Origin of the sequence: Chimaeribacter coloradensis, assembly GCF_002858715.1 — a bacterium.
In the GTDB taxonomy this organism is placed as follows: Bacteria; Pseudomonadota; Gammaproteobacteria; order Enterobacterales; family Enterobacteriaceae; genus Chimaeribacter; species Chimaeribacter coloradensis.
The window spans coordinates 56,993-114,061 of record NZ_PJZH01000012.1 but is presented as its reverse complement, the minus strand read 5'-3'; the positions used below and the strand labels follow the sequence as shown (position 1 = coordinate 114,061).

General features: G+C 62.0%; 46 protein-coding genes and 1 pseudogene (2 of these 47 only partly in view). 15 read left to right on the top strand and 32 right to left on the bottom strand.

All coding sequences use genetic code 11. The features are described from left to right. The 3 genes from mrdA to CYR32_RS12990 form a co-directional block, all read left to right on the top strand. Positions 1–161: the 3' end of a penicillin-binding protein 2 gene (gene mrdA / locus CYR32_RS13000; RefSeq protein ID WP_101824996.1), read on the top strand. 1,753 nt of this gene lie to the left of the window's left edge; only the last 161 of its 1,914 coding nucleotides appear in the window; the start codon falls outside the window, past its left edge; it ends in the stop codon at positions 159–161. Positions 162–350: 189 nt separating this feature from the next. Next, positions 351–2,090 carry a penicillin-binding transpeptidase domain-containing protein gene (locus tag CYR32_RS12995; protein ID WP_101824994.1) on the top strand — a complete coding sequence of 580 codons (1,740 nt, stop codon included), beginning with the start codon at positions 351–353 and terminating at the stop codon, positions 2,088–2,090. A 179-nt stretch (positions 2,091–2,269) separates the two neighbouring features. Next, on the top strand, positions 2,270–2,809 hold the full coding sequence (locus tag CYR32_RS12990; protein WP_206602459.1) for an O-acetyl-ADP-ribose deacetylase: 540 nt from the start codon (positions 2,270–2,272) through the stop codon (positions 2,807–2,809). On the opposite strand, the gene CYR32_RS12985 is transcribed toward CYR32_RS12990, so the two are convergent. Beyond that, entirely contained in the window at positions 2,755–3,585 is an 831-nt protein-coding gene (locus tag CYR32_RS12985) for a UTRA domain-containing protein (protein ID WP_101824990.1), read from the bottom strand. The genes CYR32_RS12990 and CYR32_RS12985 overlap by 55 nt on opposite strands. Before the next feature lie 511 nt (positions 3,586–4,096). Here CYR32_RS12985 and idi point away from each other — a divergent pair. Beyond that, positions 4,097–4,663 carry an isopentenyl-diphosphate Delta-isomerase gene (gene idi, locus CYR32_RS12980; protein WP_101824988.1) on the top strand — a complete coding sequence of 189 codons (567 nt, stop codon included), beginning with the start codon at positions 4,097–4,099 and terminating at the stop codon, positions 4,661–4,663. A gap of 219 nt (positions 4,664–4,882) precedes the next feature. Here idi and CYR32_RS12975 read toward each other — a convergent pair whose 3' ends face one another. Then, positions 4,883–5,413 carry a hypothetical protein gene (locus CYR32_RS12975; RefSeq protein WP_146000698.1) on the bottom strand — a complete coding sequence of 177 codons (531 nt, stop codon included), beginning with the start codon at positions 5,411–5,413 and terminating at the stop codon, positions 4,883–4,885. A gap of 290 nt (positions 5,414–5,703) precedes the next feature. Here CYR32_RS12975 and CYR32_RS12970 point away from each other — a divergent pair, with 290 nt between their 5' ends. Then, positions 5,704–6,165, top strand: a complete 462-nt coding sequence (locus CYR32_RS12970; RefSeq protein WP_101824985.1) for a DUF2231 domain-containing protein — start codon at positions 5,704–5,706, stop codon at positions 6,163–6,165. After that, positions 6,162–7,466 carry a PQQ-dependent sugar dehydrogenase gene (locus CYR32_RS12965; RefSeq protein WP_101824983.1) on the top strand — a complete coding sequence of 435 codons (1,305 nt, stop codon included), beginning with the start codon at positions 6,162–6,164 and terminating at the stop codon, positions 7,464–7,466. Before CYR32_RS12970 ends, CYR32_RS12965 begins: the two co-directional genes overlap by 4 nt. Before the next feature lie 125 nt (positions 7,467–7,591). Here the strand turns inward: CYR32_RS12965 and CYR32_RS12960 are convergent, their stop codons facing one another. The 12 genes from CYR32_RS12960 to bcsR all read right to left on the bottom strand — a co-directional run bounded on the left by CYR32_RS12960 (position 7,592) and on the right by bcsR (position 26,350). Further along, the gene (locus CYR32_RS12960; RefSeq protein WP_101824981.1) at positions 7,592–8,602 is read right to left on the bottom strand and encodes an SIS domain-containing protein; all 1,011 of its coding nucleotides are present in this window, start codon (positions 8,600–8,602) and stop codon (positions 7,592–7,594) included. 23 nt (positions 8,603–8,625) lie between these two features. Continuing rightward, positions 8,626–9,690, bottom strand: a complete 1,065-nt coding sequence (locus CYR32_RS12955) for an SIS domain-containing protein (RefSeq protein WP_101824979.1) — start codon at positions 9,688–9,690, stop codon at positions 8,626–8,628. A 9-nt stretch (positions 9,691–9,699) separates the two neighbouring features. After that, positions 9,700–10,548, bottom strand: a complete 849-nt coding sequence (locus CYR32_RS12950) for a PTS system mannose/fructose/sorbose family transporter subunit IID (RefSeq protein ID WP_101824977.1) — start codon at positions 10,546–10,548, stop codon at positions 9,700–9,702. After that, on the bottom strand, positions 10,526–11,302 hold the full coding sequence (locus CYR32_RS12945; RefSeq protein WP_101824975.1) for a PTS mannose/fructose/sorbose/N-acetylgalactosamine transporter subunit IIC: 777 nt from the start codon (positions 11,300–11,302) through the stop codon (positions 10,526–10,528). Before CYR32_RS12945 ends, CYR32_RS12950 begins: the two co-directional genes overlap by 23 nt. A 14-nt stretch (positions 11,303–11,316) precedes the next feature. Further along, on the bottom strand, positions 11,317–11,787 hold the full coding sequence (locus CYR32_RS12940) for a PTS sugar transporter subunit IIB (RefSeq protein WP_101824973.1): 471 nt from the start codon (positions 11,785–11,787) through the stop codon (positions 11,317–11,319). Positions 11,788–11,800: 13 nt separating this feature from the next. After that, positions 11,801–12,223 (bottom strand): PTS sugar transporter subunit IIA, encoded by a 423-nt coding sequence (locus CYR32_RS12935; protein ID WP_101824971.1) that lies wholly within the window; start codon positions 12,221–12,223, stop codon positions 11,801–11,803. A gap of 91 nt (positions 12,224–12,314) precedes the next feature. Next, on the bottom strand, positions 12,315–15,089 hold the full coding sequence (locus CYR32_RS12930) for a sigma-54-dependent transcriptional regulator (RefSeq protein WP_101824969.1): 2,775 nt from the start codon (positions 15,087–15,089) through the stop codon (positions 12,315–12,317). Between the two features lie 1,936 nt (positions 15,090–17,025). Further along, positions 17,026–20,529, bottom strand: coding sequence for a cellulose synthase complex outer membrane protein BcsC (gene bcsC, locus CYR32_RS12925; protein ID WP_420912835.1), 3,504 nt, complete (start codon positions 20,527–20,529; stop codon positions 17,026–17,028). A gap of 2 nt (positions 20,530–20,531) precedes the next feature. Then, positions 20,532–22,793: a cellulose biosynthesis cyclic di-GMP-binding regulatory protein BcsB gene (gene bcsB, locus CYR32_RS12920; RefSeq protein WP_101824967.1), complete on the bottom strand. Its 2,262-nt coding sequence runs from the start codon at positions 22,791–22,793 to the stop codon at positions 20,532–20,534. Positions 22,794–22,801: 8 nt separating this feature from the next. Then, the gene (gene bcsA / locus CYR32_RS12915; RefSeq protein ID WP_101824965.1) at positions 22,802–25,426 is read right to left on the bottom strand and encodes a UDP-forming cellulose synthase catalytic subunit; all 2,625 of its coding nucleotides are present in this window, start codon (positions 25,424–25,426) and stop codon (positions 22,802–22,804) included. Further along, the gene (bcsQ, locus tag CYR32_RS12910) at positions 25,423–26,148 is read right to left on the bottom strand and encodes a cellulose biosynthesis protein BcsQ (protein WP_101824963.1); all 726 of its coding nucleotides are present in this window, start codon (positions 26,146–26,148) and stop codon (positions 25,423–25,425) included. Before bcsQ ends, bcsA begins: the two co-directional genes overlap by 4 nt. A gap of 1 nt (position 26,149) precedes the next feature. Then, a complete protein-coding gene (bcsR, locus tag CYR32_RS12905; protein ID WP_101824961.1) occupies positions 26,150–26,350 on the bottom strand; it encodes a cellulose biosynthesis protein BcsR in 201 nt (66 codons plus the stop codon). Between the two features lie 185 nt (positions 26,351–26,535). Here bcsR and bcsE point away from each other — a divergent pair, with 185 nt between their 5' ends. From bcsE to bcsG, 3 genes are read left to right on the top strand one after another with little or no spacing between them, the layout of a single operon-like run. Further along, a complete protein-coding gene (gene bcsE, locus CYR32_RS12900) occupies positions 26,536–28,098 on the top strand; it encodes a cellulose biosynthesis protein BcsE (RefSeq protein ID WP_101824960.1) in 1,563 nt (520 codons plus the stop codon). Next, a complete protein-coding gene (bcsF, locus tag CYR32_RS12895) occupies positions 28,095–28,292 on the top strand; it encodes a cellulose biosynthesis protein BcsF (RefSeq protein ID WP_101824958.1) in 198 nt (65 codons plus the stop codon). The genes bcsE and bcsF overlap by 4 nt, the downstream gene beginning before the upstream one ends. Next, the gene (gene bcsG, locus CYR32_RS12890) at positions 28,285–29,964 is read left to right on the top strand and encodes a cellulose biosynthesis protein BcsG (protein WP_101824957.1); all 1,680 of its coding nucleotides are present in this window, start codon (positions 28,285–28,287) and stop codon (positions 29,962–29,964) included. Before bcsF ends, bcsG begins: the two co-directional genes overlap by 8 nt. Before the next feature lie 63 nt (positions 29,965–30,027). On the opposite strand, the gene CYR32_RS12885 is transcribed toward bcsG, so the two are convergent. Next, complete coding sequence (locus CYR32_RS12885; RefSeq protein WP_101824956.1) at positions 30,028–31,116, bottom strand: iron-containing alcohol dehydrogenase family protein; 1,089 nt, start codon at positions 31,114–31,116, stop codon at positions 30,028–30,030. A 171-nt stretch (positions 31,117–31,287) separates the two neighbouring features. Next, on the bottom strand, positions 31,288–31,887 hold the full coding sequence (locus tag CYR32_RS12880; RefSeq protein WP_101824955.1) for a nitroreductase family protein: 600 nt from the start codon (positions 31,885–31,887) through the stop codon (positions 31,288–31,290). 353 nt (positions 31,888–32,240) lie between these two features. Between CYR32_RS12880 and CYR32_RS12875 the strand changes: the two genes are divergently transcribed. Continuing rightward, positions 32,241–33,020, top strand: a complete 780-nt coding sequence (locus CYR32_RS12875; protein ID WP_101824954.1) for a peptidoglycan-binding domain-containing protein — start codon at positions 32,241–32,243, stop codon at positions 33,018–33,020. Between the two features lie 62 nt (positions 33,021–33,082). Here CYR32_RS12875 and CYR32_RS12870 read toward each other — a convergent pair whose 3' ends face one another. Then, positions 33,083–34,510, bottom strand: coding sequence for an MFS transporter (locus CYR32_RS12870; RefSeq protein ID WP_101824952.1), 1,428 nt, complete (start codon positions 34,508–34,510; stop codon positions 33,083–33,085). A gap of 284 nt (positions 34,511–34,794) precedes the next feature. Between CYR32_RS12870 and CYR32_RS12865 the strand changes: the two genes are divergently transcribed. Then, positions 34,795–35,688 (top strand): LysR family transcriptional regulator, encoded by an 894-nt coding sequence (locus CYR32_RS12865; RefSeq protein WP_206602458.1) that lies wholly within the window; start codon positions 34,795–34,797, stop codon positions 35,686–35,688. Between the two features lie 56 nt (positions 35,689–35,744). Here CYR32_RS12865 and CYR32_RS12860 read toward each other — a convergent pair whose 3' ends face one another. Genes CYR32_RS12860 through CYR32_RS12850 form a run of 3 tightly spaced genes read right to left on the bottom strand, consistent with a single transcriptional unit; the run spans position 35,745 to position 41,463 of the window. Then, positions 35,745–37,154, bottom strand: a complete 1,410-nt coding sequence (locus CYR32_RS12860) for an efflux transporter outer membrane subunit (protein WP_101824948.1) — start codon at positions 37,152–37,154, stop codon at positions 35,745–35,747. Continuing rightward, positions 37,147–40,305, bottom strand: a complete 3,159-nt coding sequence (locus CYR32_RS12855; RefSeq protein ID WP_101824946.1) for an efflux RND transporter permease subunit — start codon at positions 40,303–40,305, stop codon at positions 37,147–37,149. Before CYR32_RS12855 ends, CYR32_RS12860 begins: the two co-directional genes overlap by 8 nt. A 12-nt stretch (positions 40,306–40,317) precedes the next feature. Next, positions 40,318–41,463 (bottom strand): efflux RND transporter periplasmic adaptor subunit, encoded by a 1,146-nt coding sequence (locus CYR32_RS12850; RefSeq protein ID WP_101824944.1) that lies wholly within the window; start codon positions 41,461–41,463, stop codon positions 40,318–40,320. A gap of 474 nt (positions 41,464–41,937) precedes the next feature. On the opposite strand from CYR32_RS12850, the gene CYR32_RS12845 reads away from it, so the two are divergent. Beyond that, on the top strand, positions 41,938–42,138 hold the full coding sequence (locus CYR32_RS12845) for a hypothetical protein (RefSeq protein ID WP_241523819.1): 201 nt from the start codon (positions 41,938–41,940) through the stop codon (positions 42,136–42,138). A 57-nt stretch (positions 42,139–42,195) separates the two neighbouring features. On the opposite strand, the gene CYR32_RS12840 is transcribed toward CYR32_RS12845, so the two are convergent. From CYR32_RS12840 to CYR32_RS12815, 6 genes and pseudogenes are all read right to left on the bottom strand, one after another. Further along, positions 42,196–42,651 carry a hypothetical protein gene (locus CYR32_RS12840; protein ID WP_101824942.1) on the bottom strand — a complete coding sequence of 152 codons (456 nt, stop codon included), beginning with the start codon at positions 42,649–42,651 and terminating at the stop codon, positions 42,196–42,198. 834 nt (positions 42,652–43,485) lie between these two features. Then, positions 43,486–44,879, bottom strand: a pseudogene (locus CYR32_RS12835) (efflux transporter outer membrane subunit). Next, complete coding sequence (locus CYR32_RS12830) at positions 44,876–45,979, bottom strand: HlyD family secretion protein (RefSeq protein ID WP_101824940.1); 1,104 nt, start codon at positions 45,977–45,979, stop codon at positions 44,876–44,878. Before CYR32_RS12830 ends, CYR32_RS12835 begins: the two are co-directional and overlap by 4 nt. Then, a complete protein-coding gene (locus tag CYR32_RS12825; RefSeq protein WP_101824938.1) occupies positions 45,976–47,685 on the bottom strand; it encodes an MFS transporter in 1,710 nt (569 codons plus the stop codon). The genes CYR32_RS12830 and CYR32_RS12825 overlap by 4 nt, the downstream gene beginning before the upstream one ends. Continuing rightward, positions 47,682–48,146 carry a MarR family winged helix-turn-helix transcriptional regulator gene (locus CYR32_RS12820; RefSeq protein ID WP_241523818.1) on the bottom strand — a complete coding sequence of 155 codons (465 nt, stop codon included), beginning with the start codon at positions 48,144–48,146 and terminating at the stop codon, positions 47,682–47,684. The genes CYR32_RS12825 and CYR32_RS12820 overlap by 4 nt, the downstream gene beginning before the upstream one ends. 141 nt (positions 48,147–48,287) lie before the next feature. Continuing rightward, positions 48,288–48,761, bottom strand: coding sequence for a nuclear transport factor 2 family protein (locus CYR32_RS12815; RefSeq protein ID WP_101824936.1), 474 nt, complete (start codon positions 48,759–48,761; stop codon positions 48,288–48,290). A gap of 373 nt (positions 48,762–49,134) precedes the next feature. Here CYR32_RS12815 and CYR32_RS12810 point away from each other — a divergent pair, with 373 nt between their 5' ends. Next, positions 49,135–49,362 (top strand): hypothetical protein, encoded by a 228-nt coding sequence (locus CYR32_RS12810; protein WP_101824934.1) that lies wholly within the window; start codon positions 49,135–49,137, stop codon positions 49,360–49,362. A gap of 48 nt (positions 49,363–49,410) precedes the next feature. Here CYR32_RS12810 and CYR32_RS12805 read toward each other — a convergent pair whose 3' ends face one another. Together CYR32_RS12805 and CYR32_RS12800 are read right to left on the bottom strand one after the other, a co-directional pair. Beyond that, the gene (locus CYR32_RS12805) at positions 49,411–50,061 is read right to left on the bottom strand and encodes an SDR family oxidoreductase (protein ID WP_101824933.1); all 651 of its coding nucleotides are present in this window, start codon (positions 50,059–50,061) and stop codon (positions 49,411–49,413) included. 130 nt (positions 50,062–50,191) lie between these two features. Further along, complete coding sequence (locus CYR32_RS12800) at positions 50,192–50,722, bottom strand: FCD domain-containing protein (RefSeq protein ID WP_101825033.1); 531 nt, start codon at positions 50,720–50,722, stop codon at positions 50,192–50,194. Between the two features lie 271 nt (positions 50,723–50,993). On the opposite strand from CYR32_RS12800, the gene CYR32_RS12795 reads away from it, so the two are divergent. Beyond that, positions 50,994–51,872 (top strand): helix-turn-helix domain-containing protein, encoded by an 879-nt coding sequence (locus CYR32_RS12795; RefSeq protein WP_165698239.1) that lies wholly within the window; start codon positions 50,994–50,996, stop codon positions 51,870–51,872. A gap of 79 nt (positions 51,873–51,951) precedes the next feature. Here the strand turns inward: CYR32_RS12795 and CYR32_RS12790 are convergent, their stop codons facing one another. Continuing rightward, positions 51,952–52,599 (bottom strand): phosphohydrolase, encoded by a 648-nt coding sequence (locus CYR32_RS12790; protein WP_101824929.1) that lies wholly within the window; start codon positions 52,597–52,599, stop codon positions 51,952–51,954. Positions 52,600–52,855: 256 nt separating this feature from the next. Between CYR32_RS12790 and CYR32_RS12785 the strand changes: the two genes are divergently transcribed. After that, positions 52,856–53,671, top strand: a complete 816-nt coding sequence (locus CYR32_RS12785) for a sugar phosphate isomerase/epimerase family protein (protein WP_165698238.1) — start codon at positions 52,856–52,858, stop codon at positions 53,669–53,671. On the opposite strand, the gene CYR32_RS12780 is transcribed toward CYR32_RS12785, so the two are convergent. From CYR32_RS12780 to dcp, 3 genes are all read right to left on the bottom strand, one after another. Beyond that, positions 53,668–53,850, bottom strand: a complete 183-nt coding sequence (locus tag CYR32_RS12780) for a YodC family protein (protein ID WP_101824926.1) — start codon at positions 53,848–53,850, stop codon at positions 53,668–53,670. The two genes, CYR32_RS12785 and CYR32_RS12780, sit on opposite strands and share 4 nt — an antisense overlap. A gap of 74 nt (positions 53,851–53,924) precedes the next feature. Further along, complete coding sequence (gene ypfH, locus CYR32_RS12775) at positions 53,925–54,608, bottom strand: esterase (protein WP_101824924.1); 684 nt, start codon at positions 54,606–54,608, stop codon at positions 53,925–53,927. A 244-nt stretch (positions 54,609–54,852) separates the two neighbouring features. Next, a protein-coding gene (gene dcp / locus CYR32_RS12770; protein ID WP_420912837.1) for a peptidyl-dipeptidase Dcp crosses the window boundary here: on the bottom strand, positions 54,853–57,069 show its 3' portion. Its footprint extends 63 nt past the window's final position; 2,217 of the gene's 2,280 nt are visible here — the last part of the coding sequence; its start codon lies beyond the right edge, outside the window; it ends in the stop codon at positions 54,853–54,855.

Genomic DNA, 57,069 nt, shown 5'->3' with positions numbered 1-57,069 from the left:
CGTACAAAAACCCGAAAGTGGCGATGGCGCTGATCCTGGAGAATGGCGGCGGTGACGGCGTGGTCGCCGGGCCGACCGCGCGCGCCATTCTTGACCATATTTTTGACCCGGCGCACGCTGACGCCGCTGCCGGCCAGCAGATTGCCGATCCGGCCCGTTAACGGCGCGGCCGGCGATAATTCCCACAGGCAAAACCTTTCTTGTTTCTTTCTTACATTCAGCAACGGATTAGCGCCTGCGGGCGCTGTAATCCGCTGTAATTCCATCATAATCTGTCACCCGCTGTGCGCTGCACACGCAGCACGCCCCGATTGACTGCTGAGAACCCCATGAAAAAGAGACGCCCGGCGATGCCCGGCAAGAAAGCGGCCGCCGCGGCCAAAGGCCCGGCCTCCGCCAAGAACTATTCCTCTGTCCGCTTTGTCTGGATTTGCGCCGGGATACTGGTCTGCTTCTTCCTGCTGGTGGCGCGGGTCGGCGACCTCCAGCTGCTCAATGACAAGCAGCTCACCGACCAGGCTGACCAGCGCTCGATCCGTACCCAGGTGGTGCCGACCAACCGCGGCATGATCACCGACCGCAACGGCGAGGCGCTGGCGGTCAGTGTCGCCTCGCGCGACATCATCCTCGACCCGAAACATATCCTGGAAGCGGACACCCAGCTCAACAATGAGCGCTGGCAGAGTTTCGCCAGCGTGCTGAAGATCCCGCTCAGCCAGCTCCAGCAGATGATCCAGGCCAACCCGCACAAGCGCTTCCTGTTCGCCGCCCATAAAGTGGATACCGAAGTGGCGGAGTATGTCACCAAGCTGCACCTGACCGGCGTCAGCACCCAGCAGGATTTCAGCCGCTTCTACCCGATGGGGCAGGACGCCGCCGCGCTGGTGGGCATCGTCGGGATGGATAACCAGGGGCTGGAGGGGATCGAACTCGGCTTTAACCACCTGTTGCAGGGCAAATCGGGCCTGCGCGTCTACCAGAAAGATGGGCATGGCGCGGTGATTGGGTTGCTGAAAAATATTGACCCGGTGGCCCCGCCCAACGTCACGCTGAGCATCGACAAGTTCCTGCAATATGTGCTTTACGCCCATATCCGTGACGGCGTGCTGCTCAACCAGGCGGACTCCGGCTGCGCAGTGCTGGTGGACGTGAACACCGGCGAGATCCTCGGCATGGCGAGTTACCCGTCGTTCAACCCGAACAACCTGGCCGACACGCCGCCGGGCAACATCCGCAACGTCGCCAGCAGCGACAGCTTCGAACCCGGCTCCACGGTAAAACCGCTGGTGGTGATGACCGGGCTGGCGCGCCACCTGATCCGCCCGGACTCGGTACTCGACACCCACCCCTATCGGGTGAACGGTCACCTGATCCGGGACGTCGGCAACTGGCCGGAGCTGACGGTGACCGGCATCCTGCAGAAGTCGAGTGACATTGCCGTGTCGCATATTGCGCTGGCGATGCCCGCCAACGTGCTGGTGGATGTCTACCACAGTTTCGGCCTCGGCCAGCCCACCGACCTCGGCATGGGCAATGAGAGCAGCGGCTACTTCCCGCTCCACCGCCAGATGTGGTCGAACATCGACCGCGCCACCTTCTCCTTCGGCTACGGCCTGCGCGTGACGCCGCTCCAGATGGCGCGCGAGTATGCGGCCATCGGCGCCTTCGGCCTCTACCGCCCGCTGTCGATCACCAAAGTGACGCCGCCGGTGATGGGCACCCAGGTGATGGACCCGGAGATTGTGAAAACCGTGGTGCATATGATGGAGAGCGACGCCCTGCCGGGCGGCAGCGGCCTGAGTGCGGCGGTGCCGGGCTACCGGCTGGCGATCAAAACCGGCACGGCCGAAAAGATGGGCAAGAACGGCAAGTATGACGGCGGCTACATCAACTACACCGCCGGGGTCGCCCCGGCGAGCAACCCGCGGGTGGCGCTGGTGGTGATGGTCAACAACCCCAAAGCGGGCAAACACTTCGGCGGCTCGGTGGCCGGGCCAATCTTCGGCCAGATCATGGGGCAGGTGATGGAGCACATGAACATCCTGCCGGATGCCCAGCAGCTGAACGTGGTTTCCACCATCAAAGGCTGATTCACAGAGAAGCGGGCGGGAGCGTCTACACTTGAAGGGCTTGCCGGTCACCGGCAGGCCCTTTTCATTATGGAAAAACAGGCTGTTTTGACGAGGCGGCCTGTGTGGAAACGATAAACTGTATTGAAAAGGTGGATTGTGTTGAAAAGGTGGACTGTTTAACGAAAGGGGATGTGATGATGAATGATCGTATCGGCGTGCTGTCAGGGGACATTACGCGGCTGGAAGTGGATGCCATTGTCAATGCAGCGAACAATTCGCTGCTCGGCGGCGGCGGGGTAGACGGTGCCATTCACCGCGCCGGCGGCCCGGCCATCCTGGAGGCGTGCCAGCGCATCGGCGGCTGCAAAACCGGTGACGCGGTGATCACTCTCGGTGGCGATCTGCCGGCCAAATGGGTGATTCATGCCGTCGGCCCGCGCTGGGAAGGCGGGAGCCAGGGCGAGGCGGACTTATTGCGCAGCGCCTACCTGCGCAGTTTTGATCTGGTGGCGCAATATGGCCTGCGCCGGGTGGCGTTTCCCAACATCAGCACCGGCATTTACGGCTTCCCGAAACTCGAGGCGGCACAGATCGCGATAGAGGTCACGCAGACGGTGCTCAGCACCGACCCGGCGATTGAAGAGGTGCTGTTTGTCTGTTTCGACCCGGAGAACCTGATGATCTACCGCGAGCTGCTCGGCCAGCCGCAAGCAGGGGAGGCGACCCCACCTGCCTGATCGTGCCGGTAGGTGACCCAGGTCAGCGGGGCGTCATCCCCCTGGGTGACCCGGCAACTGTACTCAAACACGGTGCCGTCCTGTAAAAACCCCAGCGCGCGCTGCTCCAGCACCGGCCGTTGCCGGTCAATGCCCAGGGCCTGCGCCATCTCCCCGGACGGCATCCTGGCCTGCAGCGCCTGTTCGCTGCGGTCAATCACCCAGTGCTTTACCTTCTCGACATAGTCATAGGTTGAGGATTGCATCACCGCATAGCTCAGGTCAGGGAACAGTGCCAGCGGCAGCCAGACCTCCTCAAAGGCGACCGGAGTCTGCCGGATAAATTGCCGCCGCCGTACCTGGTAAACCCGCTCGCCGCTTTTCAGCCTTAATGCCGTACGCACCGTTTCATCCGGCAGCACCACGGCGAAATCCAGCACTTCGTAATATGCGCTGAGCGACTCAGGCCCGCGTGCAGCTGGTGCGCTGTGTGGCGCCTCTCCACGCGGGCCGGCCGGGACAGGTTCCTGTGGGCCGGGAGTGGGCCGCGCCTCTTCTGCCAGTGGGGCGAGCGCGTCCTGTACATCGCGCACATAACGCCCGCGCCCCTGGATACTCTTAATCACCTGCTGGTCAGTAAGCACTTTCAATGCCTGACGCACCGTCACCCGGCTGACACCATACTGCTCACCCAGTTGCGCTTCGGTCGGCAGGGCATCACCTGCTTTCAGCTGCCCACTGGCGACCTGTTGGCAGAGGGTATCGGCAATTTCACGGTAACGCGGTTTCTTTGTCATCAGCAGCAGGTTCCATAACAAAAAAGGACTGACAGCAGAGTAGCACACGTGAGGGTTGGATAAAGATAATACAACCCTTCGGTTAAATAGGTTGTATTGTTTTGTGACTTGTATCATGCGATGTCTGGTCAGGAGGCCTGCATTGCATTGATCATATGAATTACCATTGGTTGTATTGTCTGTGGGGCTGCCAAAGCGTCGTGGGAGCAAGAGAGCGCAGGGCATACAACGAGACATTGCTTGTCTTATTGATTGTGTGATCTGATCGGTTCTTTACCTGGCCGTTCATTGTTGTGTTGTATTAATACAAGCATAACCAATACAACACCCCTGCGATGCCCCTGGCCTGTACAGCATCGCTGCCCGTAGCCCTTCGTATTTTCTTACACCTGGCAGGGTTTGGTTTCGGGAAAAGGGTCGCGCGGCCAGATCCTTTCTCCTATACTTTCCATAGCATTAATCCTAAATTTACCGCGCCCGCTGACAGGCGGGCGTTATAAAAAGGTGAGTCATGAGTCATCGTGCGACAGAACATGTGGTTTTGCTGGATGCCAACCATCAACAGATTGGGATCATGGATAAATCGCAGGTTCACACCGCTTCTACGCCGCTGCATCTGGCCTTTTCCTGCTATATCTTCAACGCCGAAGGAAAATTGCTGATTACCCGGCGCGCTATCAGCAAAGTGGCCTGGCCGGGCGTCTGGACTAACTCGGTGTGCGGCCACCCACAACTGGGCGAAACCATGCAGGCCGCGGTTAACCGCCGCTGCCGGTATGAGATTGGCCTGGAGGTGGAGGAGGTGACGCTTATCACCGACGACTTCCAGTACCGCGCCACCGACGCCTCCGGCATTGTGGAGAACGAGTACTGCCCGATCTTCCGCGCCTTCACGGAGAGCACGCCCACGCCGCGCCACAGTGAAGTAATGGACTACCAGTGGGTAACGCTTGATTCCCTCTACGACGGGGCCGCCGCCGTGCCCTGGGCCTTCAGCCCCTGGATGGTGAAGCAACTGGCGCTGCTGCGCGCAATGAATGCCTTCAGCACCCCGATGCAACCGGCGCACAGTGTGTAACAAGCGGAATATTCCCGCTTCCCGGATTTCCCTTACAGCTTCTTGGCCCGCAAAAAAGGGCGCGCCGGCAGAACCGCGCGCCCTGATCGACACATCTGCCCGCCTCACAAAGGCTTAATCACCACCTTTCCCTGGCGTTCAGCCGCGGCTTTCGCGGCCATAAAGCGTTTAACCATTGCCGCTTTTCCCGCGCGGATGGCCTGATAATCTATGTGCTCCTCAGGCTGGGCAGCCCGGCGTCCGTATCGCATAACATGCTCCGTTGATTACACAAGTAAGGTTACGTTGTTCTGCAAATTTTCTGATATATCGCGTATAGAGGGTATTAAGCTGCTTATTTTCCGCGACAAAATAGAGCAGGTGGATTTTCTCATTTTTCGCTATCGTAAACATGATATCCATCAAGGTCTGGTATAAATAATGAAGCGCTTTCAGGGGCAGGGATGACGCGCCTTCAGGCCTTTTGAAAATGTCATCAGGGTTCTGGTCTTCCTGCATACGGTCATAAAAACTGACGACCCGCACAGAGAGAGTATAAAGGTCACTCCCCAGCATGTTGTGCATGGTTTCCGCGGCGACCGGGTCAAGGCTTGGAGAGCAGAATATTAACCGGAACTGCCGCGCCTGTTGCTTATGCCCATTAAAATCAAACGCAATATCAAGATAGCTCCCTCCTTCAAACAGAACCAGACCGCTGTTTATCACTCTGTGTTTACACATTTCACCCGTCATCCTTTTCAGGTCAGCCATGCTGTTATGGTCCGCAGAAGTATGCAACGAAGGCGCGCGGTATTGATGACAGTCTCGTGACGGCGTCACGTTTTGCGATCTTTTTCCCAGGTAAATTGGCGACGTTTCACGGGTTACCTGACAGGCGCTTCTGCTCCCCATCAATCACCTGATCTCCCTGGCATTTCTGGTTTTTCCTCTATAGTTAATGGCGGTGCCGGTTATTTCACCTCTGCAACACCGGCGTCCTTTCCTGTGGTATTGCCTGGGCGCGCCTTATCCGGCTGCCCCCTTTGATAAGGAGTAAGTGAATGACCCCCACCGGTAATTCGCGGCACGCGGCACGCCCCTCGGCACCCGCCGTGGCGCTGTATGAGCTGCTTAACCCGCTTCCGTTCGGCTTTTTCACCGCCGCCTGGATCTTCGATATTCTCTACGTCAAAACCTATGACGTGTTCTGGACGCACGCCGCCAGCTGGCTGATTGTGCTGGGGCTGATCCTCGCCATCATCCCGCGGCTGATCAATCTGGTGCAGGTGTGGGTCGGCCACCGCTACCCGCAAGGCTCCCCGGTCAAGGTGCATTTCTGGGCCAACGCGCTGGCGGTGGTGCTGGCGATTGTGAACGCCTTTATCCATAGCCGTGACGCCTACGCGGTGGTGCCGGAGGGGGTAATCCTCTCTACGCTGGTGGTGCTGCTGATGGCCTTTGCCGCAGTGCACCTGGCCCTGCGCGGCCGCCACACCGCTGAAATTCAAGGAGTGACCCGATGAGAAACCTGCGCACGCTTTCCCTGCTGGCCGTTGCCGTCTGCCTGGCGGGTTGTGATAACGGTGCCACCCTTGACCCGAACACGCAGGTCGGCCCCGACCCGCAACTGCCGGAAGCGAAAAACTTCCTGCTACCGCCGATGCAGGTGCCCAGCGGGGTCGCCTGGAAAACGGGGGAGACGCCGAAAGTGCCCGCCGGGCTGAAGATTGAGAAAGTGGCCGACGGCCTGATGCACCCGCGCCAGCTCTATGTGCTGCCGAATAACGATGTGCTGGTGGTCGAGGCCAATGGCCCGTCGAAAACGCCGAACCGGCCGAAGCAGCTGATCATGGGGGTGGTGCAGCAGTCCTCCGGCAAGGGCGGGCCGGGCGGCAACCGCATCACGCTGCTGCGCAACAATAACGGCACCTGGGAGAAGCACATTTTCCTGGAGAACCTCTACTCGCCGTTTGGCGTACAGCTGATCGGCAACACGCTCTATGTCGCCAATGCCGATGCGATCCGGAAATACGCCTACACGCCGGGCGCCACGCGGATCACCGACCCCGGCACCGAGCTGGCTGACCTGCCCGGCGGGCCGATCAACCACCACTGGACCAAAGCGCTGCTGGCCAGCCCCGACGGCAGCAAGCTCTACGCCGGTATCGGCTCCAACAGTAACATCACTGAAAACGGCCTCGGCAACGAGTACCGCCGTGCCGCGGTGCTGGAAGTGGACACCGCCAGCGGCGCGAGCCGGGTCTATGCCAGCGGCCTGCGTAACCCCACCGGGTTGCAGTGGGAGCCGCAGACCGGCAAGCTCTGGGCGATCGTCAACGAGCGCGATGAGATCGGTGCGGATTTGGTGCCGGACTACATGACCTCGGTGCAGGAGGGCGGCTTCTACGGCTGGCCATACAGCTACTTCGGCCAGCATATTGATGAGCGCGTCCGCCCGCAGCGGCCGGATCTGGTGGAGAAGGCGATCAAGCCGGACTACGCCCTCAGCTCCCACGTGGCACCGCTCGGCCTGCTGTTCTACACCGGCAGCAATCTGGCCGACTACCGCGGCGGGGCGTTTGTCAGTGAGCACGGGAGCTGGAACCGCAAGCCGCTGAACGGTTACCGCGTCTCCTGGGTGGCGTTCCGTGACGGCAAACCGGTGGGCGAGCCAAAACCGGTGGTCACCGGCTTCCTGACGGATGACCAGAAAGAGGTGCGCGGCCTGCCGGTCGGGCTGGCGCAGGACCAGCAGGGCGGCCTGCTGATCGCCGATGATGCCGGTAACGTGGTCTGGCGCGTGACCTCAGCCGCAACGCCGTGACACCGTCACTGAATGCAGTAACGCCGCAGAGATAATGCGGCGTTATCGTGACACTGTCACAAAACCGGGGGCCATTGCGCCCCCGGTCTCTTTATCTTTTCCTGCCTTCCCCTCTGGCAGAGGGATCAATACTCGAACTGGCGGTAGTAACGGCGAATATCCAGGCTGTGGCCGGTCTGCTGTTCAAAGTGTGCCGCCAGCCGGTCAACCAGCAGCGTCGACACGATGCAGGGGGCCAGCAGCGGGCGGAATTCATCGTCTATCCCGTCCAGCGCGTAGTCACGCGGGTCAATCACCACCGGCTGCGCGCCGATCTGGCGGGCAAAGCGTTCGACCCGATCATCCAGCGCGCGGCAACGCCCTTCACCTTTGACCAGGAACAGCGGCGTATCCTTCTCCAGCAGCTCCAGCGTGCCGTGGAAGAACTCCGCCGAGGTCACTGCTTTGGTGCGCTTCCACTGCATCTCCTCCAGGATACACATCGAGAAGAGGTAGACTTCGCCCCACATCTCCGCGCCGCCGACCCACATCATATAGTCCGCCTGATGGTAACGGCGGGCGATCGCCGCGGCCTGGGGGTCAAACTGCTGCTTGGCGCGCAGCAGGTTATCCGGCAGCCGGGCGAGCTGCGGCGCAAAGCGCGCATAGGCGCTGAAGTCACCGTTCAGGGAGAGCAGGCGGAAAAAGAGCCAGAACAGCAGCATATATTCAAACTCCACGCCGTTTTTATGCCGCATCGGAATGTGCCAGGTGGCGGCCTGCGCCAGCGGGGACGCCGCCTCGCGGGTGATGGCGACCACGCGGATGCCCTGTTCGCGGCACCAGCGGGCCACTGCCACCGACTCGCGGGTATCGCCCGATTTGGACAACGTCACCACCACCGAGGCGGGGGTCAGCTGTTTGTGGCCCTGCGCCATCAGCTCCGCTGCCTGCTCAGTAAACACCGGCAGGCCGGTCATCTCCTTGGCGAACGCCTGAACCGCCATCATCGGGGCCAGTGAGCCGCCCACCGACGCGAAAAAGAGGTTACTGAAACCGGCAGCGTGAATTGCCCCGGCGACCTGTTCCGCGGTATCGCGCGCAGCGATGATCTCACGGGTACTGGTCAGGTACTCGTCCTGATTAAATCCTAACATGGGCATCTCTCCTGGAAGGGGAATTAAACTTTGCTCTTTAATACCTGGTCAAAGTCATCAAAAATACGGATGTTGAGATCCACGCCGCGCAATGCCGCGAGGTGGAATGACAATAACTGGAACGGCACAATTAATTGCAGCGTGGAAAAAGGGTGGTTGGATGGAATGCCCAACGAAAGAGTATTTTCCGCAGGCTCATCACTCTCCAGCGTCATAGTAAATACTTCGCTGACGTAGGGGCGCATATAATCGCGCAGCGCCCGCAGGCGAGTATTTTTCTGGTGCTCAATAAAAAAGAGCAGGTGGGATCGGTTGGCCTCCAGATACGGGCCGTGCATATAGGCTTCCAGCTCAACGCCGCTGGCGGGCAGCCGTACCGTTTCGGTGAGTTTGGTTTCCGCCTCCTTCGCGACGCCGAGCAGCGCACCGTAGCCGATCGCCACGTAGCGCGAGGCGGCCAGCCAGGCGGCGCGGTGCTGCCGGATAAAGGCCTCACTTTTCTCAATCACCGTTGGCAGCGCCGCGGCCAGCGTATGCAGCGCATCCCGCTCGGCGGCCGCCGCGGCCCGGCTGACCGTGCCCTGGCTTTCGGCAATCAGCAGGGCGATCAGCAGCAGGTTCAGCACCGTGGCGCTGAAGCCACGGGTGACAAAGCCGACCTGTTCGATACCGGTGTTGAGGTCAAGCACGCCGTCTGCCGCCTGCGCCGCTGCACTGGCCGGATCGGCCGTCAGGCAGAACACCGGCAGGCCCGCCGCCTGCACCTTTTGCATCGCAGCCAGGGTCGAGGCACTCTTGCCGCTCTGGCTGATGGCCAGCACCAGCGAGGTCGCCGGATCGATGCGCTCATAATAGGTAAAATAGTCCGGCTCTTTCAGATCCACCAGAATGCCGAAGGTCTCCTCGAAATAACTCCGGGCGCAGAGCGCGGCATTATAGGAGGAGCCGGTCGCCAGCAGCATCATTCTTTTTACCGGTTTTCCGGCCAGCGCGTTTTTTAACGGAAGTAAGTTTTCCGGGTATTCCCGCACTATTTTCGCCAGCGCGTCCGGTGTGCCGTAAATATAGGTCAGCATGGTTGCGTTCATCATATTTCCTTAGAGTATGCCCAGCCAGGAACCGGCAATGCCCACCACGGCCATGCCGCCCAATATCGCCAGGGGTTTGACTTTCCGCCCCAGCAGCCAATAGACGATGCCGAAACTCAGCAACGGCAACAAACAGGGCATCACGTTGTTAATAATCGACTGCACCTCGGTTTTGGCATCACCGCTGCCGAAGCTGAGCGGGATGGTGATGTTGATCATCGAGGCCGTCATGCCGCCCACCACCATCAGGCCGATCACCGACGCGCCGAAGGTCAGGCTCTCCATCATGCCGCTCTGCTGCACCCGCTGGAGCACCCCGGTGCCCAGCACATAGCCCCAGCGGGTAAAGAGGTAGCGCAGCGCAATGTGCGGGACGTTAAACACCAGCAGGAACAGCAGCGGCCCAAGCAAACTGCCTTGCAGCGCCAGACTGGTGCCGATCCCGGTGGCGATCAGGCGCAGCGTCCCCCAGAAGAAGGAGTCACCCAGCCCGGCCAGCGGCCCCATCAGAGAGGCTTTGACGTTATCGATGGAGGCGGCGTCCATGTCGCGTTGGTTGCTGTTTTTCTCCTCCATCGCGGCAGTGATGCCGAGGATCAGCGTCACGATGTGCGGCGTGGTATTGAAGAACACCAGGTGCCGCTTCAGCGCCGCCGCCAGATCCTCTTTACGCGGGTAGAGCCTCTTCAGCACCGGGATCAACGTGTAGACAAACGCCAGGTTCATCTGCCGTTCATAGTTCCAGGAGAACTCCATCTGGAACGAGCGCCAGAAGAGGCGGCGCAGATCCCGCGCGGTGAGGGCCTGGGCGGGCGCGTCGCTCTCCGCGCGTTCCTCAGAAATCATCTTCATCGTCATAGCGTGCTCCTTGTGCGGCGGCGGTGTGCGCGTTCAGGCGGGTCATATTCACCATGATCACGGCGATAATCGCGCCGAGGATGGCGATGCCCGTGACCGGGATTTTCAGGTAGGCCATCAGCACAAAGCCGAGGAAAAAGTAGGGCGCAACCCGTTTGGTGATCAACAACCGCGCCAGCATGGCGAAGCCCAGCGCCGGGATAATGCCGGTCGCGACGCTCAGCCCATGTTTGATGAACTCCGGGATCGCATCCAGCAGTGATTTGACCGCCGCGCTGCCCACCAGGAAGGAGACGGTAACCACCGCCGCCAGCATCAAAGACATGCCGAACCCGGCCAGCAGGTGCATCCGCTCAATGCCGCGGGTGTCTGCGTCGGCTGCGAAGGCGTCCGCCCGCTGGTTAAGCAGCGGAATAAACAGCCCGAGGTAGATATTTTTCAGTACCAGCGTCAGGGTGGCGATCGGCAACCCCAGCAGCAGGGCGGTTTCCGTTCCGGCCCCGGAGGTGATGGCAAACGCCACCCCCAGAATGCCGCCGGTCACCACATCCGGCGGGATAGAGGCCCCCACCGAGAAGGAGCCGATAAACGCCAGCTCCAGCGTCGCGCCCATCACAATGCCGGTCTGCACATCCCCCAGTACCAGCCCGGTCAGCAGCCCGGTGACGATAGGGCGTGAAATCAGCGAGGTGCCCAGCGCATATTCCGACTGGGCAATAAACGCAACCAGCCCAAGCAATAGTGCTTCTGCCATAATTTTCCCCAGACTCAGAGAGACTCGTTAAACAGCACTTTCCGGTCATTGGGTACCTGCCGGATTTCCACTTCCGTACCCGCCTGAATAATGTCATGTAATTGTTCTATCTCCTGCGGCAATAAATTAATCGCCCTGGAAATCGTGCGGCTGCCGTCACGCGCTTTTACCCCACCCAGGTTAATGCTGGTTATTTCCGGAACGGCGTTCACCAGGCGGCAGGCATCTGCCACCGACTCCACCACAATAAACAGGCGGTATTTATCGGTGACGCCGCTTTTTAATGACTCAATGGCGTCGCTGATATTTTTAATCACCAGTTTTACTGACGGCGGTTTTGCCAGCTTAAGGGTGGTTTTGCGCAGCTCATCATCCGGTACGCTGTCGTTGGCGATCAGGATGCAATCAGCGCCGATAAACTGCGTCCAGGAAAAGGCAACCTGACCATGAAGTAAGCGGTGGTCAACCCGCAACAGGGTGATCATAGGGCTCTCCGTATCAGAAATCTTTGTCAGTTAACGGGGCGGCGGCAAGGGTATGGTTACAATACTGGAGGCTCTCCCGCGCATTATTCAGGGCTTCTTCAATCAGGGCAGTCATATTTTCTTCCGGAGGTGCAATCAGCAGGTCAATAATAAGCGGCAGGTTCACCCCGGCCAGCAGATGGAAATGGGGGCGGTGAATAAAGCGGATAAATTCATTATTGATACTGCCGGCGAAAATATCGGTCAGGGCGATCACTTCCTCCTCCTCAGGAAAAGAGGAGATTATCGCGGTAATACGTGCGCTGAGATCCTCTTCCTCCCCAAGATAAGCGCACAGCGTATGAATATTTTCCTGTTTCCCTAATATCAGCTCGACGGAGTTAACAATACCGGCGGCAAAAGTGCCGTGGCTGGCAACGATATAGTGGCGTTTCATCCCGACCTCTGTGGTGAATGTTCTCTGTAAAGAGAGTGCAACCCCTATGCCAAAAAAAGTGGCGGACAGGGGCGCAGCGGGGCGGGCGGGGTTAAAACTCTTGATCGTAATGGAGAAATTCTGTTTCAGAATAGAGAATATCGTGGACGTAACAGAGCTCCGGCTCCGGGATTTTGACACTGTAACTGCTCTCAATGACACTAAAGGCGTCCCGCAGCGGGATCAGGTGGCGGCGTTGACACTGGGCGCGCGTCACCGGCCGGCTCTGGATCGCCGCCTGCCGGATCAGGCGCTCAATCAGACAGCTGATATGGATGTAGAGCGCGACTTTTTTGTTATTCGGCAGCGTGGTGCCGGCCAGGTGTTCATAGCGCACAAAGAACTGCTCAACCTGATTGATCACTTTACCGGTGTCGAGGATGGTCACTGACTCGATCACCCGCCGCAGGGAAAAGTTTTTCACAATCAGGTTATTAATCTCCTCCACGCCCGCCGGGGAGGTGATGCCGCGGAAAATCGCCGTCACCGTGTCGCTGCCTTGCCCGGCCAGCAGCGACTCCAGCGAGAGCCAGGGCACGGCGGGGATGTGCGGGTCGAGCGTGCCGACGATCGCCAGCACCTCAAAGCGCGCCAGCAGTGAGGCGAGGCGGCCGGGGTCGGTCAGGGCATCGGCCTCGTAGGCCACCACATCGATCGCCAGTTCCGCCGGGATGCTCGCTTTCAGCAGGGCGCTCAGGTTTGTGGCCGCACCGATACCGGTGGCGCAGGTGGTGATGATCGCCCGCGGTTTGTTGCGGCTTGGCCAGATGATCTGCTGCTCCACCGGCAAATCCTCCGCGGCCTGTGCGGCGATATCCTCCAGCGCGTCGCCCCGGAGGATACGTTCGCCCACATAGAGCGCCATGCGCGTCGAGACGTTATTAATGATCGCCACCGGCGTGGAGAGCGAGCGGGTAAAGTAGCGGTGAATGTCGGTGAGTGACCCCATATCCACCAGGATCAGCAGGTTGGCGGCCAGGCTGTTATGTTCCAGATAGGCCATGACCTCCTGGGCGATCGCCTCCGGCATGACATCCAGCGGCATATCAAAAGACTCAAACACATTCTGCTTCAGCAGCCGGTTGGCCACGTTGGCGATGCTGCTGGCCGTGGCGTATCCGTGGGCCAGGATCACCGCCCGCGTCACCAGGGCGTTGTGCTGCACGCCGAGTTTGTTGAGCCAGCAAACAAGAATAATCAAATCAATGGGTTGGGTGCGGATGTCCAGCCGCCGCGCCACCGAGGCCAGCACCTCCTGGCCAAAACGCGTCAGCAGCGGGTAGGTTTGCCCAAGCTGTGCGGCCAGTTGGCGGCACAACTCCCCCTGCGCCGGGGCCGGCTCCTCGTGGTGGTGCTGGGTGAGGTAGTGGGCGAGGGCGTAGATGCCGTCGCCGTTGAACTGGAGCTGGTAACGTTTCTCCAGCCGGTAGAACTCATCGCGCACCTGCGTGGTGGTCAGCAGCAAAAGCTGGGAGTGGTCGCGGTCGCGGTTGTCAAACACCAGCCGGTCAAACAGGTTTTCAATCTCATGGCCGATGCGTTTTTCACAGTCGTCCCAGCCGGTGTGCCCGGCGCGGTAGTGATTGAACTGCGTCAGGATCGTGCGTTGGGTATCACCAATCAGCAGGGCGAGGGGGTCGTGGTGATGCAGCAGCCAGGGCAGGTGGGTTTGCGCATCCAGCTCAATATCCTGGGCGTTGGCGGTGAGGCTGTCCGTGAGCGCCGGGATCTGTGCCATCACCGTTTCCGGCAGATCGTGGATCGAGATCCGCAGGGTGTCATGCGCGGCCTGCCGCGCGAACGCCGAGGCGACGCTGTATTTCACCACGTTGTCCAGCTCGCCGACGTTGCCGCGGTAGACCGCGTGCGTCATCACCGACAGTAGCCGTGGGCTGAGGCTCAGGCGGCGCGCGGTTTTCTTCGCTTCCCGCCAGAAAAATTGCAGGAGCAGCGCCTCTTTTTCTTTGCGGCTGCGGCTCTCCAGCGCCGGCAGCACGACCTGAATCGGGATGCGGCGGATAAAGGTGGTCAGAAAGGTGCTGTGGATCTCCTCTGTGGTAGCGAACACCAGCCTGACCGAGACCGCGTGGCCTCTGGCCGTTTCACCGACCCGGTAGATCTCCCCGCGGTCGAGCCAGGTAAAGAGTTTCTCCTGGCCTTCGGCATGTAACCGGTGTACCTCGTCCAAAAACAGGATCCCGCCGTCAGCCGCTTCGAACGCGCCGGGCTTGTCCGTTTGCGCGCCGGTGAACGCGCCTTTGACGTAGCCGAACAGATTGCTCGCCAGCAGCTCCGGGTTATTGGCATATTGCGCGCAGTTAAAGGCAATGAAGGGCGCGTCCGGTTCGATCAGCGCCTGGCTGATGGCGTACTGGTGCATCAGCTGCGCCAGATAACTTTTGCCGGTGCCGCTGTCCCCGGTGATCAGCAGCGGCAGGCCGCCGTCCGGGTAGAACAGGGCCGTTTTAAGCTGCTCGATCGGCTTTTTCAGCGAGCCGTCATGGCCGGTCAACAGGGCAAAGTGGTCAGGCAGCGGCGGCGGTTGCTGGTTGTCCGCCAGCAACGCATCGATGCTGGCGTATTCCTGTTTCGACAGCGGGTAGAACTGCTGCTCAAACGCCTTACGGTGCAGGAAGTAGACCGGCCGGGTGTTCACCTTGATCACCAGACCCTGGGCCACGCACTGGTTCAGGTAGTGGCTGGCGGTATTGCGCTGCAACCCGAAGCGCGCGGCAAGGTACGCGGCGGTAAAGACCTCGCTGCGGTCAGCGGGGTTAAAGAAGTCAGTCTGGTTCATCAGGAAGGTCAGCAGATCATCTTTGCGCATGGGGTCTCCTTGGGTTGATGCATCAAGCGCACATCATGCCGTGAAACGCGTACCCGTCATGCAGGCCAGACAGAAGAGTTCTCTTTTTGCGGGCAGGCGCACAAAAGGGGCAGGGAAGTGAGGAGGGGGAAGGTCAGAAGCCCCGGGCCATCAAAGAGTGAGCATAAGGACGCGACAGCAACACTAAACTGGGATCTCGTTATGCAATTTAACATAATATACATTATATGAACCTAGGTAAGGTTCCGGCAGCCCTGGGGGTTTGGCCTTACTCATCATAGGCTTATCCTGCATAATGTCGTTTTCCCCTGGGCTGGTCCCGGTTTCTGTCCGCCCGGTTTCCGGCACCTGGCCGTGACGTTTTTGCACTGCTGATTGCTGATAACGGCGTCGCCTTCAGATGCCGGTGCTTTCCCGCATCGGGTTTACGATTCATAGTGATGACCGGCACCAGATTAATTCTTCCCTTAATTACCGGTTACGCGCTGCACCTTCGTTCAGCGTGCCGTTCCGGTACATTGGCCCGATAGCCTTATTGCCTTATTGCCTTATTAAAACGATCATCACCCTGAACACCAATCCTGCGACAATTCCCGGTGCACCTGCCTCTGCGCCGCCTGCCCGTTTATCGACGGCACAGGTCTCAATCCCATCAGGCATCCCAGCCACCTTACGCCGGTATGCTGATTTACCAGAACGTGGGTACCGCGATGCCCCGGCCAAGCCATAAAGGCACATACTCAACCGGAAAACTGATCGCGCTACGTGAAATCTGGCACAGCCCGGCACCCAATCCCCAGCAGATTACGTATAAATCACCCTGAAAACGCGGTGTATGGCGGTGTATTTCTACGCGAATCAGCAAGATCAGGCTGGATTATGCCCGATCCTGCCGGTTTTACGCGCACCCTGCCCGCTTTTTGCGCTGTTTAGCTTTCACAAAGGGATGCGTTTTTATATAGAAGTTTCAGGCTGGCCGAAGGCACCTTTAAAGTTTTAAGTGAACAGAATGTTGTAATGAATAATGGAATGTTAAATCTGCTGAAAACAAGGCGGCTTTGCGACCTCTTACACAAGCAGCCTGGATAACGCGTCCTGCCTGCTGACAGGTATTGGCGTGTCAGGTAAACGGAATAATATCTATGTTTACGCCGGTGATGTCCTGCCTGGCTTTATCGCCTGCATTAGTGTGTCTTTTCTGCCCTGTTCAATACCGTGATTAATGGTACACAGATTTGGCATGTATTATCCCCAGACGAATTTACAGCTGAGATTTTTATATTCCCGGCCTTCTCCCTGTTTAATTATCTGATGACGTTCCTGTTTATCTTATTATAGTTAGCCCTGTGCTTTTTCTTTTGGTGGTTGGGCTTTATAATAGCCGCCCTCATGCCCTCTTTTTACTGATTAGCTTTTAACGCGATAACGTTGTTTCTTGGTCCCCTTGCTTCCAGCGACGTTATCAGTGCTGGAAGTGCCTTGTAAGTTGTAACTAAAAATCGGTGCGTGACCGCATCTGTCGGCCAGACAGATAACCCTTTCATTATAAATGAAAATCCCAGAATGGTGTTGTTTGAATTTTCGTTAGCTACTGAAGAGAAACAGAAAAATGACGGCAATAACCCTGTACGACCCAATGGCTGACATCGCCATCTCATAGAGCTGCCTGACCATTACCGCACTACGGCCGAACTACCAGAAAAATAGGCAAAGAGATGAAGAAGCGATATTTCCCTTGCGCGTTTAGCCATGTCTTTAAGGTATTAACTATATTCTCCCGCCTTTGCCCTGCGATAAGAAACACGCATCATACAATCTCCTCCTCTCTGCCTATGGATAATGATCACTACCCTCTATCGCGCGCAAAAAAATAAAGCAGAGCCGGGTTAACGGTTCTGCTTTATTCATTTATAGGGATTAATGTAACGGGCGTGGGTTATTTAAAATCCGCATACGGCGTCAGCGGCTGCGGTGGGAGATCGAGATCGCCCTGCCAGCCGGCGGCGGAGTAACGGATATAGATCTGCACATGGCTGGGGGTGTAATCCTCGGCCTGCTGGATATCGACCCCGGCACCCAGCGTCCAGTGGCTGGTGAGCCGCCGTTCAAGCAGCGCCTGCAAGGTGTAACCAAACCCGCTGCTGCTGCTGCCCTCGCTGACATCATCCCGGTTGGTATACGAGGTGGGAACCAGCCCGCCGAGCGGGTAGCGGCGCTGGTCGGCGGTACCTGAGCGGGACCAGGAGACCGAACCGCCGAGCTGCCATGACCAGTTCTCCGTACGCTCGCGATAGTTTACCGGCACCGCAAACGAGAGATAGTGCTGCGGGCTGTAGTAACCGCCCTGGCCCAGCGAGTAACCGCTGAGGTCTTTCTGGTAATGCCACCACATGCTGTTGAGGCCCACGGTGGCGCGGCGGTTGTCTTCGTTGATCAGCTTGTAGTAGTAACCGGCCATCAGCCGCACGCGTTCGTTGTCCTCGACGTTTTTGCCGGTGATCTGGTGAGCGCTGAGGTCACTCCAGACGCCGTGCGCCCCGCCCTGATCGTAACTGCCGCTGAGGCTGACACCGGTAGCGCGCACCCCGCCCCAGCGTGTGCCGGTATTCGGGTCTTTGGTGCCGGCGTAGGAGAGCAGCGAGCTGGAGATCGGGCGGCGGGAAGCGGTGGCCGTCCAGCCAATCTGCCGCCAGTCCCCGCTGTAACTGACACCGCCGACCCAGTCAACCACCTCAAAGCCCATCGGCGTGGTGCCGATGTCAGCATTCCAGCGGTCGTTACGCCACCCGGCGGCCAGGCTGACGCCGTTGGCGGTCTGGCTTTTATCGGTGGTACAGGCGACGCTGGAACAGGTGCCGAAATCTTCGCTGTAACTGCCGTTGCTGGTCTCAAAGGTGCCTGCGTTAATCCGCACATAGTCACTGCGCAGGAAGGCGCGGCCGTCAGCCAGCGGCATATCGGCCTGCACCATGGTGGTGTTGGCGCTGAAGTCGGAGTAGCCGGGCGTACCGCTGGAGATGGAGTTGTCATGGTCGAGGGTGAATGTCACCTCCTGCTGGCGGTAGGCGTCCGCCGCGTCAGCGCGGATGCCGCGTTTTAACCAGTCATCCGTGGGCTGGTTGCGCGTCAGCCGGGTGTATTCCTCATTATCCTGCGGCACCGTGGGGGTGATGCCGCCCGCGACCATCGCCTGCGCATAATCCTCCCGCGCCTGGTCATACGCGCCCTGCTGCTGCTCAAGCCGGGCGCTGTCGCGGAAGATCAGCGCCGTGGTCTGCCCCGGCCCCGCCTGCCGTGCCGCCGGTTTGATCGCGGCCAGCCGTTGGGCGGCGCGCTGTGGATCGCCCACAGCCTGCCATGCGGCGGCGATGCGCCGCTGCTGGTTAAGGCTTAAGGCGCTGTCAGGCGTCTTCTCCAGTTGCTGTAACTGGCGGCGCGCCGTGACAGTGTCACCTTGGGCGGCCGCCACATCAGCCAGCCCCAGTTGCGCGTCGAGGCTGGCAGGCTCGGCAGTGAGCACCGCCTGGTAGCCGCGGCGGGCGGCGGCGTAGTCGCCCTCTTCCAGCGCCCAGTCCGCCAGGGTGAGATCGATGGCCGTCCGGCGCGGCTGGCTGCGTAACAGCGCCTCCGCCTCGGCGCGCTTGCCGGCCGCGCGCAATGCGAGGGCGCGGTCCATCACCTGTTGCTGCCGCAGCCGCTCTTCAAGTTCTTTCATGTTCTGGGACCACTGGGCGCGCGGCAGCCGGTTCAGGGTCGCCAGCGCCTGCTCATCCTGATCCTGCCCGGAGAGGTAGAGCGCGTACGCATAGTTCTGCTGCTCGCCGGGCGGGTGCGCCGCCATAAAATCGCGGAACAGCCGGTCTGCCGCAGCACCCTGCCCGATCTGCCGCAGCGCCCCGGCCTGCCGGTAGGCAAGCCAGACGTCGTCCGGCGCGTAACGGCGCGCCTCGCCATAGGCAGCAGCTGCCTCGCGCCACTTCTGCTGCTGGTTGAGCTGGTCCGCTTTGGCGCTCAGCACATCGCCCTGGAGCCGGTTGAGCGTCTCTGCGAGCACTTTGCGCTGGGCCGCGGGCAGGCCGTTGATAAACGCCAGCGCCTTCTCCGGGGACTGCTGCTGATAAAGCGAGGCCAGCCCGCGCACCGCCCCCTCGTTGGCCGGGTCGATGCGGCGCGCCTGCTGGTAGTAGCGCTCCGCCGCGGTTGGGTCATTACGGGCCACGGCGGCATCACCCAGCCCCAGCGTGGCGTAGGGGTCATCCTTCTCCAGCGGTACCGCCTGCTGGTAGGCGCGTTCGGCGGCGGCGACATCTTTCGCCTTCAGCGCCTTGTCGCCCTGCTCAATCAGCAGCCAGTAGCGGTTGGAATTAATCAGACTGACCCAGCGGTTGCCCTCGAAGCCGTTGGTGTCCACTTTTTGCGCCTGCTCGAACAAGGAGATTGCCCGCGCCCGGTCGCCGGATCGCGCATACGCCATGCCGAGCGCGCCCAACAGGTCGCTGTCGTTGGGGCTGGCGCGCAGCGCCTGCTCCAGGGCGGCAATCGCCTCTTTGCCGCCCCCGGCCTCAATCTGCGCCAGCCCGCGCAGCCGTGCCTGGTAGTTGGGGTCAGCCAGCATCGTCTGTTGCCGCGCCCGCTCCTTCTGCCCGGCTTCGGCAGCCGGGCCGCTGTCAAACACCGTGAGATAGCGGTCCAGCGCCGCCAGGCTTTGCGGGGTCACCGTCATCTGTTTCACCCGCGTCAGCCAGATGTCACCGGCGGCGTCGCGCGCATTGGCATCCTGCGCCGCCTTCTGCAACATCGCGTAGCCCTCTGCCTCCTGATTCTGGCTGAACAGCAACTGCGCCAGCGCAATACGCAACTGGCTGTTGCCCGGTGCCTGCCGGTCGAGCGTCTGGAGTTCGCGGATCGCCGCCGGGGCCTGTTGCGGCAGCCGCGCCACCAGTCGCCAGTACTCCACCGCCAGCTCGGTGCTCGGCGGCGGGCCGTTGAAGGCGGCGTCATAGGCGGCGCGCGCCTCCGCCAGCCTGCCCGCCGTCGCCAGCAGCCGCGCCTGTTGCAGCTGCTGGCGCTGTGCCGGCTGGGTCAGCCCGACCAGCACCGCAGACTGCCGCGTGATAACGGCATCCGGGGCCAGCTGTTGCAATCTGGCGAGCTGCTGCTGCGCCTGGGGGATATTGCCCTGGCGCAGCGCCAGCCGCAGGCGCGCGGCGAGTACCTGCGGGTTATTGGGGCTCATCAGCTCCAGGCGGTGCAAAGACTGCTGCACCAGCGCATCCTGAAAGGTCGCCTCACCCAGCCGCACCTGATCCAGCAACCAGGCCTCCGGGGAGACGGCCCCGGCCGCAGGCGGCGTGACCGCCTGCTCTACCGCCTGCGCCAGCGGCATCAGCGTCAGGCTCAGGGCCAGCGGCAGACAGGGCCGCAAAAAAGAAGTCCGCATGGTTACTCCTCAGAGTTCACGCGACGGCGGCTCAGCAGGCGCAGCGCGCGCCACAGCAGCAACGCCACCAGCACCACCAGCACGGCCGCCATCACCGCCAGCCAGCCCGGATGGGTCGCCAGCTGGTTCCACGCCTGCTCCCACCACGGCAGGTGGCCGACGAAGTAGACATCCCCCACCCGCAGGCTGCTTACGCCGGAGGCGCGCACCACCGCCACCGAGCCGCTGATCGCCGCCCGTTTACCGCTGTCCTGCAGTGCCTCGTTCATCAGCGCCTGCCCGGCGGTGTTATCCGCCAGAATCGCCACGATGCTGCGCTGCTCATGGTAAGGCGACTGCACCCCCACCAGCGCCGCGACCGGGTCAGCGGCGGTGATGGTCGTGCGGCTGGTCGGCTGGGCGTCACCGGCCGGGGTATTGCTGTCCGGCAACGGCGATTGCCTTCTCGGCTGGGTGACAGAACTCTGGGTTGCATCCATCAGCAGGCTCAGGGATTTATCGCCCCGCAGATCGGTCGGCAGCGTGCCAATCATCAGAATATCGGCGTCCGTTTGTTTGGCCTTCGCCCAGTCATCGCTGAGGGTCACCCCCAGCGCCGGGTAGCCGGTCTGCGAACCGATGCGCCCCAGGGCATCAAGCAGCGCGGTCAGCTGTACCGGCTGCGGTTGCGGGGCCACCAGCACCAGCGTCTCGGAAAGATCGGCCATACGGCTGAACGGGAAACCGGCGTTGATAAAGGCGCGCAGATCCGGCATCGACATAAAGTGGCGGTAGCCGGAGAAGTCGATGGTGGAGCTGTCGTCGATCACCACATGGTTATTCACCGTGGTAAAGGTCTCGCAGCGGTCGGTACGGCTGCTGGAGAGCAGCGAGGCATATTCGAAGTCAAAGCGCATCTGGTTCAGCGCCCCGAGTTTCAGCGCCGGGATAGAGAGCTTCTGCCCGTCGTCCGAGAGGCCAAGCAGCGGCAGGCGCAGCAGCTGGGTACTGTCGCGGGTGCTGGGCTGCAGGCTGAAGGCGCGCACAAACTGGTTATTGAGGGTCACGCTGAGGCGCGAGGTGTTCGCCAGCTCCGGCGGCGTATAGCGGTATTTCAGCTGCATAGTGATGCCGGAGCTGCGGATCAGGAACAGATCCGGCGGCAGGTTAAGGCTGAGCGCAATCGGGTAAGGCTGGATCCCGTCGGCCTGGAGCTGTTCCGGGTAGGTTTTCAGCTCGCCGAAGGTCATCGGCCGGTCGGTACGCACCCAGAACGGCGCATCGTAAGGCTGGCGCGGCGCAAGCTGTTCGACTTTGTTCACCGCCACCTGTGGCCCGCGGAACAGGATATTCCCCTGGGCGATGCCGGTGACTGCCTGCACCAGATCCTGATCGTTACGCCCCATCACCACCAGCAGCTTCACATAGGGGTTATCGGGGTGGGAGATCATCTCTACCGTCGGCCCATTCACCGGCGGCAGGTCGCGCAGGAAGCCGGGCCGTTGGTCATTGGTGGCGAACACCACCGCATGGCGTGTGGGCAGTTGGTTATAGAGCACCGGGAAGTGCTGGCCGCGCCATTGCGCCTGGGTACCGAACCAGGAGGCGAGTTTCGCGGCGGCCTGCTGCATCCCCAGGTCGGGCTGGCCGGCGAACACCATCGGCAGGGTCAGCGGCTGGTTATCACGCGCGTCGAAGAACGGCTCCGGGAAATGGGAGAGATCGTTATCCACCGGCAGTTTCTGGTAACGCAGATCCAGGGAGCTGCCTTTCCCGATGTCCACCCACAGGCTGCTGTTGGCCGGGTTTTCACAAAGATGCTGATAATGGCCGATAAACACCAGCCGCAGCCGGTTAAAGTCGGTGATATAGCGCGGGTCGATCGGCAACTGCACCTGATTAGGTTTCCCGAGCTGCTCGGCGCTGATGGCCGTGACCCCCATCAGCTGGTCATTCAGGTAGACCTTCAGCTGGGACTCCACCGGGATCAGCGACGGCGACGGCGTAAACTGGAGGTTCAGGGTGGCTTGCGTCACCACCTCGTCACTGCGCACGCCGAACTCAATCTGCCCTTCAGGGGCGATGCCGCGCAGCACAAAGGTACCGGGCGGCGGTGCCAGTTGGGGAAAGGCCACGTGCATATCACGCACCGGGGCGGTGGGGCTGCCGGGCGGCGTCTCCGGGGTGGCGGTCCCCGGCGGTGCGGTCAGCGGTGTCACCGGGAGCTGGGCCATCGCATTCATGCTGAACATGGCGGCAATAAAGCAGGTCAATAGTCTAATCATTGGTGTCATCATCTTGGTGGGTTCGCTGCCAGTGGCGCCCCATGCGCCACAGGAAGGGTGGATACGCCGCGCGGGGCCAGTGACAGCAGCCCGGCGAAAACAGAGGTAAAGAGTTGCACCACCGGGCGGATAAACGCCGGCAGGTGTTCCGCCATCCGCAGATAGCCGCGGATACCCAGCGCCATCACTTCACGCAGGCTGGCGAGCGGCCGGTCTTCCGGGAAGCTGTCGCCCTGGATCACCCAGGTATCGGCGCGGGCGAAGGTGCACTGCACAAAGTCGATCTGCTGCTGCACGGTGAGGTTATCGGTATGCATCCCCAGGCGGTTACCAAACTGGCGGGTAATCACACAGGGGAAGATGAACTCCTGGTCGCCGCGCCGCAGCAACAGCTGCACACTCTCCCCGGCGCGGAAGTGCTCGGCGGCATCCTCCACCTCAACGCCCACGCCCCCTTCGGAGTAGTCACGCAGCGTACAGGCGAACATATGGCCGTCCGGGCGCATCAGCGCGGCGGGCAAGGTGATCTCGACGCGGTGCGCCTGCCGCACCTGTTTCGCCTCAAAGGCCACCGCCGTGGCACCGCCGAGGATAATCATGTTGTAGATAACCCAGCCGACGCTCACCAGCACGGTGAAGCGCTCATCCGGCAGCCCCCAGCCGAAACGCCAGAAGGCAAAAATCAGCCCCAGCAGGTTCAGCAGCATCAGCACCCGGTAAGGCTGGGAGATCTTCCAGTCCACATAGGACTCCTCCACCAGCCCGCCCTTGGCGGTGACGTCAAACACCCCGCCATGCGGGCGGAACAGCGCCACGGTGGTGGGCCGGGCGATATACCAGGCGAGCACCGTCTCGTAGATCTCGCTCCAGAACGAGTGGCGGAACTTACCCTGGATACGTGAGTTGGTGAGGCTGGCATGCACCATATGCGGGAAGACATAGAGCACAATCGCCAGCGCCGGGGCGTAGATGATGTAGGCGTGGAACAGCAGGAACGCCAGCGGGGCCAGCAGGAAAATCAGCCGCGGCACCCCGGCGAGGAAGTGCATCATGGCGTTGACGTAGCAGAGCCGTTGCGAAAGCTTCAGCCCTTTGCCGAACAGCGGGTTGTCGAGCCGGAAAATCTGCACCATGCCGCGCGCCCAGCGGATGCGCTGCCGGATGTGGGACGAGAGGCTCTCGGTGGCCAGCCCGGCCGCCTGCGGGATGCGGATATAGGCGGAGGTGTAACCGTGGCGGTGCATCCGCAGCGAGGTGTGCGCATCCTCGGTGACCGTCTCTACCGCGATGCCGCCAATCTCATTAAGCACATTACGGCGGATCACCGCACAGGAGCCGCAGAAGAAGGTGGCGTCCCAGAGGTCGTTACCATCCTGTACCAGCCCATAGAACAGCGCCCCCTCATTGGGTGCCTGGCGGAAGCGGCCGAGGTTGCGCTCAAACGGGTCGGGCGAGAAAAAGTGGTGCGGCGTCTGTACGATGCTGAGCTTCTTGTCTTTGAAGAACCAGCCCACGGTCATCTGCAGGAAGGAGCGCGTCGGCACGTGGTCACAGTCGAAGATCGCCACCAGATCGCCGGTGGCCTGTTTCAGGGCGTTATTGATGTTCCCCGCCTTGGCGTGTTCGTGGGTCGGCCGGGCGACATAGCGCACGCCGATCTCCTCGGCAAAGGCGCGGAACGCCGGGCGGTTGCCGTCATCCAGCAGCCACACCTCCAGCTTCTCTTTGGGCCAGTCCATCCCCAGTGCCGCATAGAGGGTGGAGCGCACCACGCTGAGATCCTCGTTATAGGTCGGCACCATCACATCCACATGCGGCCAGGTGCTGATGTCCTCCGGCATCGGCGCGGGTTTGCGGTTCAGCGGCCAGATGGTCTGGAAATAGCCGAGCACCAGCACCACCCAGGCGTAGGTTTCTGCCACCAGCAGCGTCAGGCCGAAGATCAGGCTCAGCGAGTCATCCCAGTTCAGCGTCTGGGTATAGCGCCACCAGAGGTAACGGCAGGAGACGGTCAGCGACAGCACAATCAGCATCAGGGTCGGCAACCGGCCGGGGATATTGCGCACCAGCATCGCAATCCCCCACAGCAGCAGCACGAAGGTGAACTGGGCGAACAGGCCGAACGGCTGGGAGATGCAGAACCACGCCAGCACCAGCGCCACCGCACAGGTGGTGACATAGAGCACCCGCCGCAGCAACGGCGGCATGCGCCCGATGCGCCGCTGGGCTTTTCTTGCCAGGCTGGCGGCCCCCATCTGTGCCGGGAGCTGGTTAAGGCGCGCCAGCATCCGCTGCCGCCAGCGGGTGTAGGCCGGTACCAGCCGCCGTTCGCGCGGGGTGCGCACCTGCCGCCCCGGCAGGGTCAGCAGCAGCCAGCCCGCCTGCAACAGGTAGCGCAGGCCATCCAGCAGCCGCGGCTTATGGGGGGCGATGTGCGGGAACCAGTGGCGCGGGTGGGCGCGTACCGGCTGCCACGCCGGGGACTCCAGCCGCAGCACCAGCCACGCCAGCGCCACCCAGAAGGTCATCAGCCCGCTGGCGAGCGCCCCGGCGCGGTGGCGGCGGTAATCCTGGTAACGGGCACGCAGCGCCGCCCTGACCGGCGGCATTAAAAACAGCCTCAGCGGCGTCATGCTGTGCCCCCCTTCAGGTTGATCAGGCACCAGTTGGCCAGCACCGTCATCTCTTTGGCGGCCAGGCTGTGCGCGCGGTACTCCCCGACCGGCTGTTTGGCGGCCAGCGCCTCGTTGACCGCCTCATCGCGGTGAATGACAAACGGCAGCAGCCCCGGCAGGCTCTGCTGCCAGAGCAGCAGGATGTCCTGCTGGAGCTGGCTGGCGGGCGTGAACTGGTTCACCAGCAGCAGGCTGCCTGCCGGGGCGGGTTGCTGGTGCAGGCGGGCGTGGCAGTTGCCTTCCGCCGTGACCACCCGCAGCAGCCGGTCTGCCTGCGCCAGTGCCTGCAGGGTCAATGGGTTTTCCCGCCCGGCGGGCAGATCCAGCAGCACCCATTGGTAGTGACCAGCGCGGCAGAGCGCCGCCACCTCCGGCAGCGCGCCCGGCACCGTGTGGGTTTCACTGCGGCCGAACGGCAGCAGATCGAGCGGTGTCTGCCCGCCCTCCCCGCCGCTGTAGCGCATCGCCGCCTGTTGCCACGGCAGACCGGCCTGTTGCGCCTGCGCCCAGCCGCGTGCCTCGCCGAACGGCATATTAAAATGCAGGCGCAGCAGGTTATCCGGTGAGAGATCCACCACCAGCACCCTCTCCGCCAGCTGATGCAGCGCCCAGGCCAGCCCGGCCGTCACCGCGCTGCCGCCTGCGCCGCCGCGTACCCCCTGAATGGCAACCACCGGCATCTCAGGCAGGCTCCTGCGGGTCAGGCCGGGTGCTTAACTCCCCCAGCAGCGGCCAGCGGGCCAATAACGCCGGAATACGCGACGCCCGGGAAATATCCACATAGCGGAATGCCGGGATCTCAAACGTTTTTCTCAGCACATAAAAATCATCACTAATAGCCGGGTTTTCCGGCGGAAACGTAAGCTGATGTTTATTATCCATACCTGTAACCTTAAACGGGACAACGCGCTAAAAGCGCTGAAAAACCGGGAAACCCGCATGGGGCCGGGCTGCCGTGTCATTATTTTTTAAGCGTAAAGTTGGTGATTACAAATGGCAATGTTAGACTCATTTATAGGTTTTTTCCGTTTTTACCCCAGCAAACTTTTCATAAAGCAGAAAATTTCATGGCGCTATCATTTCCCTTCGGTATTAAACAGCTTTGGGATGAATTATCGGTAATGCAGGCGCGCGGACTTTACTGGGTTAATAGTGACACTCAGGAAAATGCGCGCGCGCTCTGCCGCCAGGTGGCAGAAAGCCAGCCGCAGGAGACTGATATTTCATTGATTTGCAGTGGCGAGCGCCCGCGGGAGTTGCTCGGCGCGCTGCCCGGTGCGGCGGTAAAACGGTTGCCGCTCTTTACCCTGCCGGCAGAAAAAGCGGCGTTACGCCGTTTACCGGTGGAAGCCGGGCGGTTAATCCGCAAACCCGGCGGCTTAATTATCTATTACGCCCCGGCCACCCTATTCCTGGAATTGGGCGAGGCGGCACTGACACAATGGCTGCAGGCGATGCGCAGCCTGATGAATAAACGCGGTAGCACATTTTTGATTATTTGCCACAGTGCCGGGGTGAATAAAATAAAAAGCGCGTTAATATCACAACACCAGCTCTTATTTGGCTTCTCCGCCCTGACAACGGAGGTGGAAAATAACGCCTATCAGGTCACCTGGTGGGCGGCGGATAAAGGGGTGGTGACCAACCAGCGCTTTAATTTGCGCACCCTGCCCGGGGGCGGCTTCGCCTTACAGGACGATCAGCCCACCGGGGATTTCCGCGGCAGTGATGACACCTGGTACCTGGCCGAACGCAGCGTGCTGGAAGGCGCGCCGCCGCTCTCCAGCAACTGGCAGCTGTTTGACGACAACGCCCAGCTGGCGCGGCGCGGTGAGGCGCTGCACGCCGCGACGCTGATTTTTGCCCTGCACAGCAACCAGGCGATCCCGGCGCTGGCACGGGAAATCTATCAGGTGCGGCAGGCAGGCGGTAACGGCCTGAAGATTGCGGTACGGGAGATGAAAGTGAGCCTGCGCTATACGGATGAGAAGCTGTTGCAGGCGTGCGGTGCCAATCTGGTGGTGCCGCAGGCAGCAACGCTCTCCGCCTTCCTGACGCTGCTGGACGGCATCCAGGGCAGCCGCTACAGCCGCCCGCTGCCGGAGAATGTGGAGCGGCTGATCACCGGGATGCGGCCCTTGCAGGTGCGCGGCGTGCTGGCGCGCCCGGCCTTCTGCAACACGGTGCGCTCGCTGCTCGACAGCAGCCTGCTGGCGGAGGACACCAAAGGCATTCTGCTGTCGATGCGGCCGGTGCCGGGGCTGCTGCCGCGCCAGGCGCTGTCGCTCTGTACCCTGCGGCGTGACGGCGACCTGGTCACAGTGGATGCGCACCACCTGCACCTCTTCCTCTCCAACTGCCGCCTGCCGGATCTGGAGATCGCCCTGGAGTCGGTGTTCCAGCTCCCGGTGACCGACGCTTTTACCAGCCGCCGCGAGTGGCATGAGGATACCGCCATCCTGGAGCAGCTGAGCCGCATTGAGCGTGACGCGCCGGACACCGATGAGGCCCCGCTGCCGCTCACGGCGGCCGCCTCCGCGCAACCGGCGGCGCCTGCCCCTGCGCCGCGCCGCCGGCCGCAGCCGCTGACCCTGCCGGTGCTGGCCGCCGGGCCGGAGGGCGCGCCATGAATTCTACCGACCTGATCCAGGTGTTCCTGATCGCCGCCGTGATCTTCTTTTTCCTCGGCTGGGCGGCACGGCGCGCGCTGCCCCGTTTCTGGCAGGGCCTTCAGGCCCGGATCTTCCCTACCCGTTACCTGAAATCCGCCGGCGTCTGGGTGCGTGACGGCACGACTAAAGAGAAAACCTCCCATCATGAGTGATAATACTGCCCCGCGGCACGCGCCTGCCGCCCGACCTGACCTGTGGCGACACTGGCGCGGGCTGGGCGGCTGGAACTACTATTTTCTGCTGAAGTTCATGCTGCTGTGGAACGGCTACCTGAACTTTGACCTGATCAGCAACCTGATCTTTGTGGCCTTCCTGCTGTTCCCGCTGCCCTCCCTGCGGCTGCACCGCTGGCGGCATATTCTCGCCATTCCGGTGGGGCTGGGGCTGTTTTACCATGACACCTGGCTGCCGGGTTACCGCTCAATCCTCTCCGAGGGGACGCAGGTGGCCGGGTTCAGCCCCTCTTACCTGCTGGATCTTGCCAACCGCTTTATTAACTGGCAGTGGGTCGGCGTGGCGTTCGCCATGCTGGTGGCCTACCTGTTTATCTCCCAGTGGGTGCGCGTCACCACCTTTACCGTCGGCGTGCTGGCGTGGCTGGTGGCGGTGCAGGTGCTGCCGGAACGCATCACCAGCGCCGCGCCGGGTGCCGCTGTCGTGACCACCGCCCCGGCAGGCGCTGCGGCTCCTGCCGCGGCCCCGGGTGCGGCTACGGCGGCGGCGGGAGCCGGCCCGGCGCAGACCCTGCCGCCCACCAACGCCAACCTGACCGCCTACCTGAACCAGTTCTACGATCAGGAGCGGGCGCGCAGTACCGCCTTCCCGGCGCAGTTACCGGCCGACGCCCAGCCGTTCGACATTCTGGTGATCAACATCTGTTCGCTGGCCTGGGCGGATATGCAGGCCGTCGGGCAGGACAGCTCGCCGTTCTGGTCGCGCTTTGACATCAAATTCGACAGCTTCAACTCCGCCACTGCCTACAGCGGCCCGGCGTCCATCCGCCTGCTGCGGGCCAGTTGCGGCCAGCCGTCCCACACCGATCTCTACAAACCGGCGGGCCAGCAGTGCTACCTGTTCGACAACCTCGCCAAACTCGGCTTCACCTCGCAGCTGATGATGGACCACTCCGGCGTCTTCGGCGGCTATATCGATGACCTGCGCAAAGAGGCCAACATGCAGTCACCGCTGATGTCGCAACAGGGCATCGGCCATGAGATGACCTCCTTTGACGGCGAGCCGATCTATAACGACCTGGAGATCCTGAACCGCTGGCTCGGCACTAAGCAGGAGTCGCCGCGCAGCGCCACCTTCTTCAACCTGATTGCGCTGCATGACGGCAACCGCTTTATCGGCTCCACCCAGTCGGCGGACTACAAAACCCGCGCGGCTACCCTGCTCAACCAGCTCAACACCTTCTTTGACGAGCTGGAGAAGTCGGGCCGCAAGGTGATGGTGGTGTTTGTGCCGGAGCACGGCGCGGCGGTGACCGGCGACAAGATGCAGATGTCCGGGCTGCGTGACATCCCCAGCCCGAGCATTACCCACATCCCGGCCGGTATCCGCTTCTTTGGGATGCAGGCACCGCACCAGAGCACGCCGCTGACCATCACCACCCCCAGCAGCTACCTGGCGGTGTCGGAGCTGGTGGCGCGCTCGGTGGACGGCAAAATCTTCACCGCGCCAAGCGTGGACTGGTCCACCCTGACGCAGAACCTGCCGCAGACGCCGGTGGTGTCGGAGAATGCCAACGCCATCGTGATGCAGTACCAGGGCAAACCCTATATCCGCCTCAACGGCGGCGACTGGGTGCCGTATCCGCAATAAGCGCCGATACGGGATGCAGAGACAAAAAAGCCGGCGGATGCCGGCTTTTTTATGCGCAACGCCCTAGACCGTTTTCGCGGCCAGCCGGTGGACATGGTCAATGGCGGCCTGGAGCATCGGCACATCCACCCGGAACGGCATATTGGCCATGTCCGGCGCGCGTACCGCCCGTTGCAGGATGGTGGCGCGCTCCTGGGGCGTCAGGCCGGGGGCAATCTCCTCCAGGGTGACCGGGATACCGGCGGCGCGCGCCAGCCCGATGGCGGAGGCGATCTCATTGTCGTGGCGCTGCTCCAGCGCCAGCAGGCAGAGGTTGCCGAACCCCACCAGCAGGCCGTGCGCCACGTGGCGGGTGCGCGCGCAGCCGGTGAAGCCCTCATACAGCGCGTGGGCCGCGCCGGTGTGGCCGCCGTTGCTCATCACCGAGGTCAGCCCGGCGTAGAGGAACACCGCGTCCAGCACCTGCTCCAGCGCGGTGTTGGCCTGCCCGCTGCGCACCGCGCGGCACGCCTCTTCGGCGTGGTCAACAATCAGCGAATAGCACAGCTCACTGTGGGCGCGCACCACCGCCGCCAGCGACGGGTTCACCTGCGTCGCGCTCACGGCACGGTACTCATACCATTTCGCCAGCGTATCCCCCAGCCCGGCGGCAAAGCCCGGCAGCGGCGTGCGCGCCAGGATGTCTGCATCAATCACCGCCGCTGCCGGCCCCTCCGGCAGCGCCTGCATATCGCGGAACTGGCCGTCATCGTGGTAGCGGAACACCAGCGGCGTCATCGCCGCGCAGGTGGCGGCCACCGTCGGCAGCGTCATCACCGGGATGTGGTTGTGCACCGCGGCCGCTTTGGCGGTGTCCAGCGCCCGCCCGCCACCGGCGGCGATCACCACTTCCACCCCCTGCCGCTCCAGCAGATCCGCCAGCCGGTGGATCTGCGTCTCACTGCACTCCCCGCCGTACCACTCGCTGCCAAGGTAACTGACGCCGCTCTCCTCAAGCTGGCGCACCACCAGCGGCTCGGCAAACGCCAGCGCCCGCTTGCCGCCAATTAACAGGGCGCGCTGCCCCAGCCGCCCGCACATCCGCCCCAGATGGGCAATCGCCCCGCGCCCGCGCAGGACGCTGGCCGGAAAAATCAGCCGGTGTGTATACATAGGCTTCCCCTGGTTGGTCAACTGGGCTAAGTATGGCTGAAAAATAACCGCCCGCGCGGGCAGGTGCCGGTTTTGCGGCATGGCGCAACAGGCGTGATCACAGGGCGTGAACGGTGCCGGGGGTAAAAGCCGCATCACGCGGCTTATGGCAGGGAAAGGGCTGGGGGAAGGCTATTTAAAGACGCGGAAACGCTGTTCATCATCCATATAACTTTTCTCGCCCGGCGGCTGTGCAATGCTGCCGAACGGCATCTGGGCGCGCAGCCGCCAGTGGGCAGGCAGGTGCCACTGCTGCTGTACCGCCTCGTCAATCAGCGGGTTGTAATGTTGCAGGGACGCGCCGATTTTCACCTGCGCCAGCGCCGACCAGACAGAGAACTGGGCGATGCCGGTGGAGTGTTCTGACCAGACCGGGAAGTTTTCGGCATACAGCGCATACTGCTTTTGCAGGTCGTCAATTACGCGGGTGTCTTCAAAAAACAGCACCGTGCCCGCCCCGGCGGCAAAGGAGCCGATCTTGTTTTCCGTGGTGAAAAACGCATCGGGCGGCACAATCTTTTTCAGCTCCTGTTTGACGATCTCCCATAACTGCTGGTGCTGGCCGTCAAACAAAATCACCACGCGGGAGCTTTGGGAGTTGAACGCCGAGGGGCTGAGTTTGACGGCCTCGGTGATCAGGCGGATTACCTCATATTCGGAACAGGGCAGCTCACTGCCCAGCGAGTAGATACTGCGGCGGACGGCAATGGATTCAAGAAACGCATTACTCATTACTGGCTCCTGGCTGATAACGGTAAGAGGGGTCACGCCATCGGGTGCGGCGCTGGTTTAAGTATGGGAGGAAATGGGGTGATTGCAAAAAATCAACACAATTACCGCAGGTTAGCGCCGCCTATGCCCGGCGGGCCGGAAGCCTGAGGAAATTCCGAATCATCAGAGTAATTTATCAATACAATCAATGTGCCCTTTCCCCGTGTGACCCCTTGCCTGTTATTTCCCCGCTATCCGGTTTACCTTTCGGGTAAACAGGTCAATGTTTAACCAATACGCCGGTATTGACGCATGGCAGTGTGCCGCCCGGTGCGCCGGGACGCCTCTTTCTCTCTTTTTCGTGGGGTAAAAATATGTTTGATTATCAGCCCTTCAGCTACATCCTCGCTGAAACCACCTTCCCCGGCCCCATCGCCCTGAACGACCACTCGGACGCTGTGAAACGCGTGCAGGAGTGGCTGACGTTCCACGGCCACGGCCTGGTGATCGACAGCGACTTCGGCCCGGCCACCCAGCGGGCGCTGTCTGCTTTCCGGCAGGCATCTGCTTTGGCCGACAACGGCCCGGTCAACGCGGATGACTGGGCGCAGCTGGTGGCCCCGATGCGCCGCGCCCTGCAGCTCCCCACGCCCGATACCACCCTGCCGCAGACCCTGCTGAAGATCGCCCGCCAGCACCTGGCCGCGCACCCGCTGGAGCTGGGCGGTGAGAACCGCGGCCCCTGGGTGCGGCTCTACTGCAACGGGCAGGATGGCGATGCGTTTCTGTGGTGCGCGGGGTTCGTCAGTTTTGTGCTGATGCAGGCCTGCGCGGTGCAGCAGGTGCCGCTGCCGCTGGAGGTGTCGTTAAGCTGTGATGCGCTGGCAACCAGCGCCAAAGAGCATGGGCGGTTCATTCCGGGGGTGCACATCGACAGCGGCAACACGCCGTGGAGCGATCTGGCCGGGGTCGGGCTGTTTCTGGTGAGGAAAAGTGCGCAGGACTGGACGCATGTCGGCTTTGCGTTTGACGGCGTGGACCACACCTTCCAGACGATCGAAGGCAACGCCAACCAGCAGGGGTCACGCAACGGGTTTGAGGTCTGCTCCCGTACCCGCGCCGTGCAGCACTGCGATTTTGTGATCATTGCCTGAAGGGCATGAAGGGGATCAGCAGACGGCGGCCGCGGTCACGGCCGCCGTCTCTGTACACCGATTTAGCGCGGGGTTTGCTCCGCCGGGGTTTTGATCACCAGCCGTTCGAACTTCCCGGCGACGACCAGGTAACCGAACATCCCCAGCAGGCCGTGCGCGCCGACGAACCACAGCGCCGTTTCGAAGGAGCCGGTGGTCGCCACCAGGTAACCGATCACCACCGGGGTGATGATGCCGGCGATGTTGCCCAGGCAGTTAAATACCCCGCCGCTCAGGCCGATCATCTGTTCCGGCGCGGTATCGGACATCACCGCCCAGCCGATGGCCGACAACCCTTTGCCGAAGAACGCCACCGCCATCAGCGCAATCACCGCGCTGTCAGAGGAGACCACGTTCGCCCACACCAGCATCGAGGCCATAAACATCCCGAGCACAAACGGCGTCTTACGCGCCGGGGACGGGTGCACGCCGCGGCGGATCAGGAAGTCGGAGAACATGCCGCCCAGCACCCCGCCGCTGAAGCCGCAGATGGCCGGCAGCGCCGCGACCCAGCCCGCCTCCATGATCGACATGCCGCGCCCTTTGATCAGGTAGATGGGGAACCAGGTGATAAAGAAGTAGCTCAGGGCGGTAATGCAGTACTGGCCGATGTAAATGCCCCACAGCGTGCGGTTGGTGAAGAGCTGGCGCACCTCCTGCCAGGTAAAGCGGCGGCGGTCGCGGCGGCGGTTCTGCTCGAGGTCCACCAGTGCACCGTTGGCGCGGATGTGCTCCAGCTCCGCCTTGCCGAGGTGGGGGCTGGTGTGCGGCTCTTTATAGAACACGAACCAGCCGACGCCGATCGCCAGCCCGAGCGCGCCCATCCAGATAAACACATGCTCCCAGCCGAGCGCGTGCGTCAGCCAGGCCATCAGCGGGGTAAACACCACCACCGCCATATACTGGGCGGAGTTAAACAGCGACGAGGCGGTGCCGCGCTCATTGGTGGGGAACCAGCAGGCCACAATACGGGAGTTGGCCGGGAATGCCGGGGCTTCCACCAGGCCGAGCATAAAGCGCATGGCGAACAGCACCATCGCCGCATACACCCCGGTGACGCCGAACCAGCCCACGGTGCCCTGCATCATGGTAAACACCGACCAGAGCAGCAAACTGCACCCGTAGACGCGGCGCGCGCCGAAGCGGTCCAGCAGCCAGCCGCCGGGGATCTGCCCCAGCGCATAGGCCCAGGCAAAGGCGGAGAACACCAGCCCGAGCATCATCGGGTTAAGGCCCAGCACACGCGAGACCTCTGTCCCGGCGATCGACATCGTCGCGCGGTCAGCATAGTTAATCACGGTGATCAGGAAGATCATCGCCAGTACCACATAGCGGAAGTGGCCCGGCTGCGCCTGCGTTAACGGCACCGCCCGCTGGCCCGGCTGTGCGGACTGGTGTGTCGCGGACTGTGCCGGTGGCGTCGGCGAAGTGGCGGAGGTAGGGGTAGTCATCGTCGTCTCCACATCATGATGGTGAGTTTCATCCTTGATCGCGGCGTTATGCCTCGGTGCCGTCGCTGGCGGTAAGACTGTTCTATCGGTTACACGGGGCGGTCAGGCACCCGTAAAGGTAAGAGTTTGTTTTAATGTATTTTTAGGGTGAGGCTTCCCGGCGTGGCTCCTCATTGGGCGCTCTGCCGGTTAAAACATTTTCAGATCATACATGTAACATCATAGAAACATCATCGATATAGGTCTAAGTTAGATTCACTATCAACCGATACAAGAATTGAATCATGGAGCTGAGCCAGTTGCGTTGTTTTGTGGCGGTGGCCGAGGAGCTGCACTTCGGCCGCGCCGCCCGGCGGCTGTTTATGACCCAGCCGCCGCTGAGCCGCCAGATCCAGCTGCTGGAGCACGCCCTGGGCGTCACGCTGCTGACCCGCAGCCACCGGCAGGTGCGCCTGACCGCCTCCGGCGAGAGTTTCCTGCGTGATGCGCGGCAGATCCTCGCGTTTACCCAGCAGGCGGAGATCTCGGCGCGGCGGGTGGCGGCCGGGGTCGCCGGGCGGCTGACGCTGGGGTTTACCGCCGTGTGTGCCTACAGCCAGATCCCGGCGCTGATCGCCGAGGCGAGCCGGGTGCTGCCGGAGGTGGAGATGATTTTAAAAGAGATGGTCTCGTCGGCGCAGTTGCAGGCGCTGGTGGCGCGCACGCTGGATGTGGCCTTTGTGCGCCAGCCGCTGCCGCTGTTCCCGCTGGAGTACCTGCGGGTGCTGCGCGAACCGCTGGTGCTCGCCCTGCCCGCTGCCTCGCCGCTGGCCACGGAGCCGCTGCCCAGCCTGGCGGCGCTGCACCGCCAGCCGTTTATTATGTATTCGCCGAACGAGGGGAAATATTTCTATGACTGCATCGTGTCGCTGTTCAGCCAGGCCAACGTGCTGCCGCGCTATGTGCAGTTCCTGAGCCAGACCCATACCATCCTGGCGCTGGTCAAAGCCGGGCTGGGCATGGCGATCGTCCCCGCCTCGGCGCAGTCCCTGCGGATGGAGGGCGTCACCTTCCGCCCGCTGCCGCAGGAGGGCGCGGTGGCAGACGTCTACATGGCGTGGCGGCAAGATTGTGACAACCCGGCCCTGGCCGCCTTCCGCGGGCTGGTGGCGGCCGGGCTGGAAAAAGAGCAGGCGTAAAAAAGGGCGCCGAAGCGCCCTTTGGGGAAGTCACACATTCACTCACGTTGCCGGAATTAAGGCTTCCAGCCGCCGCCGAGGGCTTTATAGAGGGTGATGGTCTGGTTGAGCTGGCCGAGGCGGGTGGTGATCTCCGCCTGTTGCGCGGCATACAGCGAACGCTGCGCCACCAGCACATTCAGGTAGTTATCCACGCCCTGCTTGTAACGCAGTTGCGAGGTGTCGTAGTTGCGCTGGTTGGCGGCGGTGTCCAGCTCGCGCGCCTTCAGCTCATCCTGGTAGGTCTGCTGGCCGGCCAGGCCGTCAGAAACCTCTTCGAACCCCTGCTGGATCGCCTTCTCATAGCGCGCCACTTCAATCTTCTTCGACACTTCCGCGATCGTCAGGTTGGCGCGGTTCACGCCGCCGTCAAAGATCGGCAGGTTAATCGACGGCATAAACGACCAGGAGCCGGTGCCGCCGGAGAAGAGATCGCCGAGGCTGGCGCTGGTGGTGCCGCCCTGCCCGGTCAGTGAGATGCTCGGGAAGAAGGCCGCGCGCGCCGCGCCGATGTTGGCGTTGGCCGCTTTCAGCGCATGCTCCGCCGCGACGATGTCCGGGCGGCGGGTCAGCAGGTCAGACGGCAGGCCCGCCGGCAGCGCCGGGAAGTGCCAGTCACGCTTGAGCGTCGCGCCGTCGATCAGCGACTGCGGCACCGTGGTGCCGGCCAGCAGGTTCAGGGCGTTGATGTCCTGGCGCACCTGGCGGCTGTAGCTCGCCACGTCCGCCTGCGCGCTGCGCACCGTGGTCTCGGCCTGCGCCAGATCCTGGGTGGTCGCCACGCCCTGCTCATAGCTGACTTTGGTCAGGTTGTAGGAGTCGGTCTGGCTCGCCACGGTCTGTTGCGCCAGGGCCAGCAGGTCACGGTCGGCGCACAGCGACAGGTAACCGGAGACCGCTTCCGCCACCAGGCTCAACTGGGTGGCACGCTGGGTCGCTTCGGTCTGGAGGTAGGTCTCCAGCCCTTCGTCACGCAGGCTGCGCACCCGGCCGAACAGATCCAGCTCGTAGGAGGTGACGCCGAGGTTGGCCTGGTACTGGTGGTAGGTCACCGGGCCGGTGCTGCGGGTGTTGTACAGCCCGCCCGGCAGGTGCGCCCCGGTGCCGCCGGCACCGAGGGCCACCGTCGGCAGCAGCGCCGCACGGTCTACGTCAAACTGCGCCTGGGCGCTTTCCACATTCAGCGCCGCGACCCGCAGGTCACGGTTGTTGGCCAGCGTCAGGCTGACCAGCTGTTGCAGTGCCGGATCGTTGAAGAACGTCTTCCAGCCGATGTCCGCGCCGTTGGCCTGTGCGCCCTGTGCGGGCGCGTTCCAGTTGGCGGGTACCGGCATCACGGGCCGGTTATAGTCCGGGGCGAGTGTACACCCGCTCAGGGTGGCAAGGGTCACCAGCGCCATCAGGGAGAGGCGGAATGGCTTATTCATGGTTGGTTTTCTCAATAGCGTGGCCAGTGCCGGTCACAGGGTTAGACTTGTCTGCGCGGTTGCGGGTAAACAGGCGCACCACCACCACATAGAACATCGGGACAAAGAAGATCGCCAGGAAGGTCGCGGTGATCATCCCGCCGACCACCGCGGTACCGATGGAGTGCTGGCTGCCTGCGCCTGCGCCGTGGGAGATGGTCAGCGGCACCACGCCGAGGATGAAGGCCATTGAGGTCATGATGATCGGGCGGATACGCAGCTTGGCCGCTTCTACTGCCGCCTCAACAATCCCTTTGCCCTCACGCTCATGCAGCTCTTTGGCAAACTCCACAATCAGGATGGCGTTTTTCGCCGCCAGCCCCACCGTGGTCAGCAGGCCGACCTGGAAGAAGACGTCATTCTGCAGGCCGCGCATCAGCACCGCACCAATGGTACCCAGCACGCCGAGCGGCACCACCAGCAGCACCGAGAACGGAATGCTCCAGCTCTCATACAGCGCCGCCAGGCAGAGGAACACCACCAGCACCGAGATCGCATACAGCGCCGGGGCCTGGGAGCCGGAGATCTGCTCTTCATAGGAGATGCCGTGCCACTGCACGCGGAAGCCTTTCGGCAGTTTGGCCGCGATCTCCATCACCGCTTTGCTGGCGTCGCCGGAGCTGTAGCCGCTGGCCGGGGAACCCATCAGCTCCACGGACGAGACGCCGTTAAAGCGTTCAAAGCGCGGTGAGCCGTAGCCCCATTTGCCGCTGCCGAAGGCGGAGTACGGCACCATCTGGCCGCTGCTGTTGCGGAAATACCACTTGTTGAGGTCTTCCGGCGTCACGCGCGAGGTGGCGCGGCCCTGGATGTAGACCTTCTTCACGCGGTCCTGGTACATGAACTGGTTGACGTAGCTGGAGCCCCACGCGGCGGAGAGCGTGTCGTTGATGTCCTCCAGGCTCAGGCCGAGGGCGCGAGCGCGTTCGTCATCAATCATCAGCTCATACTGCGGCTCGTCATCCATGCCGTTCGGGCGCACCGCCGTCAGGCGTTTGTCTTTCGCGGCCATGCCGAGGAACTGGTTGCGCGCGGCGATCAGCGCCTCATGCCCGGCGTTGTTGGTGTCCTGCAGGTAGAAGTCGAAGCCGGTGGCGTTACCCAGCTCCATCACGGCAGGCGGCACCAGGGCGTAGATCTTCGCCTCTTTCTGCTGCGAGAAGTGTGCCATCGAGCGGCCGGCCAGCGCCTGCACCGTCTGGTCTGCACCACGCTCGCTCCAGTCTTTCAGCAGCACGAAGGCGATACCGACGTTGGTGCCGCGGCCGGAGAAGCTGAAGCCGTTGGCGGTAAACACCGATTTCACCGACGCGCGCTCTTTGTCCAGCAGGTAGCTGCGCATGTTGTCCAGCACCGTCTGGGTACGCTCCGAGGAGGCGTTCGGCGGCAGGGTTACCTGCACCAGCATCACGCCCTGGTCCTCATCCGGCAGGAAGGAGGTCGGTACGCGGGTAAACAGGAAGCCGGTCAGCAGCACGATGCCGAGGTAGATCACCAGGAACAGGTTACGGCGGGAGATCACCCCCTGCACGCTGCGGGTGTAGTGCAGCGTACCGGCGTCAAACATGCGGTTGAACCAGCCGGCAAAGCCGGTGTGCGCCTTCTCCTCGTCATACTGCTTGAGGATGGTGGCACAGAGCGCCGGGGTGAAGATCAGCGCCATCAGCACCGACAGTGCCATCGCGGAGACGATGGTGATCGAGAACTGGCGGTAGATGATGCCGGTCGAGCCGCCGAAGAAGGCCATCGGCACCAGTACCGCCGAGAGCACCAGCGCGATGCCGAACAGCGCGCCCTGGATCTGCTCCATCGATTTGATGGTGGCGGCTTTCGGGTCGAGCTTCTCTTCGTGCATCACACGTTCGACGTTCTCCACCACCACGATGGCGTCATCCACCAGCAACCCGATCGCCAGCACCATGCCGAACATCGTCAGGGTGTTGATGGAGTAGCCGAAGGCCGCCAGGATGCCGAAGGTGCCGAGCAGTACCACCGGCACCACCAGGGTGGTCACCAGGGTGGCGCGCAGGTTTTGCAGGAACAGCAGCATCACGCAGAACACCAGCACGATCGCTTCCAGCAGGGTTTTCACCACTTCCTCAATGGAGGCGCTGACCACCGGCGAGGTGTCATACGGGAACTTGATTTGCACGCCGTCCGGCAGCGAGGATTTCAGGCCGTCCAGGGTTTCGCGCACCGCTTTGGCGGTGTCGAGGATGTTGGCCCCGCTCGCCAGACGCAGGGCGATACCGGTAGAGGGCTTGCCGTTCAGGGTCGAGGCGATGCTGTAGTTCTCCGGCCCCAGATCGATGTTCGCCACATCACTCAGGCGCACCTGGGAACCGTCCGCATTGACCTTCAGCAACACATCCTTGAACTGCTGCGGCGTGGTGAAGCGGGTCTTGCCGATGATGGTGGCGCTGAGTTTGGTCTGTTTCACCGTCGGCAGGCCGCCGAGCTTACCGGAGGAGACCTGCACGTTCTGCTGGTTGATGGCCGTGGTGACATCACTCGGGATCAGCTGGTATTTGTAGAGCTTGGCCGGGTCGAGCCAGATGCGCATCGCATATTCCGAGCCCATCATCATAAAGTCGCCGACGCCCTTGGTACGGGTGATCGGGTCTTCCAGCTTGGTCACCAGCAGGTTGCTGAGGTCAGAGTTGCTCATCGAACCGCTTTCGGCGATCAGACTGACCACCATCATAAAGTTCGACTGGTATTTCGCGACGCGCATCCCCTGGTTGACCACCTCGGTGGGCAACTGGGATTCAGCCAGCGAAACCTTGTTCTGCACCTGCACCTGGGCGATGTCCGGGTCGGTGCCCTGATCGAAGGTGGCGATGATGGTGGCGCTGCCGTCGCTGTTACTTTGCGATTCGATATAGCGCAGGTTATCCAGCCCGTTGAGCTGCTGTTCAATCACCTGCACCACGGTGTTCTGCACCGTCTGGGCGGAGGCACCCGGATAGGTGACTGACACCGAGATCGCCGGTGGGGCGATGTTCGGGTACTGGTTAATCGGCAGGTGCAGGATGGAGAGCGCACCGGCCAGCATCACGATGATTGCCACTACCCAGGCAAAGATCGGACGCTCGACGAAAAATTTAGACATGCGGAGTGAACCTTACTGTGCAGACGGATCGGTCAGGGCGAGGTTTTTGGTCGAGTCGGTGTCAGCCTGTCCGGCCTGCTCATGCGCGGTGACTTTAACGCCGTTGCGCACGCTTTGCAGGCCGTTGGTGATGACACGGTCGCCCTCTTTCAGGCCACTGTTAACCAGCCAGGTGCCTTTGATCATTTCGCCGGTTTCCACGGTGCGCTGCTCCACGGTGCTGTCAGCTTTCACCAGGTAGACGTACGGCTTGCCTTTGATGTCATGGCCGATCGCTTCCTGCGGCACCAGGATGCCCTGGCGCTGCACGCCCTGTTGCAGGGTGGCGTGGACGAACATCCCCGGCAGCAGTTCGCCGTGCGGGTTCGGGAAGGAGGCGCGCATGGTGACGGAGCCGGTGCCTTCATCCACGGTGACTTCCGAGAACTCCAGGCGGCCCGGCAGGGCGTACGGCGTGCCGTCTTCCAGGGTCAGGGTCGCTTTGGCGGCGTTTTCCCCGTCGGCGGCGAGCTGGCCGGAGGCCAGGGCGCGGCGCTGGCGCAGCAGATCCTGCGAGGATTCGCTGACGTCGACGTAGATCGGGTCGAGCTGCTGGATGGTGGTGAGGTAGTTGGTCTGCCCGTTGGTGACCAGCGCGCCCTCGGTGTAAAGCGTGCGCCCGATGTGGCCGCTGATCGGCGCGGTGATGCGGGTGTAGTCCAGGTTGACGCGGGCAGATTTCACATCCGCTTCAGCCTCTTTCTGCGCTGCCACGGCATCTTCATACTGCTGGTTGCTCACGGCGTGCGCTTCGGCCAGCGGCTTATAGCGCTTCGCCAGCGCGGTGGCGTTACGCAGGGTGGCCTGGGCTTTGTCATAGGCCGCCTGGTAGGTCGCCGGGTCGATCTGGTAAAGCGGCTGCCCGGCTTTGACCTCACTGCCCTGGGTGAAGTAACGTTTCTGGATGATGCCGCTGACCTGCGGGCGGACTTCGGCGGTCCGTACGGCGCTGGTACGGCCCGGCAGATCGGTGGTCAGGCTGACGGGCTGGGTATGCAGCGTCACGACATCAACGGCCGGGGCCTGTGCCTGCGCAGACGCGCCGGCAGAGGAGGAGGCCGATTGGTCGCACGCAGAAAGAAGCATCACAATGCTTACGGAGAGAAGTTTGCGGCGCATAGTATTCACTCTGGTTAAAAGCGAGAACAGTCGTTCTCAATTAGAGGGACACTATACGAGAAGGCTTTTCTTAACTCATGTGAGAGTATTGTAAGGAAAAATAGCAAAACAATTCAACGAAGTGCATTTCCTTACACAGGCTTTCCGGTTTCAGGCGGCATTTCTTGTCCAAATAGATATTGATCTGCGTCACATTTTGTCTAACTCAGAATACTCATTTAGTCTTAATCCTATTTCCAGCGTAATATTCTTTCACCTGCGTGACTATCACCTGGGGTAACTCTGTCACATTTCGATATATTCGCCAGGCGTTATGACATCTCTTCACAATTACTTTTCAATTCTGGTTAGCCGCGGTTTAGGGTAAGCGGTTATGCTGTGCGTGAGGAAGAGCAGTTCCTCCTTTGTTGCTGATGCAACCCAACCCACTGTCCGATGTGGGTTTTTTTTCGCCTGCAGATCGGCAAAAGGGCGATGTTCAGGGCTATACGGTTAAATGCACTGCGGGTTGCCTATTACGCCGCAGATGCCGTCGGCATCTATGCCGTTATGGTTGAAGCCAAAGATGAACAGGCGGCCGGGTTCTATCGCAAGATGGGCTTCATCCCGCTGAAAACCATAGAGGATGAGTATAAATTTTTCTTCCCGGTTGCCGGTATTGAAACGTTGCTTTAAGGCTGCGCGCCAGAGGTCAGGATCTGGCGCAGGGACGCTGCGCCATAAAGGTGTGTATCAGCCCTTGAACATCGTCGAAAGTTTATTGACGGCGTAGGGTGAAAAGAGCGTCATGCCCATGACGAAGAATTGGTTTATTTCATCGATGCGTTTTACGTTTTCCGGTAAGTAGAAGACGGCAAATAACACGTAATAGCCGGTGCCGAGGTACATGGCGGCGAGGATGATGCCGCCGATAAGGGCGATTAACCGGCTGGAGCTGGCGACCATCGCCGGTTTAACCGGGGCGGCCGCTGCCCCCTGGAGTGTTTCCGCCGTCGGCTCGCCCGGTGCCGCAGGGGTGGCGGGCACGCCTTCTGGTTCACTGATCGCCTCGCTCATCTTCCAGTTACTGTCTGCCAGGCTCCGGCGGATAATTTTCAGCGTCACCAGTAAAAACAGGGTGACGAACGCAATAATCAGCCAGAAGACCACATCTTTAATCACCAGAAAATCGGTAACATGTTTATCCATGACCCCTCCCTGCCTCCCGCCCCTGGCAGGAGACACTGCCTGTACCCAACACCCGGCCACCTCTGCCGGCCACTCACCGCTTCGCTTTTCACCTGCGGTTAAGCAAAAATTAGCAGCGGCCAAACGGGACACAAGCGCCCATCCCCTCATTTTTTTAGCGCCGCTAATATAAAAATCCTAAAAGAGATCGGTGAGAAAAAACGCGGGAAAAATGAGTCGCGCTTACGTTTTCCCTCAGCGCACCTGGAGATTTGCCATCAGGCAGAGGTGTAAGCACGATTATTGACGGGACGCAGAACCGGATGGACACACAAGACACATAAATACCCCCACCTACTTTTTCCTCACATACCCAAAGGTTTGCAGAGGAGGTGGGGGCGTAAAAATCATTGCCGAGTGGAGAAGCAGAACCTGATAAGCACACAAGACATACAAATATCCCCACCTACTCTTTCCTTACATACCCAAGGATTTGCAGAGGTGGTGGGGGCGTAAAAATCATTGCCGAGTGGAGGCGGAGGGCCGGGCGAGCGGGCATGGATGCCCGCGAGAGGTACAGCCACGCTGGGAGCGTGTCTGTACCGGCCCGATCAGCCCGGAGGCGGAGTGAGGGAACACGCGAGAGCGTGCAATGATTCAGCCGGGGCACCGAGTGCGCGCGGGTGCAGGGCCGGCGCGCCGGCAGGCCCTGCTCGGTTGAGGCATGATGGCTCAGAAAGGTTGCGATGCAGAACAACCGAAATGTTCCACTACACCAACGTTCCACTACACCAACGTTCCACTACACCAACGTTCCACTACACAAAACGTCCACTACACGAAAGCCTGATCCCATCAGGCATCATTGCCTGCCCCCCTCTCCCATCCTCCCCCTAACCCGTGCCACAAATCGATCTGCGCCAGCAGCAGGTTGGTTTTGAGCTGAATCACCGTCAGCTGGGTGCTGTAGAGCGCCCGCTGGGCGTCCAGCTCCTCGAGATAGGGGCGTACCCGTTGGCATAGCGGTTATGCGCAATCCGCAGCGCCTCGCCCAGCGCCTGCTGTTGCTGCTCTGCCTCGCTGAGCTGCTCACCCAGCCGGGTAATGGCATCAATGCTGTCGTTCACCTGCACAAAGGCGTTGCGCACCACATACTCATACTGGTAGAGCGCCTGATTGCGCGCCGCCATGGAAATATCCACCTGCGCATTCAGTGCCTCGCGGTTGATAATCGGCGCGAGCACGCTGCCGCCCAGCGACCAGAGCCGGAACGGGTGGGCCAGCACCGCTTCCAGCGTGTCCTCCTGCAGGGTGCCGCCCGCGGTGAGGTTCAGCGACGGCAGCAGGTTGGCGCGTGACACGGCCAGCGTGGCATCGGCCGCCACCAGCAGCCGCTCCGCCTGTACGATGTCCGGGCGGCGGTTGAGCAGCGTTGAGGGCAGCCGCGACGGCAGCGGCGGCGCGTCGAGGTGGTCGAACGCCGTGCCGCGCGCCACCGGGCCGGGGTTCGCGCCGAGCAGCAGGTTAAGCGCATTCTCCTGCTGGGTGATCTGGTGCTGCAACTGCGGGATCTGCGCCCGCGTCGCGCGGTACTCCGACTCCGCCTGCACCCACTCCAGCCGCGAGCTGTAGCCGGTCTCATACTGCCTTTTCGCCAGCTGCAGCGAGTTCTCGCGCGAGGTCAGGGTCGCCTGGGTCAACGCCAGTTGTGCATCCAGCCCGCGCAGCGTCAGGTAACCGGAGGCCACCGAAGAGGCGACCTGCAACATCGCGGCGTCGGCCGCGGCCCGCTGTGCCTCCAGCCCGGCCCGTGCCGCCTCGGTGGCGCTGCGCTGCCCGCCCCAGAGATCGACGTCATAGTTGAGCTGCAACGTCCCCTGGTAGACCGTGCTGCGCGCCTGCTGGCCGGTCACCGAGGAGAGCGTGCGCTGGCGCGCGGCGTTTACCCCGGCATCCAGCGTCGGCAGCTGGTCACCAATCGCCGCGCGCACCCGTGCCTGATACTCATCCACCCGGGCGCGCGCCTGCAGAATATCGTTGTTGTAGCGCAGCGCCTGATCCACCAGCCGGTTAAGCTGCGGGTCGCCGAAGCCCTGCCACCAGTCGTGGCCGCTGGCCGCCGAGGGGGCCAGCGGCGCGCGCCACTGCGGCGGGATCAGAAGCGTCGGCGCGGCCGGGTCAACCCGGCTGCCGCCACAGGCCGCCAGCAGCAGGGCCAGCGGCAACAGCGTCAGGTATTTGCCCCTCATGGCGCACGCTCCACCGGCAGCGGCTCCACCGGCCGGTCGGTATGGATGTCCACCACTACCGACATCCCCGGCCGCAGCCGCGCACGCGCCGCCGCATCCGCCTTGATGTGGATGCGCACCGGCAGCCGCTGGGCGATCTTCACAAAGTTGCCGGTGGCGTTATCCGCCACGATGGTGCTGAACTCCGAGCCGGTGGCCGGGGAGATCTTCTCCACCACGCCGCTGTAGACGGCGCCATCCAGCGCATCGACGCTGAAGGTCACCGGCAGGCCGACGCGCACCCGCGCCATCTGCGTCTCTTTCATGTTCGCCACGACCCAGAGCTGTTGCGGCACCAGCGCCGTCAGGTGCGTCCCGGCGGCGACGTAAGCCCCCTGCCGCACGCTCACCTGCCCGAGCTGGCCGTCACGCGGGGCGAGGATGCGGGTATTGGCGAGATCGATCTCCGCCAGCTCCACCGCCGCCGCCGCGTTTGCCACGTCCGCTTCCAGCGAAGCGCGGTTCACTACCACAGTGCGCACATCCTGTTTTGCCATCTCCAGCGCCGCTTTGGCCTGGGCGACATCCGCCTGCGTTTGCGCCGCCGCCGCGCGGCTGGCATCACGTTCACGCACCGAGAGCGACCCGTCAGACACCAGATCCTCGACCCGTTTCAGGTCGAGGCGCGCTTTCAGCGCTTGCGCCCCGGCATTCTGCACCGCGGCTTCACTGCGGGCGATGGCCGCCTCGGCACTGGCGCGTTGCTGGCGGTTATTCGCCAGCGCCGCCTGTTTCATGGCGTACTGTGCCTGCGCCTGATGCAGCCGCTGCTTGTAGATACGGTCATCGATGGTCATCAGCAGGTCGCCTTTGTGCACCTGATCGTAATCATTTACCCGCACTGAGGTGATGTAGCCGTTGACCTGGGGGCTGATCACCGTGACCTGGCCGCGCACGTAGGCGTTCTCGGTGGATTGCCGGGTCGGTGAGAACGGCGGCAACTGCCACGCGTAAAGCACCACCAGCACCCCCACTGCCGCAATCAGCAGCGGCACGGCGATGGTGGCAATACGTTTGGCCCGGCTTTTTTTTGCTGCCGGGGCAATAACTTCCTGACTCATGAACCCTCCGGGGAACCGGCGGGCTTCGCCGCCGGTGTGGCTACAGATGATGGTGCTTCAGATGATGCGGCTTCCGCCCGGGCTGCCTGCCGCCGCGCCTGACGGGCGCGCCACTGCGTGCGGGCAAACCGGCTTAACAGCCAGATCAGGGTGCCCGCCGCAATAAAGGCGGTGAGCAGGTAAACGTCGTTATAGGCCAGGACATTGGCTTCGCGGGTGGCGGCGGCCTGCAGCAGCAGCACCCCCTCCGCGCCGCGCAGGGTGGCGTCCCCCAGGGTGGCGCTCAGCCCGGCGCTGTAGTTGTTGATGCGCTCCATCACCAGCGGATCGAGGTTGCTGAGGTTATCGGCGATGAGGCTGGAGTGGTATTTTTCGCGCCAGACCTGGAAGGTGCCGAGCAGCGCTGAGCCGATCAGCCCGCCGAGGTTCTGGCTCATGCCGAACACCGCCACAAAGCTCACCAGGTTGCGCGGCTCCGCCACCACGCTGCCGATGATCGACAGCATTGCCGGGGCAACAAACAGCGCCCCGGCAAAGCCCATCATGAACTGGCTCACCACCATCTGCGGCGCGCGCGTCAGGTTGTTGGACTGGGAATCGATCAGCGCCGAGATAATCATCAGCACCAGCGCCACCACTATCGGCCACTCCAGCTGCGTGGGTTTGATGGTCAGCGCGCTGGTGGCGATCCCGGCGATAACGCCCAGCAGTACCGCCAGCGACAGCGCCGTCATCTGGTCATTCTGCAAACCGAGGTATTGCAGGAAACCGATCGGCCCGACGTTCTGCTCCGACAGGACAATGCGCATCAGCACCATGGTCAGCCCCAGGCGCAGCACGCTGCCGCTGCTGAGCCAGCGCACATTCAGCAACGGGTTTTTACGCCGGTGCTCCACCAGCACCGCGGAGACAATCAGCACGATGGCCCCCGCCAGCGCCCAGCCGAGCCACGGGGTGCTGGTCCACCAGTCGTAGCGGCCGAGCGAGATCACCGCGCACAGCAGCCCCATCCCGGGTGCCATCAGGAAAAAGGTGACAAAATCCATCTTTTCAAAGGCGTTATAGCGGTCGCCCGGCGGCAGTTTCAGCATCAGCACGCAGCCAAAGCAGATCAGCGCCAGCCCCAGCTCAAACAGGTAGAGGCCGCGCCATTCGTCCAGCTCCAGCAGCCCGGCGGAGAAGAGCCGCGCCAGCGGGATCGCCAGCTGTGACGCGCTGATGCCGATCGCCAGCGCTTTCAGCCGGTGTTTGGCCGGGAACGCCTGGATCATGTAGTAGATGCCGAGCGAACTCAGCGCCGCCGCCACCGCCCCGTGCGCCGCCCGCACCGCAATGGCGGAGTTGAGATCGTTAACGAACAGGTGAAAAAAGGTGACCAGCGCGTAGAGCAGCAGAAACGCCTCGGTAAACAGCCGCAGGCCGAACTGCATGCGGAACTTCACCAGCAGCAGGTTGATGGAGATGTTGGTCATCACATAGACCGCCGGCAGCCAGGCGACCTCATTGCTGAAGGCGCCGAACACCCCCTGGAGGTTGGTGAGGTTGGCGGTGACCAGCGCGTTGCCGAGGCTGCCGGTGATCGCCACCAGAATACCGACGAACCCGAACGCCAGCCGTCTCGGCCAGGGGTGCAGCGGCGTCGACGGGGAACCCGGCATCATCGGGCGCTCATGCGGCGCCCATTCACGCACGATGTAGGGTTTCATCGGCTCTGTTCAGCCGCGTGCCGCAGGGTATCGAGGACCCGCATGGTGACCGCCAGCTCCTGCTCGTTCAGCGAGGCCAGCAGGGTTTCGCGCAGCGCATCCGCCTCGCCTTTGACCTGCCGGTACATCGCCTGCCCGGCCTCGGTGACCACCAGCAGCCGCTTGCGGCGGTCTTCCGGGGTCATCACCCGTTCAACCAGCCCCTGGCGTACCAGTTTGTCGATCATGCTGACCACGGTGGCCCCCTCCAGCCCCAGCGCAGCAGCCAGCTCGCTCTGCGTCAGCGGGGCGTCGGCCCCGGCAATGGTGGAGACGGTGACCCAGCTCGCCTGGTTCAGCCCCTGCGCCTTCAGCCGGCGATCGATCGCCAGCCGCCAGGCACGGGCGGTAAAGTGCAGCAAACGGGAAAATTGGGTGGAATCAGAAGGAAAAGAGACGGCATCGGACATAAAGTTAGACATCACATGGTTAGAGATCTAACTAAAAATATCATGAGAAATTCATAACGCAAATATTGGTAAATTAATTTTTATATTTGCGGGAGGAATAGATTAAAAAACGAACAGTGAAACGGGCGCCCCGGATGGGGCACCCGCGGGTGATTACTCGTCAAGCGCCGGTTTAAAGGCGTGACCCACCTGGTGGTTACGGCTGTAGTTGGCCAGCCGGCGGCTGTCCTCGTGGCTGTAGTCCGGGTCGATGTAGATGTGCATCCGGCTGATCAGGTCACCGTCAAACTCAAACACGGTGCAGAACAGGCTGAACTCCTCTTCCCCCACCGGGAAGCGGTCACCGTTCTGCATCACCCCTTTGACCCCCCCCTCAATCACCATGACGTCACCCTGGCAGACGTAGCGGAAGTTATCGGTGTCATGCTTAAAGCGCTGCACTTGCCTGACCAGGCGTTTGCCCAGGTTGCCCAGCTCGGTTTTGCCGCGGCTGCAGCCATACTTTGGAAAGAACAAGGCGACGTCGTCGCTGAACAGATCCAGTAGTGTGGCGTCCTGCGCGTCCAGTTTCGAATAGTAGGTCTTGATTACTTCGAACCGCGCTTGTTGGCGCTCAGTTTCTGTCATAAATCCCCCTCTGCTGAACAGTGTCGCCACCCGTCCGGCGCTGAATCGTTGTGGTATAGACCGCTAAGTGTTACCGGCTACGGCCCAAGCTCATTAAGACTATTCTTAAATGCATGGAAACAATCGGTTATCGCGCGGCGTTTCCCCCACGCGCATCCGGTGCTTTTACGGCCCTGAACATATAGACCCTGAGACCTTAAAATGATTCAGCTTATCTATTGATTTAAATCAAATTATAAATGTTGAAAATAGTCACTGCGGGGTTATGCTGACAACATGCTGCTTTTTCAAGCAACCCGGCGTGCTGCCGTGGCCGGGAGTGCCGCGGCCGCCGCGCATCATGTGCGACTTAACCCTGAAATGGAGGTGTGGAATGAAACAGACCCGTCCGGCTGCGGCCACCAGCCCGGTGTTACAGCGAACCCTTGAAAACCTGCGCAACGGCACAGCCGCTGACTTCCCGATCCTGGTGATGTCCTCTGAAGAGGGCGGCAAACTCTACTTTGCGGAAGGCACCAGCAAATTAGAGAAGCTGAACTCCATTGACCAGGCGATCAGCAACATGCTCACCTACCGGGAAGCGCTGGAGAAATGCGACTAGCGTCTTCCCGCCCGGCTGCGGGCAACCTGCCCCGCAGCCGGGTACCGGTCAGGCCAGAATGGCCGCCGGCAGCGGTGTCTCCCCGCCGCGCACTTCCCACTGTTTCCCCACGGTCGCCGGTTCCGCCAGCACGGCAGTCACCAGCGCGGCCACGTCCGCCCGCGGGATCTTACCGCGCCCGACGTTGTCACCCAGCGTGACCCGGCCGGTGGCCGGATCGTCCGTGAGCGGCCCGGGCCGCAGGATCGTCCACTGTAAACCGCTGCCCCGCAGTTCGCGGTCCGCATCACGTTTCGCTTCCACATAGGCGCGCCAGACGGCGTCGATCTCCGGCGGCAGCGGGTCATCCGCGCCCACGGCCGAGACCATCACATAGCGGGTGACCCCGGCAAGCTTCGCGGCAGCGATCAGTTTCACCGCGCCGCCGTAGTCCACGGTGCGCTTGCGCTCTGCCGTGGAGCCGCCGCCCGCCCCGGCGCTGAACACCACCGCGTCCACCCCTTCCAGCGCCGTCGCCAGCTGCTCCGGGGTCGCCTGCTCCACATCCAGCAGCACCGGCTCCGCCCCCAGCCCACGCAACACCGGCACCTGCTCCGTCTTACGCACGATGCCCACCGCCCGGCGGCCCTGGGCCACCAGATTCTGCACAATCAATTGGCCAATTTTGCCGTGTGCGCCCACGATTGCCACACTGTTCATTTGCGCTCCTTGTTTTTGCATGTGTCACTAACCTTAGCATAGGCGCGAAAAGCCGCAGGATAGCGGCGGCAGATGACAGCGATGTGACAGGGAAATCCGGGCATACCGCGCCCTGAGGCGCGGTGAAGCCTCACAAACCGCTGAGGGCCTGTTGCAGGGTGTGGGTGGGGGTGGGCGTATCGCTGAGGTCGAGCTGGCTCTCCAGCAGGTCGAGGTGCGTCAGCATGGCGTGGACGGCAGAAGCGGTGTCACCCCCGGCCAGCGCGTCCAGGATCGCCTGGTGTTCGCCGGAAGCGCAGGCGGGCACGGCGTTGCGCTGGTAGAGCGCCACAATCAGCGAGCTGCGCACCATCAGGTTGGCGAGGATCTCCCGCAGCACGGCGTTACCGCCGACGTCCGCCAGCAGCAGGTGGAAGTTGCTCAGCGTCCCCACAATCGCCCGGCGGTCGCTGCTTTCTATCACGGCGTGCTCGCTGGACATATGCGCGGCCAGGCGCTGGAGCGCGGCCTGAACATGGTTGCGGTTGGCGTTTAACGCCTCCACGATGTGGGCCTCCACCAGGCGGGTGCCGGGCCGGAGGCGGTGCTGTGCAATGGCTTGCGCTAAAATATCAACAATGCGCGTGACTTCGCGCTGTTTGGCGGTGGCAGTTCTGTTCATGGTTTTTTTATCCTTTTGCGGTCTGCCCGTCTGCAAATAGGCCTGCAGAATCTCCGGCATTATCCTTGCCGCCCTTGTCCGGGTCAAACGCCGCCGCGCCCGGCTACCCGTCCGCCATCAATACGTTGCGCAACCTGCGTGATTTATTTAACGGTCATTAAAGTAATAATTGACAGCGTCAGGCAGAATCAATAAATTGGCAGCCGACACCGATCGTTGGTTAATGAACCCTCGCGGATCCTGTACCAATAATGAAGAGTATTTCCCCCTTATGACGGAATATAATAAAGATCGCGCCTTGATTGACGAGCTGATCCATTGGATTGAAGAGCACCTCGACACTGCGCCCCGTATCGAGACGGTGTCCCAGAAGTCCGGTTATTCAAAATGGCACCTGCAACGTAAATTCACCGCGCTGACCGGCATGAACATCGCCACCTATATGCGCAACCGGCGTCTCTCCAAGGCGGCGATTGCGCTGAAAACCAGTGACGATTCGATCATCGACATCGCCACCCACTACAGCTTTGACTCGCAGCAGACCTTTACGCGCACTTTTAAAAAGCGTTTCGGCATTACGCCGCACCAGTACCGCATCTCCGATGACTGGCACGTGGACCTGCTGACGCCGCATTTCCGCTTTGAGGAGCCGTTTACGCTCAACATTGAGTGCATCAACGTGCCCTCGTTGCAGCTCAAGCGGCTGCGTGACGACGTGACGCTGTTTGACCGCCGCAGCGCGCCGGAGAGCAAATCCCATTTCCTGGCGATGCGTGACCAGCTGATGTGTGACGCCTTCCGCCGCGCCCCGGTGCGCAGCAGCCCGATCTTCAGCATCATGAGCGGCAAGAACGAGGCGCAGGAGGGCAAGTCTGTGCGCTATACCCTGGCAGAGAGCGCCAGCGGCAGCACCCATGACACCCAGCGGGTGATTGTCGACGGCGGCTGTTTTATGTCGATCAAGTTCTCCGGCACCATGATGGAGACCCACCAGCTCACCAGCTTCCTGTTCGACAATGTGTTACCGGAGTTGCGCAAAAAGGTGGGGGCCAGCCATGAGATTGAGCAGATTCAGCTTGACCCGGCGGCACACAACGGCAAGTGGGGGCAATCCCAGGTGGATTACCACTATATGTTGTCGCTGAACTGACCCTCCTGCTGAACCGTCCGGCCTGCTGCGGAACGGATTAGCCCGGCCCGCGCGCTGCGGGCCGGGGCCACAGGCGGCATCAGGCCGCCCCGCGCAACTCCGCGCACAACGTCTCCATATAGCCTTGCAAAAACCGCGTCCGCTTCTCGGCGATCGCCCTGCCCGCCTGCGTCTGCATGGTGGCCGGCAACCGCAACAGCTTCTGCTGGAAGTGGTCAAGGGTGAAACGACGGTCATCCAGCTCGCGGCGTTCGGCCAGCGGGTCATCCGGGTCGACCAGGTCGCGCCCTAGCGCGCCGGAGACATAAAACACCCGTGCCAGCCCGATGGCACCCAGCGTATCCAGCCGGTCCGCATCCTGCACGATTTTCGCTTCCAGGGTCTGCGGCGGGATGTTGGCGCTGAAACTGTGGGTGCGCACCGCGTGGGCCACGGCGTCATACAGTTCATGCGGGAAGTCGGGGAAGTCGTTTTGCAGCAGGCTCAGCGTCTCTTGTGCTGCCATGGTGGAGGCCAGGTGGCGCTGGGGGTGGTTCTTCGGCAAGTTAACAAAATCGTGGAAGTAGCAGGCGGCCAGTACCACCAGCCGGTTGGCTTCCAGCCCCTGCATCAGTAACTGCGCGTTCTGCCATACGCGATGTAAGTGATTGATGTCGTGCGCTTTATCTGCCTCTGGTCGGGAGGCCATATAGTTCTGGAACCGGATTTCCCATTCACTTATCACCATCGTTTACTCCTTGCGGCCCGGAGAGCGGCCAATGTTGCAGAATAATTCATTGTGAAATCAAGGGTTAGCGGAGGCCTTATTCGCTGGCATCATACCCTGTACTGCGTTACAACTGTTTTACACGCTGTGTAGAAAGAGTGTTTTTTTATTACACCTCTTGTTTACATAAAGATTTCAAATCTCTAGGGCAGATCACAGCAAAATGGATTTTGCCCATATTCAACAGTGTAGCTGCAAAATACCAGGGAGTGAGAAGATGCAACTTGCCACCGTGAGCTGGCCGCTGGGGGTCAACAACGTGGATACCATGATGGCGCACGCCGCCGCGCTCCGGCTGCCGGGCGTGCAGTATTGCGGCGACCCGCGCCAGTGCCCGGCGGAGCGCGTGAAGCGGGCGGCCGCGGCACATAACATTCGGATAATCGCCATCGATCCGCTGGACTGCGCCCCGCCCCGCGCCTCACAGGCGACGCCGGATCAGGCGATCGCCTTTTACCACACGCTGGTGGACTATGCGCGCGACACCGGCAGCGGTGCGCTGACGTTGCAGGGGCTGTCCCAGTGGACCAAACAGGCGGCCAACACCCAGGCGGCCTACGCGCAGCTGGTGGAGTGCGTGCGGGAAGTGGCGGCCTATGCGCAGGAACAGGGGGTAAGCCTGCTGTATGAGGTGTGCAACCATTATGAAGTGCCGCTGATCCACACGGCACAGGCGTGCCTGGCGATGCTGGACGAGGTGGGCAGTGATGCGATCCGGATAATTCTCGACAGCTTCCACATGAACATCAATGAGCCGTCGCCGGTGCAGGCGATCCTGGCCGTGGGCGACCGGCTGGGCATGTACCACATCTCCGATTCCAACCGCGCCGGGATCGGCAGCGGCAATATCGACTTTCTGGCGCAGTACCGGGCGCTGAAGCAGATCGGTTTTTCAGGGGATGTGGCGATTGAGCTGGTGCTGCCGCACCTGACGCCGATGACGCCGCCGCAGACTGAATCAGACCGGCGGCGGCTGGACGCAGAGATCCGCCGCAGCGCCGCCGTGTGGCAGGCACTGGCTATTGAGCGTTAGCAGACGCCGAAATCGCCCTCTTCATGGTAAGGGGCAAGCTCCTGCGCGCTGAAAGCGCGGGTTTGCTCCTCCCCCACATTGCCCCAGGTACACTCTACGCTGTCACCGTCCACGCTTCTGACTGTCATTTTCTGGCCGCCGCGTTTGGGTTGGACGATATCCCCGGTTTTGAATTCCATGCCTTTCTCCTTCTGTTATGTCACGTTATGTGGGTATCTCTCCCCAAAAATAGCCTGTTTTCCGGCCGTTTACCTTAAAATTTCGTGCTCATCGCTTCCCGCCATAACCGCTGCGGCACATAGCTCTGCAACAGGTCGATGGCGCAGGCCAGCAGGTCCGCATTCAGCTCATGGCCCGCCTCCCAGGCGATGTCCAGCGTCGCGTCGGCGTCAATCTCCTTCAGCCGCGCAAAAGCCGCCTGGGCGTGGCGCACCTCAATCACCGGGTCAGCCCCGCCATGCAGCAGGTGCAAGGTGGTGGCCGGGGCGGCGCGCTGCGGCAAGGTGGCGTAACGGCCGGAGAAGGCCACTACCCGCCCGGCCAGCGACGGCTCACGGGCGCTGGCTTCCAGCGCCATGATCGCCCCCTGATCCAGGCCAATCAGGGCCGTCTGCGCGCCGGTCAGCCCCAGCCGCCGCTGGGCCTGCTGAACCTCGGCCAGCAGCGGCGGCAGCGCCTCGGCAACCCGCGCCGCCAGATCCTGCTCACGCATGGCGCGGCCCGAGAACCACTGGCGGCTTTCCGGGTCTGCGTCATCGGCATCAAAGGGCTGCGGCGCTTCCGGCACAATAATCGCCGCCGCCGGCCAGTGCTGGCGCAAGGTGATCACCAGCGCCCCCAGGTCGTCCGGGTGGCCGCCGGCCCCGTGCAGCAGCACCATCAGCTGTTGCGGCCCGCCTGCCTGCGCCTCATCCGGCAGAAATTCCTGACACTCCATACCCGCTCCTCTGTGTGGCCCCGCCCGCCGCCGGAACGCGACGGGCAGGCTCTCCCCAAAGGATAGACCATCACACCGGGGTTAACGGGGTGCCGCCCCCGGGTGGCGCGTGATGCAGCCTGACAGCGGTAACGCACGGGGCGCGGGTGAGAGGCAACGTGACCTGAAACGGTGACTTCCCCCGCTCCCTGAATTCTTGCGCTGAACCGGCCCCGCCTCCTGCGGGGCCGGTATCACTCAGGGCTTATTTACCGATCGGTTTTGCGGCCGGGGCCGGGGCGGCGGCTGGCGCGGGGGTCTCCTCGTCCGGGGTGAGGCCGCGCTCTTTCAGCATCGGGCCGATCTCCGGGTCTTTGCCGCGCCAGTCGCGGTAGAGCTGCTCCAGATCCTCACTGTTGCCGCGCGACAATATCTGGTCGCGGAAACGCTGGCCGTTCTTCGCCGTCAGGCCGCCCTGCTCCTGGATGCCTTCGAAGGCGTCATCGGCCAGCATCTGCGTCCAGAGGTAGGCGTAATAGCCGGCGGCGTAGCCGTTGCCCCAGATGTGCTGGAAGTAGCTGGAGCGGTAGCGCGGCGGCACGTAACTGATGTCCAGCCCGTCCTGTTTCAGCGCTGCGGCCTCGAAGGCGTCGGCATCCTGCACCGGCTGGTCGGCGGTCAGGGCGTGCCAGTGCATGTCCAGCAGCGCGGCGGCCAGCAGCTCGGTCATCTCATAGCCTTTGTTGAATTTCGCGGCTTTTTCGATCTTGTCGCGCAGCTCCTGCGGCATCGGCTTTTTGGTCTGGTAGTGGCGGGCGAAATGGTTAAAGACTTTCGGGTCATCCGCCCAATGCTCGTTGAACTGTGACGGGAACTCCACAAAGTCCCGCGCCGTGCTGGTACCGGAGAGCGACGGGTATTGCTGGTCGGCGAACATGCCGTGCAGCGCGTGGCCGAACTCATGGAACATGGTGATCACATCGTCCCAGGAGAGCAGCGCCGGTTGCCCCTCCGCCGGTTTGGCGAAGTTGGCGACGTTATAGATCACCGGCCGGGTGCCCAGCAGTTTTGACTGGTCGACGAAGTTGCTCATCCAGGCCCCGCCGCCCTTGTTGTCACGCTTGAAATAGTCGGTGTAGAACAGCGCCAGCGACTTGCCTTTCTTGTCGAACACCTCATAGACCTTCACATCCGGGTGGTAGACCGGCAGATCAGGCCGCGCCTTGAAGGTAATGCCGTAAAGCAGCTGCGCCGCGTAGAACACGCCGTTTTCCAGCACGTTGTTCAACTCAAAGTAGGGCTTGATCTGGGCGTCGTCGAGGTCATAACGCGCCTTGCGCACCTGCTCGGCGTAGTGCTGCCAGTCCCAGGCTTCCAGTGTGAAACTGCCTTTCGGGTTGTTGCTGTTCTGGCTGTCGATCAGCGCCTGAATGTCCTGCGCTTCGCGTTTTACCCGCTCCGTGGCCGCCGGCACAATCTCGTGCATAAATTTCAGCGCCGCCTCCGGGGTTTTCGCCATCTGGTCCTGCAGCTTCCAGGCGGCATAGGTCGGGAAGCCGAGCAGTTTGGCCTGCTGGCTGCGCACCTGCGCCAGCCGGGCGATCATCAGCCGGGTGTCGTTGGCGTCGCCTTTCTCCGCCCGGTTCCAGGAGGCCTCAAACAGCGCCTGCCGGGTGGCGCGGTCTTCCAGGCTCTGCAATGCCGGTTGCTGGGTGGTGTTCTGCAACACCATCACCCACTGGTTCTCCAGGCCGCGCTCTTTGGCGGCTGCGGCCGCCGCGGCGATCTCCGCCTCGCTCAGCCCCGCCAGTTGCGCCTGATCTTTCACCGTCAGCGCGCCCTCTTTGGTGGCCGCCAGCAGCCGCTGGGTAAAGCGGGTGCTGAGGGTGGCCGCCTCCTGGTTAAGCTGCTTCAGCGCGGTTTTGTCAGCGTCTGAGAGTTTGGCGCCGGCCAGCACGAAATCCTGCCAGGTCACCTCCAGCAGGCGGCGATCCTCCGCGCCCAGTTGCAGCGTGTCACGCTGCTGGTAGAGGGTGTCGATGCGTTTGAACAGCGCGCTGTTGAGCTGAATGGCATCCCCCAGCGCCGCCAGTTTCGGGGCGATCTCCTCGTCGAGTTTTTGCAGCGCGTCGCTGGTGTTGGCCGAGGTCATCGCGCCGAACACATTGTTCACCCGCGTCAGCAGGCTGCCGGTGCGCTCCAGCGCCACCAGCGTATTCTCAAAGGTCGGCGCGTCCGGGTTGGCGGCGATCTTCTCTACCTCCTCCTGCTTCTGGCGGATGCCCTCCAGCAGCGCCGGGCGGTAGTCACTCTCTTTGATCTTATCGAACGCCGGGGCCTGCATACTCAGCGGGCTGACGGAGAAAAACGGGTTTTCAAGGCGTTGCAGAACCGCCGTAGGTGAGGATGGGCTTTGTTGTTCACTCGGCATGGCCGGCTCCTTTGCTGTAGTGGGGGCGGCAGCGGCAGGAGCCGCCGCCCC

Excerpts from the sequence above, each read along its gene's own strand:
- CYR32_RS12780 (WP_101824926.1), bottom strand. The coding sequence starts at position 53,850 with ATGGAATTCAAAACCGGGGATATCGTCCAACCCAAACGCGGCGGCCAG.
- CYR32_RS12785 (WP_165698238.1), top strand. The coding sequence starts at position 52,856 with ATGCAACTTGCCACCGTGAGCTGGCCGCTGGGGGTCAACAACGTGGAT.
- CYR32_RS12940 (WP_101824973.1), bottom strand. The coding sequence starts at position 11,787 with ATGATCACCCTGTTGCGGGTTGACCACCGCTTACTTCATGGTCAGGTT.
- bcsB (WP_101824967.1), bottom strand. The coding sequence starts at position 22,793 with ATGATTAGACTATTGACCTGCTTTATTGCCGCCATGTTCAGCATGAAT.
- idi (WP_101824988.1), top strand. The coding sequence starts at position 4,097 with ATGAGTCATCGTGCGACAGAACATGTGGTTTTGCTGGATGCCAACCAT.
- CYR32_RS12810 (WP_101824934.1), top strand. The coding sequence starts at position 49,135 with ATGAAACAGACCCGTCCGGCTGCGGCCACCAGCCCGGTGTTACAGCGA.
- CYR32_RS12935 (WP_101824971.1), bottom strand. The coding sequence starts at position 12,223 with ATGAAACGCCACTATATCGTTGCCAGCCACGGCACTTTTGCCGCCGGT.
- CYR32_RS12950 (WP_101824977.1), bottom strand. The coding sequence starts at position 10,548 with ATGACGATGAAGATGATTTCTGAGGAACGCGCGGAGAGCGACGCGCCC.
- CYR32_RS12965 (WP_101824983.1), top strand. The coding sequence starts at position 6,162 with ATGAGAAACCTGCGCACGCTTTCCCTGCTGGCCGTTGCCGTCTGCCTG.
- bcsQ (WP_101824963.1), bottom strand. The coding sequence starts at position 26,148 with ATGCCGGTGGTTGCCATTCAGGGGGTACGCGGCGGCGCAGGCGGCAGC.
- CYR32_RS12975 (WP_146000698.1), bottom strand. The coding sequence starts at position 5,413 with ATGGCTGACCTGAAAAGGATGACGGGTGAAATGTGTAAACACAGAGTG.
- ypfH (WP_101824924.1), bottom strand. The coding sequence starts at position 54,608 with ATGGAGTGTCAGGAATTTCTGCCGGATGAGGCGCAGGCAGGCGGGCCG.
- CYR32_RS12960 (WP_101824981.1), bottom strand. The coding sequence starts at position 8,602 with ATGTTAGGATTTAATCAGGACGAGTACCTGACCAGTACCCGTGAGATC.
- CYR32_RS12945 (WP_101824975.1), bottom strand. The coding sequence starts at position 11,302 with ATGGCAGAAGCACTATTGCTTGGGCTGGTTGCGTTTATTGCCCAGTCG.
- CYR32_RS12880 (WP_101824955.1), bottom strand. The coding sequence starts at position 31,887 with ATGAGTAATGCGTTTCTTGAATCCATTGCCGTCCGCCGCAGTATCTAC.
- CYR32_RS12990 (WP_206602459.1), top strand. The coding sequence starts at position 2,270 with ATGAATGATCGTATCGGCGTGCTGTCAGGGGACATTACGCGGCTGGAA.
- bcsA (WP_101824965.1), bottom strand. The coding sequence starts at position 25,426 with ATGACGCCGCTGAGGCTGTTTTTAATGCCGCCGGTCAGGGCGGCGCTG.
- CYR32_RS12855 (WP_101824946.1), bottom strand. The coding sequence starts at position 40,305 with ATGTCTAAATTTTTCGTCGAGCGTCCGATCTTTGCCTGGGTAGTGGCA.
- bcsC (WP_420912835.1), bottom strand. The coding sequence starts at position 20,529 with ATGCGGACTTCTTTTTTGCGGCCCTGTCTGCCGCTGGCCCTGAGCCTG.
- CYR32_RS12970 (WP_101824985.1), top strand. The coding sequence starts at position 5,704 with ATGACCCCCACCGGTAATTCGCGGCACGCGGCACGCCCCTCGGCACCC.
- CYR32_RS12795 (WP_165698239.1), top strand. The coding sequence starts at position 50,994 with ATGACGGAATATAATAAAGATCGCGCCTTGATTGACGAGCTGATCCAT.
- CYR32_RS12860 (WP_101824948.1), bottom strand. The coding sequence starts at position 37,154 with ATGAATAAGCCATTCCGCCTCTCCCTGATGGCGCTGGTGACCCTTGCC.
- bcsR (WP_101824961.1), bottom strand. The coding sequence starts at position 26,350 with ATGGATAATAAACATCAGCTTACGTTTCCGCCGGAAAACCCGGCTATT.
- CYR32_RS12840 (WP_101824942.1), bottom strand. The coding sequence starts at position 42,651 with ATGGATAAACATGTTACCGATTTTCTGGTGATTAAAGATGTGGTCTTC.
- CYR32_RS12985 (WP_101824990.1), bottom strand. The coding sequence starts at position 3,585 with ATGACAAAGAAACCGCGTTACCGTGAAATTGCCGATACCCTCTGCCAA.
- CYR32_RS12790 (WP_101824929.1), bottom strand. The coding sequence starts at position 52,599 with ATGGTGATAAGTGAATGGGAAATCCGGTTCCAGAACTATATGGCCTCC.
- CYR32_RS12805 (WP_101824933.1), bottom strand. The coding sequence starts at position 50,061 with ATGAACAGTGTGGCAATCGTGGGCGCACACGGCAAAATTGGCCAATTG.
- CYR32_RS12825 (WP_101824938.1), bottom strand. The coding sequence starts at position 47,685 with ATGAAACCCTACATCGTGCGTGAATGGGCGCCGCATGAGCGCCCGATG.
- bcsE (WP_101824960.1), top strand. The coding sequence starts at position 26,536 with ATGGCGCTATCATTTCCCTTCGGTATTAAACAGCTTTGGGATGAATTA.
- CYR32_RS12875 (WP_101824954.1), top strand. The coding sequence starts at position 32,241 with ATGTTTGATTATCAGCCCTTCAGCTACATCCTCGCTGAAACCACCTTC.
- bcsG (WP_101824957.1), top strand. The coding sequence starts at position 28,285 with ATGAGTGATAATACTGCCCCGCGGCACGCGCCTGCCGCCCGACCTGAC.
- CYR32_RS12830 (WP_101824940.1), bottom strand. The coding sequence starts at position 45,979 with ATGAGTCAGGAAGTTATTGCCCCGGCAGCAAAAAAAAGCCGGGCCAAA.
- CYR32_RS12800 (WP_101825033.1), bottom strand. The coding sequence starts at position 50,722 with ATGAACAGAACTGCCACCGCCAAACAGCGCGAAGTCACGCGCATTGTT.
- CYR32_RS12850 (WP_101824944.1), bottom strand. The coding sequence starts at position 41,463 with ATGCGCCGCAAACTTCTCTCCGTAAGCATTGTGATGCTTCTTTCTGCG.
- CYR32_RS12820 (WP_241523818.1), bottom strand. The coding sequence starts at position 48,146 with ATGTCTAACTTTATGTCCGATGCCGTCTCTTTTCCTTCTGATTCCACC.
- CYR32_RS12870 (WP_101824952.1), bottom strand. The coding sequence starts at position 34,510 with ATGACTACCCCTACCTCCGCCACTTCGCCGACGCCACCGGCACAGTCC.
- CYR32_RS12885 (WP_101824956.1), bottom strand. The coding sequence starts at position 31,116 with ATGTATACACACCGGCTGATTTTTCCGGCCAGCGTCCTGCGCGGGCGC.
- CYR32_RS12955 (WP_101824979.1), bottom strand. The coding sequence starts at position 9,690 with ATGAACGCAACCATGCTGACCTATATTTACGGCACACCGGACGCGCTG.
- CYR32_RS12995 (WP_101824994.1), top strand. The coding sequence starts at position 351 with ATGCCCGGCAAGAAAGCGGCCGCCGCGGCCAAAGGCCCGGCCTCCGCC.
- CYR32_RS12845 (WP_241523819.1), top strand. The coding sequence starts at position 41,938 with ATGTTCAGGGCTATACGGTTAAATGCACTGCGGGTTGCCTATTACGCC.
- CYR32_RS12815 (WP_101824936.1), bottom strand. The coding sequence starts at position 48,761 with ATGACAGAAACTGAGCGCCAACAAGCGCGGTTCGAAGTAATCAAGACC.
- CYR32_RS12930 (WP_101824969.1), bottom strand. The coding sequence starts at position 15,089 with ATGCGCAAAGATGATCTGCTGACCTTCCTGATGAACCAGACTGACTTC.
- CYR32_RS12865 (WP_206602458.1), top strand. The coding sequence starts at position 34,795 with ATGGAGCTGAGCCAGTTGCGTTGTTTTGTGGCGGTGGCCGAGGAGCTG.
- bcsF (WP_101824958.1), top strand. The coding sequence starts at position 28,095 with ATGAATTCTACCGACCTGATCCAGGTGTTCCTGATCGCCGCCGTGATC.